Source organism: Rhodococcus sp. PBTS 1 (assembly GCF_001620025.1).
In the GTDB taxonomy this organism is placed as follows: domain Bacteria; phylum Actinomycetota; class Actinomycetes; order Mycobacteriales; family Mycobacteriaceae; genus Rhodococcoides; species Rhodococcoides kroppenstedtii.
Window position 1 is genome coordinate 512,674 of record NZ_CP015219.1, and the last position, 57,060, is coordinate 569,733.

The 57,060-nt window shown below is 70.0% G+C and carries 51 protein-coding genes (1 of these 51 only partly in view); 29 read left to right on the top strand and 22 right to left on the bottom strand.

Features of this window, described 5'->3' with window-relative positions:
* Positions 1–25 precede the first annotated feature (25 nt).
* The 6 genes from A3Q40_RS02320 to A3Q40_RS02345 form a co-directional block, all read right to left on the bottom strand.
* Positions 26–1,030: an aldo/keto reductase family protein gene (locus A3Q40_RS02320; RefSeq protein WP_068099622.1), complete on the bottom strand. Its 1,005-nt coding sequence runs from the start codon at positions 1,028–1,030 to the stop codon at positions 26–28.
* 40 nt (positions 1,031–1,070) lie between these two features.
* Positions 1,071–4,178 (bottom strand): helicase HerA domain-containing protein, encoded by a 3,108-nt coding sequence (locus A3Q40_RS02325; RefSeq protein ID WP_068099623.1) that lies wholly within the window; start codon positions 4,176–4,178, stop codon positions 1,071–1,073.
* Positions 4,179–4,189: 11 nt separating this feature from the next.
* Positions 4,190–4,885, bottom strand: a complete 696-nt coding sequence (locus tag A3Q40_RS02330; protein ID WP_068099624.1) for a hypothetical protein — start codon at positions 4,883–4,885, stop codon at positions 4,190–4,192.
* Complete coding sequence (locus A3Q40_RS02335) at positions 4,882–5,922, bottom strand: endonuclease domain-containing protein (RefSeq protein ID WP_068099625.1); 1,041 nt, start codon at positions 5,920–5,922, stop codon at positions 4,882–4,884. The genes A3Q40_RS02330 and A3Q40_RS02335 overlap by 4 nt, the downstream gene beginning before the upstream one ends.
* Before the next feature lie 112 nt (positions 5,923–6,034).
* Positions 6,035–6,355: an MGMT family protein gene (locus A3Q40_RS02340; RefSeq protein WP_068099626.1), complete on the bottom strand. Its 321-nt coding sequence runs from the start codon at positions 6,353–6,355 to the stop codon at positions 6,035–6,037.
* Between the two features lie 12 nt (positions 6,356–6,367).
* A complete protein-coding gene (locus tag A3Q40_RS02345; RefSeq protein WP_068104926.1) occupies positions 6,368–7,714 on the bottom strand; it encodes an AIM24 family protein in 1,347 nt (448 codons plus the stop codon).
* 190 nt (positions 7,715–7,904) lie between these two features.
* Here A3Q40_RS02345 and rplN point away from each other — a divergent pair, with 190 nt between their 5' ends.
* From rplN to A3Q40_RS02370, 5 genes are all read left to right on the top strand, one after another.
* Positions 7,905–8,273, top strand: a complete 369-nt coding sequence (rplN, locus tag A3Q40_RS02350) for a 50S ribosomal protein L14 (RefSeq protein WP_068099627.1) — start codon at positions 7,905–7,907, stop codon at positions 8,271–8,273.
* Position 8,274: 1 nt separating this feature from the next.
* Positions 8,275–8,589: a 50S ribosomal protein L24 gene (gene rplX, locus A3Q40_RS02355; protein ID WP_068099628.1), complete on the top strand. Its 315-nt coding sequence runs from the start codon at positions 8,275–8,277 to the stop codon at positions 8,587–8,589.
* The gene (gene rplE / locus A3Q40_RS02360; protein WP_068099629.1) at positions 8,589–9,152 is read left to right on the top strand and encodes a 50S ribosomal protein L5; all 564 of its coding nucleotides are present in this window, start codon (positions 8,589–8,591) and stop codon (positions 9,150–9,152) included. The genes rplX and rplE overlap by 1 nt, the downstream gene beginning before the upstream one ends.
* A 4-nt stretch (positions 9,153–9,156) precedes the next feature.
* The gene (locus A3Q40_RS02365; RefSeq protein WP_027504665.1) at positions 9,157–9,342 is read left to right on the top strand and encodes a type Z 30S ribosomal protein S14; all 186 of its coding nucleotides are present in this window, start codon (positions 9,157–9,159) and stop codon (positions 9,340–9,342) included.
* Between the two features lie 252 nt (positions 9,343–9,594).
* Complete coding sequence (locus A3Q40_RS02370; RefSeq protein WP_068099630.1) at positions 9,595–11,109, top strand: APC family permease; 1,515 nt, start codon at positions 9,595–9,597, stop codon at positions 11,107–11,109.
* 84 nt (positions 11,110–11,193) lie between these two features.
* Here A3Q40_RS02370 and A3Q40_RS02375 read toward each other — a convergent pair whose 3' ends face one another.
* Positions 11,194–11,679 carry a hypothetical protein gene (locus tag A3Q40_RS02375; protein ID WP_157889471.1) on the bottom strand — a complete coding sequence of 162 codons (486 nt, stop codon included), beginning with the start codon at positions 11,677–11,679 and terminating at the stop codon, positions 11,194–11,196.
* A 438-nt stretch (positions 11,680–12,117) separates the two neighbouring features.
* Between A3Q40_RS02375 and rpsH the strand changes: the two genes are divergently transcribed.
* The 9 genes from rpsH (at position 12,118) to map (ending at position 17,671) form a co-directional block, all read left to right on the top strand.
* Positions 12,118–12,516 (top strand): 30S ribosomal protein S8, encoded by a 399-nt coding sequence (rpsH, locus tag A3Q40_RS02380; RefSeq protein ID WP_068104929.1) that lies wholly within the window; start codon positions 12,118–12,120, stop codon positions 12,514–12,516.
* A gap of 14 nt (positions 12,517–12,530) precedes the next feature.
* Positions 12,531–13,070, top strand: coding sequence for a 50S ribosomal protein L6 (gene rplF / locus A3Q40_RS02385; protein ID WP_068099632.1), 540 nt, complete (start codon positions 12,531–12,533; stop codon positions 13,068–13,070).
* Complete coding sequence (gene rplR / locus A3Q40_RS02390) at positions 13,070–13,492, top strand: 50S ribosomal protein L18 (protein ID WP_068099633.1); 423 nt, start codon at positions 13,070–13,072, stop codon at positions 13,490–13,492. Before rplF ends, rplR begins: the two co-directional genes overlap by 1 nt.
* A gap of 46 nt (positions 13,493–13,538) precedes the next feature.
* Positions 13,539–14,204 carry a 30S ribosomal protein S5 gene (gene rpsE / locus A3Q40_RS02395; protein WP_068099634.1) on the top strand — a complete coding sequence of 222 codons (666 nt, stop codon included), beginning with the start codon at positions 13,539–13,541 and terminating at the stop codon, positions 14,202–14,204.
* Positions 14,197–14,376, top strand: a complete 180-nt coding sequence (gene rpmD / locus A3Q40_RS02400; protein WP_068099635.1) for a 50S ribosomal protein L30 — start codon at positions 14,197–14,199, stop codon at positions 14,374–14,376. Before rpsE ends, rpmD begins: the two co-directional genes overlap by 8 nt.
* A 2-nt stretch (positions 14,377–14,378) precedes the next feature.
* A complete protein-coding gene (gene rplO, locus A3Q40_RS02405; protein ID WP_068099636.1) occupies positions 14,379–14,822 on the top strand; it encodes a 50S ribosomal protein L15 in 444 nt (147 codons plus the stop codon).
* Positions 14,823–14,996: 174 nt separating this feature from the next.
* The gene (gene secY / locus A3Q40_RS02410) at positions 14,997–16,319 is read left to right on the top strand and encodes a preprotein translocase subunit SecY (protein WP_068099637.1); all 1,323 of its coding nucleotides are present in this window, start codon (positions 14,997–14,999) and stop codon (positions 16,317–16,319) included.
* A complete protein-coding gene (locus A3Q40_RS02415; RefSeq protein WP_068099638.1) occupies positions 16,316–16,873 on the top strand; it encodes an adenylate kinase in 558 nt (185 codons plus the stop codon). Before secY ends, A3Q40_RS02415 begins: the two co-directional genes overlap by 4 nt.
* Positions 16,874–16,876: 3 nt before the next feature.
* On the top strand, positions 16,877–17,671 hold the full coding sequence (gene map, locus A3Q40_RS02420; RefSeq protein WP_068099639.1) for a type I methionyl aminopeptidase: 795 nt from the start codon (positions 16,877–16,879) through the stop codon (positions 17,669–17,671).
* A gap of 91 nt (positions 17,672–17,762) precedes the next feature.
* Here the strand turns inward: map and A3Q40_RS02425 are convergent, their stop codons facing one another.
* Positions 17,763–18,794: a glutathione S-transferase family protein gene (locus tag A3Q40_RS02425; RefSeq protein ID WP_068099640.1), complete on the bottom strand. Its 1,032-nt coding sequence runs from the start codon at positions 18,792–18,794 to the stop codon at positions 17,763–17,765.
* A 9-nt stretch (positions 18,795–18,803) separates the two neighbouring features.
* Positions 18,804–19,592: a GNAT family N-acetyltransferase gene (locus tag A3Q40_RS02430; protein WP_068099641.1), complete on the bottom strand. Its 789-nt coding sequence runs from the start codon at positions 19,590–19,592 to the stop codon at positions 18,804–18,806.
* Positions 19,593–19,656: 64 nt separating this feature from the next.
* On the opposite strand from A3Q40_RS02430, the gene A3Q40_RS02435 reads away from it, so the two are divergent.
* Entirely contained in the window at positions 19,657–20,463 is an 807-nt protein-coding gene (locus A3Q40_RS02435) for an enoyl-CoA hydratase/isomerase family protein (RefSeq protein ID WP_068104932.1), read from the top strand.
* Here the strand turns inward: A3Q40_RS02435 and A3Q40_RS02440 are convergent.
* Both A3Q40_RS02440 and A3Q40_RS02445 read right to left on the bottom strand, forming a co-directional pair.
* Positions 20,448–21,281, bottom strand: a complete 834-nt coding sequence (locus tag A3Q40_RS02440; RefSeq protein WP_068099642.1) for a tyrosine-protein phosphatase — start codon at positions 21,279–21,281, stop codon at positions 20,448–20,450. The two genes, A3Q40_RS02435 and A3Q40_RS02440, sit on opposite strands and share 16 nt — an antisense overlap.
* Before the next feature lie 37 nt (positions 21,282–21,318).
* The gene (locus A3Q40_RS02445) at positions 21,319–23,481 is read right to left on the bottom strand and encodes a thioesterase domain-containing protein (protein WP_157889472.1); all 2,163 of its coding nucleotides are present in this window, start codon (positions 23,479–23,481) and stop codon (positions 21,319–21,321) included.
* Positions 23,482–23,672: 191 nt separating this feature from the next.
* On the opposite strand from A3Q40_RS02445, the gene A3Q40_RS02450 reads away from it, so the two are divergent.
* The 3 genes from A3Q40_RS02450 to A3Q40_RS02460 all read left to right on the top strand — a co-directional run bounded on the left by A3Q40_RS02450 (position 23,673) and on the right by A3Q40_RS02460 (position 28,113).
* Positions 23,673–24,149 (top strand): MarR family winged helix-turn-helix transcriptional regulator, encoded by a 477-nt coding sequence (locus tag A3Q40_RS02450; protein WP_068099644.1) that lies wholly within the window; start codon positions 23,673–23,675, stop codon positions 24,147–24,149.
* A gap of 119 nt (positions 24,150–24,268) precedes the next feature.
* Positions 24,269–26,212 (top strand): MDR family MFS transporter, encoded by a 1,944-nt coding sequence (locus tag A3Q40_RS02455; RefSeq protein WP_139204043.1) that lies wholly within the window; start codon positions 24,269–24,271, stop codon positions 26,210–26,212.
* A 116-nt stretch (positions 26,213–26,328) separates the two neighbouring features.
* On the top strand, positions 26,329–28,113 hold the full coding sequence (locus A3Q40_RS02460) for a DUF222 domain-containing protein (protein WP_068099646.1): 1,785 nt from the start codon (positions 26,329–26,331) through the stop codon (positions 28,111–28,113).
* Between the two features lie 21 nt (positions 28,114–28,134).
* On the opposite strand, the gene A3Q40_RS02465 is transcribed toward A3Q40_RS02460, so the two are convergent.
* Entirely contained in the window at positions 28,135–29,427 is a 1,293-nt protein-coding gene (locus tag A3Q40_RS02465) for a D-arabinono-1,4-lactone oxidase (protein ID WP_068099647.1), read from the bottom strand.
* A gap of 53 nt (positions 29,428–29,480) precedes the next feature.
* On the opposite strand from A3Q40_RS02465, the gene A3Q40_RS02470 reads away from it, so the two are divergent.
* Both A3Q40_RS02470 and A3Q40_RS02475 read left to right on the top strand, forming a co-directional pair.
* Positions 29,481–30,104, top strand: a complete 624-nt coding sequence (locus A3Q40_RS02470) for a TetR/AcrR family transcriptional regulator (protein ID WP_068099648.1) — start codon at positions 29,481–29,483, stop codon at positions 30,102–30,104.
* Positions 30,101–31,243, top strand: coding sequence for an alanine racemase (locus tag A3Q40_RS02475; protein WP_068104938.1), 1,143 nt, complete (start codon positions 30,101–30,103; stop codon positions 31,241–31,243). Before A3Q40_RS02470 ends, A3Q40_RS02475 begins: the two co-directional genes overlap by 4 nt.
* On the opposite strand, the gene A3Q40_RS02480 is transcribed toward A3Q40_RS02475, so the two are convergent.
* Together A3Q40_RS02480 and A3Q40_RS02485 are read right to left on the bottom strand one after the other, a co-directional pair.
* Complete coding sequence (locus A3Q40_RS02480) at positions 31,213–34,659, bottom strand: TM0106 family RecB-like putative nuclease (RefSeq protein WP_068104935.1); 3,447 nt, start codon at positions 34,657–34,659, stop codon at positions 31,213–31,215. The two genes, A3Q40_RS02475 and A3Q40_RS02480, sit on opposite strands and share 31 nt — an antisense overlap.
* Positions 34,660–34,685: 26 nt before the next feature.
* Positions 34,686–35,678, bottom strand: a complete 993-nt coding sequence (locus A3Q40_RS02485) for an alpha/beta hydrolase (RefSeq protein ID WP_068099649.1) — start codon at positions 35,676–35,678, stop codon at positions 34,686–34,688.
* A 105-nt stretch (positions 35,679–35,783) separates the two neighbouring features.
* Here A3Q40_RS02485 and A3Q40_RS02490 point away from each other — a divergent pair, with 105 nt between their 5' ends.
* Positions 35,784–36,398, top strand: coding sequence for an alpha/beta hydrolase (locus tag A3Q40_RS02490; protein ID WP_068104941.1), 615 nt, complete (start codon positions 35,784–35,786; stop codon positions 36,396–36,398).
* A gap of 23 nt (positions 36,399–36,421) precedes the next feature.
* On the opposite strand, the gene A3Q40_RS02495 is transcribed toward A3Q40_RS02490, so the two are convergent.
* Positions 36,422–37,993 (bottom strand): molybdopterin-dependent oxidoreductase, encoded by a 1,572-nt coding sequence (locus A3Q40_RS02495; protein WP_068099650.1) that lies wholly within the window; start codon positions 37,991–37,993, stop codon positions 36,422–36,424.
* Positions 37,994–38,055: 62 nt separating this feature from the next.
* Positions 38,056–39,843, bottom strand: a complete 1,788-nt coding sequence (locus tag A3Q40_RS02500; RefSeq protein ID WP_068099651.1) for an AMP-dependent synthetase/ligase — start codon at positions 39,841–39,843, stop codon at positions 38,056–38,058.
* Between the two features lie 182 nt (positions 39,844–40,025).
* Between A3Q40_RS02500 and A3Q40_RS02505 the strand changes: the two genes are divergently transcribed.
* Positions 40,026–41,786: a DEAD/DEAH box helicase gene (locus A3Q40_RS02505; protein ID WP_068099652.1), complete on the top strand. Its 1,761-nt coding sequence runs from the start codon at positions 40,026–40,028 to the stop codon at positions 41,784–41,786.
* Between the two features lie 24 nt (positions 41,787–41,810).
* Here A3Q40_RS02505 and A3Q40_RS02510 read toward each other — a convergent pair whose 3' ends face one another.
* From A3Q40_RS02510 to A3Q40_RS02525, 4 genes are all read right to left on the bottom strand, one after another.
* Positions 41,811–43,088: an MFS transporter gene (locus A3Q40_RS02510; RefSeq protein ID WP_082833716.1), complete on the bottom strand. Its 1,278-nt coding sequence runs from the start codon at positions 43,086–43,088 to the stop codon at positions 41,811–41,813.
* A gap of 221 nt (positions 43,089–43,309) precedes the next feature.
* The gene (locus A3Q40_RS02515; protein WP_162269837.1) at positions 43,310–46,183 is read right to left on the bottom strand and encodes a BTAD domain-containing putative transcriptional regulator; all 2,874 of its coding nucleotides are present in this window, start codon (positions 46,181–46,183) and stop codon (positions 43,310–43,312) included.
* A 77-nt stretch (positions 46,184–46,260) separates the two neighbouring features.
* Positions 46,261–47,820, bottom strand: coding sequence for a S1C family serine protease (locus A3Q40_RS02520; protein ID WP_068099654.1), 1,560 nt, complete (start codon positions 47,818–47,820; stop codon positions 46,261–46,263).
* Positions 47,821–47,874: 54 nt separating this feature from the next.
* Positions 47,875–48,480, bottom strand: coding sequence for a histidine phosphatase family protein (locus tag A3Q40_RS02525; protein WP_068099655.1), 606 nt, complete (start codon positions 48,478–48,480; stop codon positions 47,875–47,877).
* Between the two features lie 135 nt (positions 48,481–48,615).
* Here A3Q40_RS02525 and A3Q40_RS02530 point away from each other — a divergent pair, with 135 nt between their 5' ends.
* Entirely contained in the window at positions 48,616–49,791 is a 1,176-nt protein-coding gene (locus tag A3Q40_RS02530) for an acyl-CoA dehydrogenase family protein (RefSeq protein WP_068099656.1), read from the top strand.
* A 22-nt stretch (positions 49,792–49,813) separates the two neighbouring features.
* Entirely contained in the window at positions 49,814–50,944 is a 1,131-nt protein-coding gene (locus A3Q40_RS02535; RefSeq protein ID WP_068099657.1) for an acyl-CoA dehydrogenase family protein, read from the top strand.
* Between the two features lie 73 nt (positions 50,945–51,017).
* Here A3Q40_RS02535 and A3Q40_RS02540 read toward each other — a convergent pair whose 3' ends face one another.
* Together A3Q40_RS02540 and A3Q40_RS02545 are read right to left on the bottom strand one after the other, a co-directional pair.
* Entirely contained in the window at positions 51,018–52,580 is a 1,563-nt protein-coding gene (locus A3Q40_RS02540; protein WP_082834052.1) for an aldehyde dehydrogenase (NADP(+)), read from the bottom strand.
* 38 nt (positions 52,581–52,618) lie between these two features.
* Positions 52,619–53,443 carry a TspO/MBR family protein gene (locus A3Q40_RS02545; protein WP_235606403.1) on the bottom strand — a complete coding sequence of 275 codons (825 nt, stop codon included), beginning with the start codon at positions 53,441–53,443 and terminating at the stop codon, positions 52,619–52,621.
* A 183-nt stretch (positions 53,444–53,626) separates the two neighbouring features.
* Between A3Q40_RS02545 and A3Q40_RS02550 the strand changes: the two genes are divergently transcribed.
* The 5 genes from A3Q40_RS02550 to A3Q40_RS02570 all read left to right on the top strand — a co-directional run.
* Positions 53,627–54,175 (top strand): alternate-type signal peptide domain-containing protein, encoded by a 549-nt coding sequence (locus A3Q40_RS02550; RefSeq protein WP_068099659.1) that lies wholly within the window; start codon positions 53,627–53,629, stop codon positions 54,173–54,175.
* A 67-nt stretch (positions 54,176–54,242) separates the two neighbouring features.
* Entirely contained in the window at positions 54,243–54,818 is a 576-nt protein-coding gene (locus A3Q40_RS02555) for a hypothetical protein (RefSeq protein ID WP_157889474.1), read from the top strand.
* Entirely contained in the window at positions 54,815–55,390 is a 576-nt protein-coding gene (locus tag A3Q40_RS02560) for a signal peptidase I (RefSeq protein ID WP_068099661.1), read from the top strand. Before A3Q40_RS02555 ends, A3Q40_RS02560 begins: the two co-directional genes overlap by 4 nt.
* Before the next feature lie 5 nt (positions 55,391–55,395).
* Positions 55,396–55,920: a SipW-dependent-type signal peptide-containing protein gene (locus A3Q40_RS02565; protein ID WP_157889475.1), complete on the top strand. Its 525-nt coding sequence runs from the start codon at positions 55,396–55,398 to the stop codon at positions 55,918–55,920.
* Positions 55,913–57,060, top strand: partial view of a signal peptidase I gene (locus tag A3Q40_RS02570; RefSeq protein WP_068099663.1) — the 5' portion only. It continues 340 nt past the right edge of the window; only the first 1,148 of its 1,488 coding nucleotides appear in the window; its start codon is at positions 55,913–55,915; the stop codon falls past the right edge of the window. The genes A3Q40_RS02565 and A3Q40_RS02570 overlap by 8 nt, the downstream gene beginning before the upstream one ends.

Sequence of the window (57,060 nt, forward strand, 5' to 3'; positions counted from 1 at the left end):
TTCGGGGACACCGGCTCCGCCTCGGTCAGACCAGACGCTTCTCCGGGCTGACGGTCTTGGCCGGGTCCGTCTCGACGATGTCGCCGAGGGCCTCGTCGATCCGCGCGAGCACGTCGGCCTCGAGGGTGACGCCGGCGGCCTTGACGTTGTCCGCGATCTGCTCCGGGCGGGAGGCGCCGACGAGGGCCGCGGCGACGTTGTCGTTCGCCAGCACCCAGGCGATGGCGAGCTGCGACATCGACAGGCCCAGATCGTCGGCGATCGGCTTCAGCTTCTGCACGCGGGTGAGGGTCTCGTCGTTCATGTACCGCGAGATCATGTCCGCGCCGCCCTTGTCGTCCGTGGCCCGCGATCCCTCGGGGAGCGGCTGGCCGGGCACGTACTTCCCTGTCAGCACGCCCTGCGCCAGCGGGGACCAGACCACCTGCGAGATGCCGAGCTCCCTCGACGCCGGAACCACCTCGGCCTCGATGACGCGCCAGAGGGCGGAGTACTGCGGCTGGTTCGACACGATGGAGAAGCCGCGCTGTCGAGCCAGGCTCTGCGCCTCACGCAGCTGGTCGGCCGTCCACTCCGAGACGCCGATGTAGAGGGCCTTGCCTTGCTGCACGACGTCACCGAAGGCCGCGATGGTCTCCTCGAGTGGCGTCTCGTAGTCGAAGCGGTGTGCCTGGTAGAGGTCGACGTAGTCCGTGCCGAGTCGGCGGAGCGAGTTGTCGATGCCCTCGCGGATGTGCTTGCGCGAGAGGCCGGTGTCGTTGGGACCCTTCGGGCCGACGGGGAAGTAGACCTTGGTGAAGATCTCGAGGCTTTCCCGGCGCTCGCCCGCGACGGCCTTGCCCAGCACTTCCTCTGCGGCGCCGTTCGCGTAGACGTCGGCGGTGTCGAACGTGGTGATACCCGCGTCGAGCGCCGCCTTCACGCACGCGGTGGCGACGTCGTTCTCCACCTGCGAGCCGTGCGTCAGCCAGTTGCCGTAGGTGATCTCGGAGACCTTGAGTCCACTGTTGCCCAGAAATCGGTAAGCCATGGCAACCAAGTTACGCGCGGACGCCATGGCCCCCTCCCCGTCACTCACGCGCGAGGGCGAGGACCTCCTCTTCCGTGGGCGGGCTCTTGGGGTGGTAGGTCAGGCACAGCGGGGTGGCGGTGCGACGGAACTCGGCGCCCTCGACCGCCGCGTAGAACTGCCCGGCCGGCAGCCGACCGACGTCCGGAACCGACCCGCCCTTGGCTCGCGCCATCTCCTGCGCGGCGGTGATCTGCGCGGGGCTGTTCAGGAGGCCGTAGAACTGGGTGGCCGCGTTGCCGGCGATGCGGTTGTGCAGACCCTTCGGCGCCTGCGTGGCGAAGACCAGGCCCAGACCGTACTTGCGGGCCTGCGACGCGAGGGCCAGGGTGCTGTGCGTCGCGGGGGTGTAGCGGTCGGACGGTGCGTAGTTCTGGGCCTCGTCCATCACGAACAGCCCGCCGAGCGGCCGGTCACCGGCGGGGTTCTTCTTGATCCACGCGAACAGGCCCATCTGCAGCTGGTTCACGAAGCTCTGCTTCTGGTCTTCGGTGGTGAGCCCGGCCAGGTTGATCACCGAGACGCGGGCCTTCTTGCCCTCGGCCGGGGTCAGCAGGACCCCCGGATCGACGGGTGTCCCGCTCCCGGCGAAGAGCGGGTCGTTGGTCATGGCGGCCTTGAGATTCTCGGCGAGATCCGCGGCGATGCGCGTCGCATCGCGCATCTCGCTGACGTCGTCGGGCAGGTGCTCGAGCAGCTCGACGAAGTCCGCGAGCGACCCGCCCTGCGCGCGACGTCCGAAGCCGTCGAGCGCCGACTTCAGAACGGCCTGGCGGTGCTTGGCCTTCTCGGTGGTGCCGACGGCGGACGCAGCGGGAGCGAGAGCGGCGAGCGCCGACTCGACGGACGCGTCGAACTCGTCGCGGTCACCGACGACGCTGGCGAAGTCCGGCAACGGCTGGAAACTCAGCGGACGTCCCGACGACTTCCGCGGCGTCCAGACGACGACGTCGGTGTCGCGGAGGTAGGCCGTCGCCTTGGCCTCGTCGCCGGGCGGCCAGGTCCGTTCGTCGTCGGGCCACGCGGTGCCGAGGCGGGCGAGGTCGTTGTTGATGTCGAGCACGATGGCCGAGACGCCCTGCAGCGCACACTCTTCGACGAGGCGACGAATCAACACCGTCTTTCCGGACCCGGATCCGGCGAAGATCGCGGTGTGCTTGCGCAGCGCCTCGAGCGGGATGCGGACCTCGGCGTTGGTGCTCAGCTCCGTCCCGATCTCGATCTCGGGCCGACGCGCCGGGCGGCTGGTGATCGGCTCCGGCTCGATCAGGGCTCGCTCGTCGTCGACCACGCTGACCTCGGGAAGGGTCTTGCGGAACAGCTCGATCTCGTGCGCCGGCTTCCGGGACAACAGCCACGAGGTGAGAGCAGGGGAGTTCTCGTCGAGCAGCCGGCCCAGCGCCGTGAGGGCGCGTCGGTCCGCCTCGGTGAGCGGAACCTCGATGGCCCCGGCCTGCCGGACCGCCGCGATGGTCTGCTGCGTCTTGGCGCCCGACGGCCACGGGCCGTTGCGGATAAGGATCAGCTTCCGGCGCGGCATGTCGATGTGCAGGCCGGCGGCGGTAACCGCGCGCTCGATGCGAGCACTCGCCGCGCGATAGTGCGTCGCGGTGATGGCCCGGAAGCACCAGTGCTCCTCGTCGTCGGTGTCCGTGTCGACGGTGTGACGCAGCCGTGCGTGCAGCGCGGCCCGACCGCTGGGCGGCGGGTCCTGCGCGAGGCTGTCGTCGGAGGACTGGTGCTCGTGGATCCAGGCCGTCAGGCCCGCGGCGAGCAGGGTGGGGACCAGCACGTCCTCGGTGGTGGGGGAGAGGGCGACGCCGATGTCCGCGTCGGCGATCAGCGCGGCGTACCGCTGGTCGAGGGCGGCCAGCTCGTCCTGCTGGACAACGATGCGTTGCGTGCTCTCGTCGCCCTTGTCCCGGAAGTCCGTCAGCTCGGCGGCCACTCCGCTGTCCAGGCAGCGTCGGATGTGTCGGTCGACCGCAATGAGCAATTGCCGAGGCGTGAAGTCCGGCGCCTGCTCGAAGGCCTCAGGGGACACCGGCCACGTCTCGTGGGGCGGGACGAAACCGACGTCGCGGAAGCAGGCGTTCAGACGTCGTCCGAGCAGCAGCCGACCGATGTCCGACGACGGGATGCGCTCGAGGTCGGTCGTCACACGGAAGCGGTCCTTGACCGGCGCCGTGCCCCTTGCCTCGATGAGGTCCCAGGCACTGGACAGGGCGGACAGGACCGATGCCGTGCGCGGCAGCGTCTCGCGCAGCGACATCAACCCGTGGGCCAGCTGTTCGACGACCTTGTCCTCGCGGGCGTCCGCGAACTCCTGGTCCGATCCCGTCCGCGCCTGCGCGACGAGGGTGTCGATCTGATCGATGGCGAGCACCGTCGGACCGGTGATGGCGAGCAACCGCGAGATGTTCTCGGCGATGCCCTGGTGACCCAGCTCGGCGCGCACGATCCCCCAGGCGCGGAACTCCTCCGGATCGACGTCGTCGATCGACTGCAGGTACGCGTCGCCGATGTCCTGCACGCCGGTGTCCGGGGCGACCGACAGCACCAACGACCGCAACGTGTGCTGGGAGGTACGCCGGTGCCGCGGGTGCACCTTGTAGACCGCCGCGACGAACGTGTTCAAGGCGTCGACGTCGATCATCGTCTCGCCCATCACCTGCGCGCGGACGGCCTCGTCGACGCCGCCGACCTCGCACAAGCGGCGCAGCATCAGCGCGAGCTGACTGTCGTCCCCGCGCCCGGACGGGCGGGTGAGGTCGTCGAGCATGCCCATCAGCACCGACCGCCAGAACCCGGCGGCGTCGAGTAGCCGGATGAGGAAGAAGTAGCCGCCCCGCTCCTGGATCTCCTCGCGCACCTGGCCCAGCAGGTGGGTCTTGCCCGATCCGGCCGGTCCCCGCACGACCACGCCCAGCGGACTCGCGTCGTCCGACTTCTCGGCGTCGGTGTAGGCCGCCATGACGTCGGCGTACACGCGGTCGTGCAGCCCGGCGACGTGGACGTCGGACTGGGATCGCCACACGTCGTCGGGTGTCGGTGCCCAGCTCAGGCGCACCGACTCGAGGGCGCGGATACGGTCGTCTGCAGTGCTCATGGAAGTACCCATCACGAGGTGATCGTCAGCAGGTGGTTGCGCTGGTTCCCGACGGTCACCGCGGCGGCACGGTCGTCGTCGGACAACGTCTTCTGGTTCTCTTCGGGGATCAACGAGACGCCCGGTTTCCGCTGCAGCGCGACGAGAGCGTCGTCGAGGTGGTCGCGGGGGACGTCGGACAGGGCGGGCCGCAGCCTGGTCAACCGCACCCGCGCCCCGGGCTCGCGGGCGAGGTCCGCGTACGCGCGCCGGATGCGGGTCTCGAGGTCGGGCCCGGCGTCGGCATTCTCGTGCTCACGCACCGACTGCGGGACGACGGCGTTCGCCGGGGTGGGCAGCGGCTCGATCTCGGCCGGCGTGTCACGGGGGAAGAAGACCTCGGCGGGGCGGACGTCGTCTCGGTGGAACCAGCGGCCCAGGCCGGCGAGGACGGTGTAGAGCGCCTTCGCTGCAGGGCGGGTACCCGCCGGCGGCTCGGTCCCCATCAGGTCCGCGCAGAACTTCCACCCCTTGTCGGTCAGTTCGAGCGTCATCGAGCGGCCCTCGCGGCCGAGGTCGATCAGCCCCTGCGCCACGAGACGGTCGCGGGACGGCTTCGCGAGCGCCGGTCCCAGCACGGCCAGCTCCGGGTTGCGCACCGCGCGCGCCTCCGCCATCAGCACCATGAGCACGGCGACCTCGGTCCCGGTCAAGTCGGTCGTGCTCACGTGTCAGTCCCCTTCGCGCGTCGTCGCTGCAGTGCCTGTTCGATGGTCGCCACGACTCTCTCGTGGTCGGTGAGCACGTCCTCGTTGGTGAAGCGCAGCACCATCCAGCCGCGGGTCTGCAGCAGGTTGTCCCGCGACCGATCGTCCGAGAACCGTTGTCGCGACCGGTGTTCGGGGCCGTCGATCTCGACGGCGATCTTCTCCCGCTTCCACACGACGTCGACGGTGAACGGTCGGCCGAGCTCGGACGGGCGCACCACCTGGTTGTGCCCTCGGCCCGTCGCCCACTCCCGCATCGACAGCAGTGTGTGGAGACGCTCCTCTGCGGCGCTCGCGGCGTGCGGATGCCCGACGACGGGCGGGTAGCTGCCGGGGCGGAACCGATCGACGATCGTGGCGACGTCGCTCGGCGCCGCGGGGACGTCGACCCGGTACGTCGGAAATCGGTCCACGGACTCTGCGCCGTCACCGGTCAGCCAGACCCCGACACCGGCCCGGCACAGCCATTCCGCGGCGGCCGCGACGTCCCGCGCGGGCGCACCGGCGGGAACGTCGACGACGAGGACCGCGGTGTCCCGGCCGTGCGCCTGCGCGACGACGCGGGCGGCGCCGGTCAGCCGGGTTTCGCGGGAGAACGTGTCGGTCCGCGGGGTGCGGGCCGATGCGCCGGCCGCGGCCAGGTGCGCGAGGTAGGGCCCGAAGTGCTCGCTCGATCGAGCCGTCTCGACGGCGCGCGCACGGGCGGCGCTCCGGGCGAGCGACGAGCGGTCCGCGGGGGAGTCGCTGCCGGGCACGCAGAGGGGGATCAGCTCGATCGCGGCCTGCTCGACGGCCGCGACCACCGCGTCGGTGAGCGTCGCCGCAGTGGCCGCCGCTGCGTCGTCGGCACGGAAGAAGAGTGGCGCCGCGGTGTCGGCGGGCAGCGGGTCGACGTGGTCGGCGAGATCGCGCAGCGATGCCCCCTCGACACGCACGACGCGGTCCAGCGGCAGGGTGCGCCACCACGCCGGCGTGACGGTGGAACCGGCACGAGTCATCCCGCCCTCACCGCCCCGTGGGGCTGTAGCGGTCGCGCCGACGGTTCCCATCCCCGAAACCGTACCCGGGGACCGGAACGGACGTCGCTCGGGTCGGGTCGCCGCAGGCCATTCAGCGTGCCGCGAGCCGGTCGGAGTCGGGCCACCAGCGAGCGCCCTCGACGTCGACGATGCCGCGACGCAGCGGGGTGCGTTCGAGATGCCAGTGCTCCTGAGCGTCGATCACCAGGTGTGCGGGCAGCGTCCCGTTCGCGCGCACGACGCGCCACCACGCGACGGCCGCGCCCTCGCGTGCCATCACTCCGCCGACCCCGCGCGGGCCGCCCTGCTGCAGGAACTCGGCGATGTCGCCGTAGGTCATCACGCGCCCGACCGGGATGCGCTCGACCACGCTCAGCACCCGCTCCGCGAACTCCTCCCGTGCCTCGCTCATCGTCGGTGGGCCTCACCGGCCGAGCAGGCCACCGAGAGCGCCGCCCACGCCGGCCTGCTGGCCACCGCCGGTGCCGCCGATGAATCCGCCCGGCGGCAGTTCCGACGGCTGGACCACGACGAAGCCCTGTCCCGAGAACTGCAGGGTGAAGCGTTCACCGGTGCTGCGGCCGATCAGCGTGCCGAAGTTCAGCTGGTCGTTGCTCTTCACCGACGTCTGCAGGCTCGACGACCACGCCACCGCCGCCTGCGGATCGGCGAACGTCGGCTGGTCCACGGTCAGCACCACCGGCTGGCCGTCCGTGGTGATCGCGATGCGCCCGCGACCGGTGAAGACGCAGTTGAACAGACCGGCGTTGGAACTGGCGGCCGCGCCCTGGACCCGGCCGATGCGGTAGGAGAGCGACGTGTCGAACGCGAGCACGTTGGACCCGTTGATGGTGAGGCCGTCGCTGCCGTCGAGGTCGATGATGTGGACGTCCTGCGCGGCGTTGGCCAGGAACAGGTCGCCGCGGCCGCTCACCTTCATGAGCGGGACACCCTCACCGGTGACGGTGCGGCGGATCATGTTTCCGATGCCGCCCGAGCCCTGCGCCTCGAACCGCAGATCGCCCTGGTAGGCGACCATGGACCCGGATCGCGCCATCACCTCGCCGTTCATGGCGACGCGGGCCATCTTGCTGCCCTGCTTGAGGATGCCGTTGCCCTGAACTTCGGCGTTGGAGGGGGCGAACAGTTCGCTGCGCACGGCGAGACCTTCCTGACGGACCGGTGGGGCGGGCTGGGGGTAGTCGGGCTGCTGGGGTACCGATTGCTGGGGGACGGGCTGCGGGGGCACGGGCTGCGCGGGAGGCGCGGCCGCCGGCTCGGGCTCCGGCTCGTCCACGGTGATGCCGAACGCCGTCGCGATGCCGGCCAGTCCGTCGTCGTATCCCTGCCCGACGGCCCGCACCTTCCAGCCGTCGCCGCGTCGGTAGATCTCGACGCCGACGACGGCGGTCTCGGTGGTCAGGCCCGTCATGGGGAAGTCGAGTTCGGACCCGACGGTGGCGCGCAGCGGCACCCCGCCGAACGTGGCCGGGCCGGATCCGTCGAGACTGGCGGTGATCGCGACGGTCTCGATCTCGGCGGGCACGCCCCGCGTGTCGACCGTGACGCCGTCGGGCGCGTAGCGAACGCCCGGCCCGACGGGGTTGTTGAAGAAGACGAGGTCCTGGTCCGAGCGCACGCGACCGGCGGCAGTGAGGAGCAGGGCGGAGACGTCCACGGCGGCACCGGTCACCGAGACGGTGATCGATCCGGACGCGTCGAGTGGGGCAGGGCGATTCTCTCCCCGGGCGAGGCTCTGCACGTCGGCCAGTGTGCCACCGGCCACCGACACTCGGCAGGGGTGCGCGCGACGCGATTCGGCCCGATTTGGTTCGTGTCGGCGCGTTCTTTACACTTGAGCGGTTGTCCGTGGTAGGCGCATGCGCCGGTCCGGGCGACACGACCGCGCGCGTCGGGTCGGTATCCGCCGCGCACGCACATCCAGGTCATCGAGGAGACCCATGATTCAGCAGGAGTCGCGGCTGCGCGTCGCCGACAACACGGGTGCCAAGGAAATCTTGTGCATTCGCGTTCTCGGTGGTTCGTCTCGCCGCTACGCCGGGATCGGCGACGTCATCGTCGCCACCGTCAAGGACGCGATCCCCGGCGGCAACATCAAGAAGGGCGAGGTCGTCAAGGCCGTCATCGTCCGCACCACGAAGGAACGGCGTCGTCCCGACGGCTCGTACATCAAGTTCGACGAGAACGCCGCCGTCTTGATCAAGCCGGACAACGATCCGCGCGGAACCCGCATCTTCGGCCCGGTCGGCCGCGAGCTGCGTGAGAAGAAGTTCATGCGCATCGTGTCGCTGGCTCCGGAGGTGTTGTGAGATGAAGGTGCACAAGGGCGACACGGTTCTCGTCATCTCGGGTAAGGACAAGGGCGCCAAGGGCAAGGTCATCCAGGCCTACCCGGCGACCGAGAAGGTCCTGGTCGAGGGCGTCAACCGCATCAAGAAGCACACCGCTGTCTCGGCCAACGAGCGCGGCGCGTCCTCGGGCGGCATCGTCACCCAGGAAGCCCCCATTCACGTTTCCAACGTCGCCGTCGTCGACTCGGACGGAAACCCCACCCGCGTGGGCTACCGCACCGACGAGAACGGCAAGCGCGTTCGGATTTCCCGTAAGAGCGGGAAGGACATCTGATGACGACCACCGAGAAGATCGTTCCGCGCCTCAAGACTCGCTACCGCGAGGAGATCAAGGACGCGCTGAACGCCGAGTTCCAGTACGCCAACGTCATGCAGATCCCGGGCGTGGTCAAGGTCGTCGTCAACATGGGTGTCGGCGACGCCGCCCGTGACGCGAAGCTGATCAATGGTGCCGTGGCCGACCTGGCCGCGATCACCGGTCAGAAGCCGGAGATCCGCAAGGCCCGCAAGTCCATCGCGCAGTTCAAGCTCCGCGAGGGCATGCCCATCGGTGCCCGCGTCACGCTGCGCGGCGACCGCATGTGGGAGTTCCTGGACCGCCTGACGTCCATCGCCCTGCCCCGCATCAGGGACTTCCGTGGCCTGTCGGGCACGCAGTTCGACGGCAACGGCAACTACACGTTCGGCCTGAACGAGCAGTCGATGTTCCACGAGATCGACGTCGACAAGATCGACCGCCCTCGCGGTATGGACATCACCGTCGTCACGACGGCCACCAACAACGACGAAGGCCGCGCGCTGCTCAAGCACCTCGGCTTCCCGTTCAAGGAGAACTGAGCGTATGGCTAAGAAGGCACTGGTCAACAAGGCCAACAAGAAGCCGAAGTTCGCGGTGCGCGCCTACACGCGCTGCCAGCGGTGCGGTCGCCCGCACTCGGTGTTCCGCAAGTTCGGTCTCTGCCGTATCTGCGTCCGTGAGATGGCGCACCGCGGCGAACTGCCCGGAGTGCACAAGTCCTCCTGGTGAGACGAGCACCCTGGTGAGCTGATCACCACCCGACAGGCCCGAGCCATCACGGCTCGGGCCTGTCGGCGTTTCGGTGCGTCCCCCCGCGACCCGCCCCAGTGCACACAGGACGCGCCGATCGCCGGGATCCCGCCCATTCGGCCGACCCGTGTGCAGACACGCAGGTCCGTTTCGCCGCACGCGTCCGTCGCGGGAGGCATAGGCTCCCGCGGCAGGGGGTTCGAACGGGGACTGCGACGTCAGGAGTCGATCATGGCGCAGGCAACGGAAGCCGCGGCGGCGGAGAAGAACCCGGAACTCAAGCGCGTCCTGGGTCCGGGTCTGCTGCTGTTGTTCATCGTCGGCGACATCCTGGGCGCGGGTGTCTACGCGGTCACCGGCGACATGATCGAGAACGTCGGCGGGATGGCGTGGTTGCCGTTCGTGCTGGCCTTCGTGGTCGCCACCCTCACGGCGTTCTCCTATCTCGAGCTCGTCTGCAAGTATCCGCAGGCCGCGGGCGCCGCGCTGTACACGCACAAGGCGTTCGGCATCCACTTCTTCACGTTCCTGGTGGCGTTCGCCGTGATCTGCTCCGGCATCACCAGCGCGTCCACTTCGTCCAACGTGGTGGCCGGCAACCTCCTCGCCGGCTTGCACGAGACGTTCTCCACCGAGGACGGCATCGGGTGGTTCGACGTGCCGACCGGCAGCACCGCGCAATTGGTGGTCGCGCTCGTCTTCATGGGACTGCTCGCGGCAATCAACCTGCGCGGTGTCGGCGAATCGGTGAAGTTCAACGTCATCCTCACGATCATCGAGATGACGGCGCTGGCCATCGTGATCGTGATCGGGTTCGTCGCGGTGGGCAGCGGTAGCGCGGAGGGTGACATCGCGAACCTCGTCGTGTTCGAGGACCCCAACGAGAAGGGCTGGTTCCTCGCCGTCACGGTGGCGACGACGATTGCCTTCTTCGCGATGGTGGGCTTCGAGGACTCGGTGAACATGGTCGAGGAGACCAAGAACCCCGAACGCATCTTCCCGAAGATGATGCTGTCCGGCCTTGGCATCGCGTGTCTGATCTACGTCCTCGTGGTGGTGGCGGTGATCGCGGTGCTGCCGCTGGACTACGACTCCGGCAGCGAGGGCATCCTGCTGCACGTGGTGCGACTCGGGGCGCCGGGGCTGCCGATCGACGAGATCTTCCCGTACCTCACGGTGTTCGCCGTCGCCAACACCGCCCTGATCAACATGCTCATGGCGAGCCGCCTCATCTACGGGCTGGGCCGTCAGCGCATCCTGCCGAAGACGCTCAGTTCCGTTCTGCCCGTGCGGCGTTCGCCGTGGGCCGCGATTCTGTTCTCGACCGTGCTGGCGGTCGTGCTGATCGTGGTGGTCAACCGCCTGTCCGGCAATTCGGTGGTGAGCGCGCTGTCCGGGACGACCGGACTGCTGCTGCTCGCCGTGTTCGCGGTGGTCAACGTGGCATGCCTGGTGCTCAAGCGACGACGCCCGTCGAACGGCTTCACCGCGCCCGTCGCCGTGCCGGTCGTCGGCGCGGTGATGTGCCTGTTCCTGGTGGGACCGTGGGCGCGGACCGACGCGCAGATGATCCAGTACCGCATCGCGGGCGCGATGCTGCTGCTCGGTGTGGTGCTGTGGGTGATCACGCACTTCGTCAACAAGGCGACGATGGGCAAGTCGCGCTTCGTCGACGTCGACCGCCTGACGTACGACGAGCAGGCGAACCTCGGCGACCGCGTGCGCGACCGTGGGGACGACTACTAGGCGACGCCACCCGAATCGAACTCCGATCGAGCACGAGCCCCGACCCGCGGTGCGGATCGGGGCTCGTGCGGTGAGATACGGGTGTCAGCTCTCGAACAGGTCCGTCGGGAGCGAGCCGCCGCCGGGGACGGGCGGGACGACGGGCGGAAGTTCGCCCTCGGCGAGGACGGTGGTGGGCAGCGAGACGAGACTGTCGACCGGGGTTCCACCGTCGTTGCAGGTGGCGGAGACGGTGTAGACGTCGCCGGGTTCGAGCCCGTCGATGACGATCGTTCCGACGGCGGGGACGCCCGGCAGCGGAAGGACCGGGCCGGTCAGCGTTCCGGTCTCGGACGCCGTGTTCTCCACGTTTCCTACCTCGGTGGCGGTCACGGTGCACGTGACCTCCCCGGAGAAGGTGAGGCCGGGGTTCGCCGTGACCAGGGTGCTGATCGACTCCACGCCGGGCGTCGGGACCGCCACCACGGTGAGGACGGCCGCGGACGCGGTCCCGGAGGTGGCGAGAACGCCGGCTGCGGCTGCGGCGACGACGATTCCGGCGCGGCCGAGTGTGCGAGAACGAACTGTCATGCTGTGCTCCATCACGTGAGAAGGGGTCGAGCATTGGCCCGCCCACCATAAAACGAACCGGACATTCCGCACGTAACGAATGGCGAACAATGGCTCGGTCGGCGCCGCCGGGAGCGGCCGCAGGTCCTCCCACCTGCACCGATTTGGTCTCACCGGGTCTCGACCGTAGACTGGTGCGGTTGCCCGGGTACCGTCATGCCTGCAGACGACCCGTGTGACCAGGGTTTTCGTGCCACATGATGCTCGAAACACCCACCAGTGCCTGCATATTCGACCGCTCGCACTGGCGGGAGCGCAACCCCTGACCGGCAACAGTCGGTCAGGACGGAACACTTCGCGGTAGGCCCACGGCGGGACGAGCCAGGCCCCACTTCGGTGCGGCACCAGCTCGCTCGTGCTGTATGGGAACCGCTGCGAGAAAGGGCCATGAACTCTGTCATGACCATGACCGACCCGATCGCAGACTTCTTGACGCGTCTGCGCAACGCCAACTCGGCGTACCACGATCAGGTGAAGCTGCCGCACTCGAAGATCAAGGCGAACATCGCCGAGATCCTCAAGCGCGAGGGCTACATCTCCGACTACCGCTCCGAGGACGCCGAGGTGGGCAAGACCCTCATCGTCGATCTGAAGTACGGCCCCAGCCGCGAGCGCAGCCTCGCCGGCGTGCGCCGGGTCTCCAAGCCCGGTCTGCGCGTGTATGCAAAGTCCACCAATCTGCCCAAGGTCCTGGGCGGCCTGGGCGTGGCGATCATCTCCACGTCCACCGGTCTGCTCACCGATCGCCAGGCGGCAACTCAGGGCGTCGGCGGCGAAGTCCTCGCCTACGTCTGGTAAGGGAGGCCACCACAATGTCGCGTATCGGAAAGCTTCCGGTGACGGTTCCGGCCGGTGTCGATGTCACCATCGACGGCCAGGACGTCACGGTCAAGGGTCCGAAGGGCACCTTGTCTCTCACCATCGCCGAGCCCATCGCCGTCGCGAAGAACGACGACGGTTCGATCTCGGTGACTCGGCCCGACGACGAGCGTCGCAGCCGTTCCCTCCACGGCCTCTCGCGTACCCTCGTCGCGAACCTCATCACGGGTGTGACCACCGGTTACACGACCAAGATGGAGATTCACGGCGTCGGTTACCGCGTGGCTCTGAAGGGCAACGACCTCGAGTTCGCGCTCGGCTTCAGCCACCCGGTGCCGATTCCTGCGCCGGAGGGCATCACCTTCGCGGTCGAGACCCCCACCCGGTTCTCCGTCTCGGGTATCGACAAGCAGAAGGTCGGCCAGATCTCTGCCAACATCCGTCGTCTCCGCCGTCCCGACCCGTACAAGGGCAAGGGCGTTCGGTACGAGGGTGAGCAGATCCGCCGCAAGGTCGGAAAGACAGGTAAGTGATGAGCAACACCGCAGCCAAGCAGGGTTCCGAGGCGAACCCGAAGCGCATCCCGCTGGGCAAGGACGTCTCGACGCGTCGTCGTCTCTCGAAGACCCGTCGCCACTTCCGCCTCCGCAAGAAGGTCTCCGGCACCGCCGAGCGTCCCCGTCTCGTCGTCAACCGCAGCTCGCGTCACCTGCACGCGCAGCTGGTGGACGACCTGACCGGCCGCACCCTGGCCGCCGCGTCGTCCATCGAGGCCGACGTGCGTGCGCTGGACGGCGACAAGAAGGCGCGTGGCGCCAAGGTCGGCTCCCTCATCGCCGAGCGCGCCAAGGCCGCCGGCATCGAGGCCGCGGTCTTCGACCGTGGTGGCCACGACTACGCGGGTCGCATCGCGGCCCTCGCGGACGCAGCTCGCGAAGGCGGGTTGAAGTTCTGATGCCCACTACGAACACGATCCAGTTCATCGACGGAAGGACAGCCTGATGCCGGGACGTCAACGGCGTGACGGCGGAAACGGCCCCGCCGGACAGAATGGACCCAACACCGGAGGCGACAACCGCGGGGACAACCGCGGCGGTCGCGATCGCCGGGACAACCGCGGCGGCAACGCCCCGGAGAAGAACAACCTCGAGCGCGTGGTCGCGATCAACCGCGTCTCCAAGGTCGTGAAGGGTGGTCGTCGCTTCAGCTTCACCGCCCTCGTGATCGTCGGTGACGGCAACGGTCTGGTGGGCGTCGGCTACGGCAAGGCCAAGGAAGTTCCCGCCGCCATTCAGAAGGGCGTCGAGGAAGCTCGCAAGGGCTTCTTCCGCGTTCCGCTGATCGGTAGCACGATCACGCACCCCGTCCAGGGTGAGGCTGCGGCCGGTGTGGTCATGCTGCGCCCGGCAAGCCCCGGTACCGGTGTCATCGCCGGTGGCGCGGTGCGTGCCGTGCTCGAGTGCGCCGGCGTCCACGACATCCTCGCCAAGTCGCTCGGTAGCGACAACGCGATCAACGTCGTGCACGCCACCGTTGCAGCCCTCAAGGGTCTGCAGCGTCCGGAAGAGGTCGCGGCTCGCCGTGGTCTGCCGATCGAGGACGTCGCTCCCGCCGGCATGCTGCGCGCACGCGCCCAGGCAGCAGCAGGGAGTGCCGATCGTGGCTGACCTCAAAGTGACCCAGATCAAGAGCACCATCGGTCAGAAGCAGAACCAGCGCAACAGCCTGCGGACGCTGGGCCTCAAGGGAATCCGCCAGTCGGTGGTTCGTGAGGACACGCCGCAGACGCGTGGTCTGATCAACGTGGTGCGTCACCTCGTGACAGTGGAAGAGGTCTGACCATGACCATCAAACTGCACCACCTCCGCCCCGCCCCCGGCTCGAAGAGCGCGAAGATCCGCGTCGGCCGTGGTGAGGGTGGCAAGCGTGGCAAGACGGCCGGTCGCGGCACCAAGGGCACGGGCGCCCGCAAGAACGTCTCGCCCGGGTTCGAGGGCGGCCAGATGCCGATCCACATGCGCCTGCCGAAGCTCAAGGGCTTCACCAACCGCAACCGTGTCGAGTACCAGGTGGTCAACCTGGGCGACATCGAGCGGCTGTTCCCCCAGGGTGGCGAGATCTCGAAGGACGATCTCGTGGCCAAGGGCGCTGTGCGCAAGAACCGCCTCGTGAAGATCCTGGGCGACGGCGACCTGTCGGTGAAGGTGTCCATCACCGCCGACAAGTTCACCGGCTCCGCCAAGGAGAAGATCGCTGCAGCCGGCGGGTCCGCCACCGAGCTGTGATCGATCGGTGCCTCGCCTCCGCCCGGAGGCGAGGCACCGGCGTTCGTTCGTCCGATGGCCGTGGTACGCGAGTCGTGCTGCGGCCATCGGTCTGAGCGCCGCTGTTAGAGTTCGACGGGGTGCCCTCGCGGCACCCCGACCAGTTCGTGCCAGTAACCCGCCTTTGGAGGATCGTTGCTTTCCGCCTTCGTGTCGGCCCTCAGGACTCCTGACCTGAGACGGAAGATCCTCTTCACCCTCGGTCTCGTCGCGCTCTACCGCTTCGGTGCGACCCTGCCGTCTCCCGGCGTCGACTACGGCAACGTCCGCCAGTGCATCGACCAGGTCTCCGGCGGCGACTCCGCCGGCATCTACTCTCTGATCAACCTGTTCTCCGGCGGCGCGCTCCTGCAACTGTCGGTCTTCGCGATCGGCATCATGCCGTTCATCACCGCGAGCATCATCGTCCAGCTCCTCACCGTCGTCATCCCGCGGTTCGAGGAACTCCGCAAGGAGGGCCAGGCCGGCCAGGCGAAGATGACGCAGTACACCCGCTATCTCTCCATCGCCCTCGCGGTGCTCCAGGCCACCGGCCTCGTGGCGCTGGCGTCGCGCGGGCAGCTGCTCCAGGGCTGCAACCTCGACATCATCGCGGACACGTCCATCTTCGGACTGGTCACCATCGTGCTGGTCATGACGGCCGGCGCCGCCCTGGTCATGTGGTTCGGCGAGCTCATCACCGAGCGCGGTGTCGGCAACGGCATGTCGCTGCTCATCTTCGCCGGCATCGCCTCGCGCATCCCGTCCGAGGGCAAGGCCATCCTCGACAGCCGCGGCGGGCTCGTGTTCGCCCTCGTGTGCGTTGCCGCCCTCGCCATCATCGTCGGCGTCGTCTTCGTCGAGCAGGGTCAGCGCCGCATCCCGGTGCAGTACGCCAAGCGCATGGTGGGCCGCCGCATGTACGGCGGATCGTCGACGTACCTCCCGCTGAAGGTCAACCAGGCCGGCGTCATCCCGGTGATCTTCGCATCGTCGCTGCTCTACCTGCCCAACCTCATCGCCCAGCTGACCAACGCGAGCACGGCGGCGAACCCGAGCTGGTGGCAACGCGCCATCAACACCTATCTCGTCAATCCGGCCAACCCGGTCTACATCGCGATCTACTTCGGCCTGATCGTGTTCTTCACGTACTTCTACGTCGCCATCACCTTCAACCCCGAAGAGCGTGCCGACGAGATGAAGAAGTACGGCGGCTTCATCCCGGGCATCCGGCCGGGACGTCCCACGGCCGACTATCTGCAGTTCGTTCTCAGCCGCATCACGCTGCCCGGTGCCATCTACCTCGGCACCATCGCCGTTCTGCCCAACCTGTTCCTCGACATCGGTAACTCCGGCGGCGCGCAGAACCTGCCGTTCGGCGGCACCGCGGTGCTCATCATGGTGAGCGTCGGCCTCGACACGGTGAAGCAGATCGAAAGCCAACTGATGCAGCGCAACTACGAAGGGTTCCTCAAGTGAGACTCGTCCTCCTCGGTCCTCCCGGAGCCGGCAAAGGCACGCAGGCGACGCTGCTGAGCGAGAAGCTCGGCATTCCGCACGTGTCCACCGGCGATCTGTTCCGGGCGAACATCGGACAGCAGACGCCCCTCGGCATCGAGGCCAAGAAGTACCTCGACGCCGGTGATCTTGTGCCGAGCACGCTGACCGTGGACATGGTGCGCGACCGTCTCGCCGAGCCCGACGCCACCGGCGGATTCATTCTCGACGGGTTCCCCCGCTCGGTGGACCAGGCCGACTCGCTCGGGACCATCCTCGAGGACATGGGCACCCGGCTCGACGCCGTCGTCTCCTTCGTCATCGACGAGGACGTCGTGGTCGAGCGGATGCTCGCGCGCGGCCGCGAGGACGACAAGGAAGACGTCATTCGCAACCGGATGAAGGTCTACCGCGACGAGACCGCGCCCCTTCTCGAGTACTACAAGGGTCATGGTCGACTCGTGACCGTCGACGCCGTCGGCGAGGTCGAGGACGTCAACGCGAAGGTCATCGACGCGATCCAGGGCGACTCCTGACCCATGGCCTTCGGACGCAAGCGCAAGGTGGTCCCGTTCCGCAGCGCCGGTGAGCTCGACGCCATGGCTGCGGCCGGGGCCGTCGTGGGTGCCGCGCTGGTCGCCGTCCGGGAGGCTGCGAAGCCCGGCGTGTCCACGCTCGAACTGGACGCCATCGCCGAGGCCGTGATCCGCGACGCCGGCGCCGTGCCGTCGTTCCTCGGGTACCACGGCTTCACCGGCAGCATCTGCAGCTCGGTGAACGACCGCGTGGTCCACGGCATCCCGTCGACCGGTGACGTGCTCGCCGAGGGCGATCTGGTGTCCATCGACTGCGGCGCGGTGCTCGACGGCTGGCACGGCGATTCCGCGTGGACGTTCGGCGTCGGCACGCTGTCCGACGCGGACGCCGATCTGAGCGAAGCCACCCGACTGTCCATGGAGGCAGGCATCGCCGCGATGCTGCCCGGCAACCGGCTGACGGACGTCTCGCACGCCATCGAGCAGGGCACCTATGCCGCCGAGAAGGCACACGGGCGCAAGTACGGCATCGTGGACGGCTACGGCGGCCACGGCATCGGACAGCAGATGCACATGGACCCGTTCCTGGCCAACGAAGGTGCGCCCGGCAAGGGGCCCGAGCTGGTGGTCGGGTCCACGCTCGCCATCGAGCCCATGCTCACCCTCGGCACCCACGAGACGCGCGTGCTCGACGACGACTGGACGGTCGTCACCACCGACGGCTCCCGCGCCGCGCACTGGGAACACACCGTGGCCGTGACCGAGGACGGGCCGAGAATTCTCACCCTCCGGCCCTGACCCCCGGTCCGTTCGCTCCGCTCACGCCCAGTAGCCGATGTGGGCGTTCGCTCCGCTCACGCCCAGTATCCGACGTCGGCGTTCGCTGCGCTCACGCCCAGTGGTCCGCGGGGACCCGCTCGCTCTCCTTCGGCTCTCCCGGCGGCGTGCCGTCCCCGAACGGTCGCCCGCCGAGCGCCTCGCGGCCGTGCGGTGACAGCCAGCTGGACACGTCGGGACCCTTGGGCACGATGCCGGTGGGATTGATGTCGGTGTGCACCTCGTAGTAGTGCGACTTGATGTGCACGAAGTCGGTGGTGTCCCCGAAGCCCGGCGTCTGGAACAGGTCCCGCGCGTAGGCCCACAGCACCGGCATCTCCGAGAGCTTGCTGCGGTTGCACTTGAAGTGGCCGTGGTAGACGGGGTCGAAGCGCGCCAGGGTGGTGAAGAGACGCACGTCGGCCTCGGTAATGGTGTCGCCGACCAGGAACCGCTGGTTCTCGAGCCGGTCGCTCAACCAGTCGAGGCGCGCGAAGAGCGCGTCGTACGCCTCCTCGTACGCGTCCTGGGATCCGGCGAACCCGCATTTGTACACACCGTTGTTGACGTCGTGGAAGATCTTCTCCGCGACGTCGTCGATCTCGTCGCGCAGCGGCTCCGGGTAGAGATCGGGCGCGCCCTCGCGGTGATACTGCGTCCACTCGGTGGAGAAGTCGAGCGTCATCTGGGGGTAGTCGTTGGTCACCACCTTGCCGGTCGAGATCTCGACGACCGCCGGCACGGTGATGCCGCGTGAGTAGTTCGGGTCGCGCGCGAAGAACGCGTCCTGCAGGCGTGGGATCTGCAGAACGGGATCGACGCCACCGGGATCGAGATCGAAGGTCCAGCTGCGCTTGTCGTGGGTGGGTCCGCAGATGCCCATCGACAGCGCGTCCTCGAGACCCAGCAGGCGCCGCACGATGATGGCGCGATTGGCCCACGGGCACGCGCGGGCGACCACCAGTCGGTACCGACCGGCCTCGACCGGGAACCCGTCGCGACCGTCCGCGGTGATCCGCGTCTCGATGTAGTTGGTGTCCCGCTCGAACCCGCCGGCCTCCACGTAGGACCCGGACTCGCCGGACGACTGCTCACTGTCGCTCATGGCGGTAACTTACCCGGGCGCAGGCAAATCCATCGCGATGGCGACGCCGAGTTCGGTGAATCCGAGGGAACGTCCGAACAATCGGGCCCCGGCATCGTCCATCGCCACGCGTAGTTGCGGGATCAGACCGGAATCGATGGCGTCGTTGGTCGCCAGCCGAGCAGACGTCTTGCCGTAGCCGCGGCGACGATGCGAGGGCACGGTGACCGCGACGGTGTCGGCCAGGAAACCCTGCCATTCGACGTAGCCCGCCGCCGAGACGGGGACGGCGTCGGCCTCGCCCGCCGAGTCGTCGAAGACGGTGACCCAGGTGGTGGCGTCGGCGGCGCGGGCCGCGACGGCGTCGTCGGGCGGGGTGGTCGACAGCACCCGTTCCGCGTCGCGACGGGAGTGCGACAGCAGCGGATTTTGGGCGCCGACGTCGGTGCGGACGTCGTCGAGGTACGCCAGGACCACCGGTCCCGAACACCGTCCGCGACGCGGCCCGACGACGTCCGCGAGGCCGTCGCGGGTGACGAGGACGTCGGCCGGCACGCCGTCCGCGCGCTCGAGCACGTCCGACGGGCCCACCAGGACGGCGTGGCCGTCGAGGACGACGAAGCGGACGCGGCGGGCGGTGTCGTCGACGAGGAGGGTCCGGTCGGCGGTAAGGCCGGAGGCCGGTCGGTAGTCGGCGGGCAGGCCGGAGGCCGGTCGGAAGTCGGCGGGCAGGCCGGAGGCCGGTCGGAAGTTACTGTCCGGCAGGCCGAGGTCCCGTGCCCAGGCGAGGCGCACGATGTCGATCTGGTGGCTGTTCATCGGGTTACACGGTAGTGCGAGAGGCGGGGTCGCACCGTCCTGACCATGTGGCATGCTCCGATTCATGACGGAACCCACCGACGCCGCTCATCCTCTTCGTCTCGAGCGCACGACCACCGAGGCCGGAGCCGAGGTGGCGGTGCTGACGCTGCAGAACGGCGCCTTGAACCTCTTCGATCAGCCGATGTTCGACGCGATCGAGGCGGCGGTGGCGGATCTGGTGGCGTCGCCGCCGCGCGGGGTGCTGCTGCGGGCGGAGGGGAAGGTGGTCTCCGGCGGGGTCGACGTCCACGTCTTCGACGGGTTGTCGGCAGCCGAGGGCGCGCAGTTGTGGCAGGGCCTGTTCGACCGGGTCGCGCATCCGCTCGAGGACCTTCCGTGCCCGGTGATCTTCGCGGCGCACGGGTTGACGCTGACGGCGGCGCTGGAGATCGCGTTGGCGTGCGACATCATCCTGGCCACGCCGCGGGCGAAGTTCGGACTGGTGGAGACGGTGGTGGGGTTGACGCCGTCGATGGGTGGTCCGCAGCGCATGGCGGAACGTGCCGGCAGTGGCCGTGCGCGGGAATTCGTGATGACCGGGGATCTCTACTCGGCGGAGACGCTGCGCGAGTGGGGTGTGGTGAACCAGGTCCACGAGGATCTGGACGAGGCGGCGACGGCGCTGCTCCACCGTCTGGCCGACGGCCCCACGCGGGCCCATGCGGCGACCAAGCAGATCGTCGGTGCGTGGCGTTCCGGCGGTGTGCGCCATGCGGATTCGATCACGCCGGAGGTGTCCGGCGCGTTGTTCGAGACGGACGATCTGCGCGGGGCGGTCCGGAGTTTCCTCGACGTCGGCCCGGGGAAGGCCACCTACACGGGACGCTGAGCGATCAGCGTGCGGCGCAGCGCCGCGAGCAGGTCGGCGTCGGCGCCGAGCCAGTCGAGGTAGTTGTCGAACGACCCGTGCGCGGCGTCGACGGCGTCGAGCCCGGCCCGGAGGTACTCCTCCCGGACGCCGAGCAGGTCGTCCGCGATGTGCTCGGGCGGAACGCCGTGCGAGAGAACGTGATCGCGCAATGCACTCACCGCGTCGTTGCTGCGGAGATAGTCGGCGAGGATGTCCGAGTCCGTGACGCCGGCGGCGCGCAGCACCGTCGCGACGGTCCATCCGGCGCGGTCCTTGCCGGCAGCGCAGTGCACCAGCACCGTGCCCTCGCCGGCGGCGATCGTCCGCAGGACCGACCCCACCGCGACGCGGGCGCCGGGCCGGGTGGGGAACGCGCGGTAGGTGTCGAGCAGGTAGCCGCGCGCGTCGGTCACCCGACGGTCGGGTTCGTGTGGGGCCGAATCCGATTCGGCCGGAGCTGCAGCCGATTCGGCCGGGGCTGCAGTGGATTCGGCCGGCGCCGGACCGGTGTCGGGCTCGACCACCACCGCGTCGACGAAGGGAACGGCGTGCACCCGCACCGTCGGCGGGGTGCGGTCGCTGCCGAAGCGTTCCACCTCCGGCCGCCCGCGAAAGTCGAAGACGTCACGCACGCCCAGCCGATCCAAGCCGGCACGTCCGGCGTCGGTCAGGCGAGTCAGTTCCGAGGAACGCAGGAGCACGCCGGGTCGGGTGGTGCCGCCGTCGTCGGCGCGCAATCCGCCCACGTCGCGGACGTTCCAGGCGCCGTGGAGCAGAGTTGCCGCAGTGTCGGTCACCGCTCGACCCTAATCGGGCCGGTCCTCACGACCGGGGTCAGGCCGGGCTGCTCACGCTCGCCAGATGGGCGTCGACGAGGGGACCCACCTCGGCCAGGGCCTCGCTCGACATGAGCTCGCCGTGCCGGAAGGACACCTCCGCCGTCCGGAGGTGGCCGGTGCACCAGGTGCTCCAGAACTCGGAGGACCGCATCAGTTCGGCCGCGGTCACGGTCGAGTCGATCAGGAGGACGTCGGCGTCGATCGTCGGCGGAACGTGGGTGTCCACGAGTTCGTAGACGCGCAGCATCGCGGCGGTCACCACCCGCGCCTGCACGTCGGTGAGGGGGAGTTGGTCCCCGCCGAGACTTCTCCACACCGACCACAGCTCGTCCGGGCCGAGGGTGGCCGCGTCGGCAGGACGACGATCCGGGTCGCCGAACAGGGCGGCGTTCTGCTCGCGCTTGACGGTGCTGTCCGGGTCCAGGCTGTGCACGGGGTCGAGCAGGATCACCGAGGCGACCTCGAACCCCCGCTGGGCCATGGAGTCGGCGATCGCGTGGGCGAGGACGCCGCCGACCGACCACCCCAGAAGGTGGTAGGGCCCGCGGGGATCGACGGCGACGATCTCGTCGACGTAGCGGTTCACCAGCTCGGCCATCGTCGCCGGCAGGAAGTCCGGATCGGTGAGGGCCGGCGTCTGCACACCCCACACCGTCGCGCGCGGGTCGAGGTACCGACTCAGCTCCAGGTAGGGCCAGGCCAGGCCCATCATCGGGTGGATGCAGAACACCGCGGGCGATCCGTCGCCGTCCGCGAGACGCACCACGACGTCGGTGGGGTCGGCGAGGTCGTCGATCGTGGCGAGCAGGGCATCGACGACGCTCGGGCGACCGGCCGACGACGGTGTCTCGCGCGCTGCGAGCCGGTGCAGCAGATCGAGGTGGGTGACCGTGACGGGCATCGTCGTCACCCCCGGTCGGTGTGCGACGACGGCGGGCGCGTCGGGGCGGAGTGGGGCGACGCGGTCGGCGTCGGTCAGCGGACCTCGTCGGCGGCGGGCGAGCGATTCCTCCAGTTCTCGGTCACCGAGCGGCAGGCGCGGGAGCCAGGGGGCCACGTCGGCGAGGTCGGCGACGTCCGTGACGGAGGTGAGAATCCATCCCGCGCGGCACGCGTCGAGGGTGGCGACCCGACGCTCTGCGGGGTCGTCGGAGTCGAGGATGGTCACGGCGGCGCCCGATTCCGTCGCCGCCCAGATTCCCAGGACCCGATCGAGTTCGGACCGCATCGCGACCGCGACGACGGCGCCGGGTCCTGCTCCGCACGCGGCCAGTTCTCCGGCGATGCGATGGGCACGTTCTGCGAAGGGAGCGTGGCCTGCGTCGCCGAGAACGTGCAGAAGGTGGTCGGGCAGAGTCGTCGCTCGTGCTGCGGGCGTGAGGTCGGGTTCCGTGGGTGCGTGTGAGGGTGCGGGATCGGGCCGGGGCGGTGGGATGCGAGAGGGCGGCTCGGGACGGAGCGCCGAGCGCACGGTGCCGTCGAGCAGTGCGGCCACCAGTCGGTCGCGGTGGTGGAGAGTCGGCTCGTCGCGATGATGCCCGACGCGGGCGTTCAGGGTGTCGGTGTGGTCGACGACCATCGACAACCAGGAGGGGCCTCCGGGAGAGGTCCGGTCGGCCTCGACCGGTTCGGTCTCGACGAGAACCGACGTGGGATGACCGAGTGTCACCGCCCAGACGGACTGCAGGAGGGACGCGGGGGTGACGCCGAGGTGCGCGGCGCGCTCGGTCAGGGCGCGCGCGTCCGCCGTGTCGAGATGGATCGGAGAGGTGTCGAGAGCAGGTTCGTCGTCGGACCGGTCGTCGGCGCCGGCGAGGGTGCGCGCGAGTGTGGCCGCGTCGGCCGACGGGTGCGGTGCGGTGACCACGACGAGATGGCGGGACGCCTCCAGTCGGACGACGGCGGTCCGCGGGTGGGCGGACGGGACGACCGGTGCGGCTCGTCGGTCGTGGTTCAGGAACGCGGCGACGGCGGCGACGGGGTTGGGATCGCCGGTCGTGTCGACGGTGACGGCGAGCGTGGTGCCCAGGGCGTCGCGAATCTGGGCGAGCGTGGCGAACGGACCCGCGGAGTCCGTGGTCACCGTGAACTGGGCGATGGGGTGTGGGGGCTGCCGTTGCGCATCGTGCGCACCGCGCGCGGAGTCAGGCCCGGCCACAGGACGAACCTAGGCACTGTGTCCGTGTCGCAGGTGGTGGGAGATCGTGTTCTGGACACTTCACAAGGTCGGTCCGCTCCGGTGTGGTGCCGCGTCGTGATGTCTCGGAGATCACCGCCTTTGACAGTTGTTTACCTACAGCATCTATCTATATAGTTGCCGACAGTAAGCAACTGGAAGGGGTGAGGGCAGTGGCCGTACGCACCGACACCGCCGCATCGCTCGTGGAAGAGGTCTTCCGATTCGGCCGGGCACTGCGGGTCGCCGTGGCCCGCAGCGACGACCGACTCGAACTGGCGCCGGCACTCGTCGGCGTCCTCGGCACCCTCGCGACCCACGGCGAATGCCGTCAGTCCGAGCTCGCCGTGGTCATGTGCACCAGCCAGTCCGTGCTCAGTCGCCAACTCGCCGAGCTGACCGACGCCGGACACGTCGTTCGTACACCCGATCCGGCCGACGGTCGGGCGACTCGGGTCCACGTGTCCGACCAGGGAATCGCCTGCCTGGAGCGCATCAAAGCGCAACGAGTGCAGCGGTTGTCGGAACTGCTCGCCGACTGGGACGAGGACGATGCGCATGCCGCCCTCGAATCCATCACTCGGCTGACCACCACTTTCACCGTCGACGCGCAGTCCCGGCATTCGGGCTCCCGCGTATTCGCCGGCTGACTATCCGAGATACGACCGAAGAGAGAATTCCCATGGCTACCACCTACGACGCGCCGCCGTCCCGGGCCGAACGGGACCGTCGGACCCCCACGCCGGACTCCGCCGCCGACCCGAAGGCGATGACCCACCGCCAGATTCTCGAGGCACTGGTCGGTCTGCTCGCGGGTCTGTTCACCGCGCTGCTCAGCACCACCATCGTCTCGACGGCGCTGCCCACCATCATCGGTGACCTGAAGGGATCGCAGACGGCGTACGCCTGGGTCATCACGACGGCTCTGCTCGCCAACGCGGCGTCCACCCCCATCTGGGGCAAGCTCGCCGACCTGTTCAACAAGAAGGTGCTGGTCCAGACCTCGCTGGTCATCTTCGTCGCCGGATCGGTCATGGCCGGGTTCGCCCACAACGTGCCGATCCTGCTCGCCGCTCGCGTGGTTCAGGGCATCGGCATGGGCGGTCTGACCGCGCTGGTCGTCGCCATCATCGGCAGCATCGTCTCCCCGCGTGAGCGCGGGCGGTACTCCGGGTACATGGGCGCCGTCATGGCCGTCTCGATGTCCGGCGGCCCGATCCTCGGCGGCGTGATCGTCGACAGCCCGCTCGGCTGGCGCTGGTGCTTCTTCGTCTGCATCCCGCTCGCCGTCATCGCGCTGTTCCTCCTGCAGCGGACCCTGCACATCACCACCGAGCGCAAGGACGACGTCTCCATCGACTGGCTCGGCGCGCTGCTCCTCACCGCCGGTGTGTCGATCCTGCTCATCTGGGTCTCGTTCGCCGGCAAGGCCGGCTACTACGAGTGGCTCTCCCGCGAGACGGCGATCTACGTCGGCTCGGGCGTGGCGCTGCTGGTGCTGACCGTCATCGTCGAGGCTCGCGTCAAGAGCCCGATCATCCCCCTGAAGATCGTCACCGAGCGCACCACCGGTCTCGCGATCATCGCGTCGGTCGCCGTCGGTGTCGGTCTGTTCGGTGCCACCACCTTCCTGGGTCAGTACTTCCAGACGGCTCGGGGCTACTCGCCGACGGCGGCCGGTCTGCTCACCATCCCGCTGGTCGCCGGCATGCTGGTGTCCTCGGTGGGCTCGGGTCAGCTGATCTCGCGCTTCGGCAAGTGGAAGCCGTTCATCGTCACCGGTTCCGTGCTCCTCGTGGTCGGCTTCGGCCTCCTCGGCAGCATCGACCACGCGACCGAGCTGTGGCTGGTCGGCATCTTCATCGCGGTCGTCGGTCTGGGCACGGGCATGCTGATGCAGAACCTGGTGCTCGCCGTGCAGAACACCGTGTCGGTGCAGAACATCGGTGCGGCGTCGTCCACGGTCGCGTTCTTCCGCACCTTCGGTGGCGCGATCGGCGTCTCCGTCCTGGGTTCGGTCCTCGCCACCCGCGTCGCCGAGAACTCCGCGTCGGGCCTGGCCGCGCTGGGTGTGCCCGCCGGGTCGTCCGGCGGCGGTGGATCGCTCGACTTCGCCTCGCTCCCGGCACCCGTCGCCGCGGTCATCCGGACCGCGTACGGCGACGCCACCGGTCGCATCTTCCTCATCGCCGGTGCGGTGGCCCTGGTGACCGTGCTCGCCGTGCTGTTCATTCCGAACCGCCCGCTGCGCACCACGATCGATCTCAAGGCCGAGTCCGCGTCCGCCGTGCAGCCCGACGCCCAGGGCACGCCCGACGTCGATGCCGTGGCAGTGCCCACGGCGACGACGGTGCGCCCCGCGCCCGACGAGGCGCTGCCCGGGGAGTCCCGTCACGACGCAGGCTCTGCGCCGTCCGGACGTCACGAGGCTGCTCCCGGCCAGGCTCCGTTCGACGGATTGAGCACCGACGCTCGTGATCGCCTGCTGTCCCTGCTCCTGCCTCGCCCGACGGAAACGCTCGAGGCCCTCGAGGAGGCGGAGGCGCTGCGCGCCGAGGTCGCCGAATTGCAACAGCGTCTCGACGCCAAGATGCTCGGGTTCGACGCAGCCTGCGAACGACTGCGCCGGCTGGGACTCAGCGAGGACCAGATCGCCCGCGTGCTCGGCGACGTGCATGTGCCCGACGACGCCGGTCGGTACGCCACCAACTGATCGCCGGTTCGGAAGCGCCCCGCTCCATCCCGTTCGGATGGGGCGGGGCGTTCTGCTGTCCCGGTTTTCGGTCTTTGTCGTGGCGGGTGTCGGTGGGGGACACTACAATCGAACACATGAGCGATCGGGGGGTCGGCGCGGTGGGCGCGGCGCAGGTGGGGGGTGTGCCGTGGCCTTCGCGTGACCCTGCCGCGTTGGGTCTGCCGGTGTCGTTCGACTTGCCGGTGGTCGGGCATCTCGACGCGCTGGCCGATCTCGCTGCGGGGGCGGGCTATCTGGAGTGGCGCCGCTATCGGCACGCCGCCGCCCTGCACACCGAGTTGGTGGTGCCGGAGGAGGACCACGACGAGCGGGCCGTGGATGCGTTCGCCCAGTGCGCCGCCCGCATCGCGACCGCCCTGTCGGTGTCGCAGTACGTCGCCGAACGGATCCTCGACAACGCCGTGGCCCTGCGGGACCGGTTGCCGCGGGTGTTCGAGTGCCTGCGCGACGGGGTGGTTTCCCCGACTTTCATTCGCACCATCGTCTCCCGCACCGAACTCGTCCACGGCCGCCCGTACCAGGAGCAGGTGGACGCCGACATCGCCGCCGCGTTGCGCAAGCCGGGGTCGTGGTCGACGGCGCGGGTGCGGGACCTGTGCGACCAGATGGTCTACCGGCGTGATCCCGACGCCGTCCGCGAACGCCGCGAGGAAGCACTGAAAGGGCGGTGCTTCTTCACCGAGGCCGGTCGCGACGGGATGGGAACGGTGGGGGCGACGATGTCCGCCGAACGCGCCGCCATCGTCGCCCGCGTCGTCGAACGCCTCGCCGCGCAGGTCTGCAAGCACGACAGTCGCAGCAAGGGTGCGCGGGCATCGGACGCGCTGTTCGCACTGGTCAAGCACGCCCCGTTCGGCTGCGACTGCGCCCGCCCCGACTGTGCCTTCACGGTGGTCGATGCGGACGAGGTCGCGGCGACCGCGGCACGAATCGTGATCCACGTCGTCACCGACACCACCACCCTCACCGGACCCGTCCCCGCGAACACGGCGGCGCACCCGCAGGCGCAGAACGTGGAGACGACGGCAGTCGCGGCAGATCAGGGCGTCGCCGACGAGGTCACCGTGGAAGAGGTCGTGGTCGACGAGGCTGCAGCCGTTGCCGTAGAGCCCGAGGCGGTCCCGGTCGACGAGGCAGCGGTCGACGAGGCTGCGGCGGAGCCCGAGCCCGACCTGATCGACGGCGTCGGGTACGTCGCCGGGCTCGGCATCATCTCCGGCGCCCACGTCCGCGACCTCGCCCACGACCCCGACACCCTGGTTCGCCCGTTGGGCGACGGCACGGACACTCCACTCCCGGCGACCCAACCGGCCGACCCCTACCGGCCGTCCGCGGCACTGGACACCTACATCCGCGCCCGAGACCGGTACTGCACCTGGCCCGGCTGCAACCGGCCGGCGTGGGACGGCGACCTCGACCACATCACCGAATACGACCACGCCCACCCCGAGCGGGGCGGGCAGACCACTGCGACCGGGCTCGGCGCGAAATGCCGGTTCCACCACCTACTGAAAACGTTCGGGGACTTCGTCGACGACCAATACGACGACCCCGACCACCCGGGTCGGATCGTCCGCACGGTCACCATCCCGGAAGGCCGCACCGTGCTCGGCCCGGCGCACACCGGGTTCGACACCCACCCCGGACTCGACATGATCGTCTTCGGCGACCCACCCGCCACCGGCAGAACCGCACCACCGCGCACCCCGGCACCGGACGAGCCCGAACCCACCCGACCAGCCCCACGCACCGAGCAGAAACACGCCCGCCGACGCCAGGAACGCAACCGAAACCGACTCCGCAACAACCTGAACGGGGTCCGACCACCCGAACCCGACGACGCACCACCCCCGTTCTGACGAGCGGACAGGTGTGCCCGGTCAGCCGAGGGGAAGGACCCGCCGGAGGTAGTCGTTGTCGAACACCCCGGTCGGGTCGACCTCGGCGCGGACAGCGAGCGCGTCGTCGTAGCGCGGGTAGAGCGCGCGGAGCTCGTCGGCACCCAGGCTGTGCAGTTTGCCCCAGTGCGGCCGACCTCCGACACTGCGCGCGATCGCCTCGAACGCGGCGAAGTAGTCGCCGTCCGGTCGGCGGTGGTACTGGTGCGCGGCCATGTACGCGCTGGGTCGACCGTGCGCAGTGGACAGCCACACGTCGTCTGCTGCCGCGCAGCGGATCTCGACCGGAAAGGTCACTCGGTAGTCCGTGCGTCGAATCCAGGCGTCGAGCTCGCGAATTACCGTGGGCACAGCTTCCGGTGGTATCGCGTACTCGCTCTCGCGGAACCGCACCCGCCGGCTCGACGTGAACACTCGGTGGCTGCGATCGGTCATCGTTCGTCCCGACCATGCCGCCGCCGAGACGCGGTTGACGCGCGGGATCACCGCGGGCACCCGGGTGCTCGCTCGGTTGAGAACCTCGAAGGCCCCGTTGGCCATCACGTCGTCGTCGAACCAGCGTCGGATCCGGCTCAGAGGCGCCGCCGTAGCGTCCGCGGGGAGGCGCGTATTGCGTTTGACCAGAACACGATCGGTGTGGGGAAACCAGTAGAACTCCGGATGGTCGATCGTGGCGGCGTCGTGCGGGAACCGCTCGAGGGTGTCGCCCAGTCGACCCGGAGTCTCCTCGGCGCGCAGCAGGAACGCCGGCACACAGCGGAGCGTCACGGCGGTGAGGATGCCGAAGGCTCCGAGCCCGAGTCGGGCACACTCGAACACCGGACCTTCCGTCACCGTCCGTTCCGTTCCGTCCGCGAGGACCACGCGGACTCCCACCACCTGACCGGCCAGCCCGGTGAATCGTGCTCCGGTGCCGTGTGTCCCGGTCGAGATGGCCCCGGCCACCGATTGCACGTCGATGTCACCCATGTTGGTCAAGGCCAGGCCGCGGTCGTCGAGCATCGCGCACAGCGCTCGGAGTCGAGTGCCGGCGCGCACGGTCACATCAGTGGTGCCGTCCGGGCCCGGTGTCGTCGACTCGATGCCCGTAAGCAGGTCGAGTGAGACGAGGGTTCCGTCGGTCACCGCGGCGCCGGTGAAGGAATGGCCGGCGCCGACGGCCTTGACACGCCCCGGAGCCCGACGGACGACGTCGCACACGTCCGCCTCGTCGCGGGGTCGTGCCACCTCGACGGGACTCGCCTGCTGATTACCGGCCCAGTTCGACCATGTCATGCCTCGGATCAAATACTGGACAAGCGTCCAAGTCAAGCCCTAGGGTCGTCGACGTGCCTACTCGACTCTCCGTCGACGACAGACGTCGACAACTCGCCGACGCCGGACTCGCTCTCGCCGTGGACCAGGGCATCGCAGCCGTGACGGTCCGCGGAATCGCGGAGCGCGCGGCCGTGTCCCTCGGCGTCGTGCACTACTGCTTCGAGAACAAGGACGCCGTGGTCGGTGCGATGGCGGACGTCCTCGTCGCGGAACTCGGTGAGGCCGTCCGCGCCGCCCTCGACGCGGTGCCGCGTACCGGTGTCGGCCCTTCGGCCGTCGGTGAGACGGTGCGACGCGGGCTGGCCGCGCTCTGGGCCGCGATCGAGGCGACCCCCGAGCGTCAGATCCTCACCTACGAGATCACGGCGTACGCGGTCCGCGCCGACGGCCCGCATCGCACCATCGCGGAGCGGCAGTATCGCGCGATGGACGACGCCACCGCCCCCTTCCTGATCGACGTGGCCGAGGCCACCGCCACCACCTGGACGGTGCCCGTGCCCGTGATGGTCCGCTCGATCCTCGCCACCCTCGACGGCGTCGTGCTCCGCTGGCTGGTCGACCGCGACTCCGATTCCGCTGCAGGGGAACTCGATGCGTTGGCCGATCGGGTCGCCGCGTGGGCGGTGGCACGATGACGGCCACCGATCCGCGGATCGACCGTCTGAACTCCGCGACGGCCGATATCGATGCGCCTCTGCTCGCCGCCGACGTCGCCGCGATCGACACCAACCTGGCCGCCCTCGTGCGCCGTGCAGGTGGGACGCCCATTCGGGTCGCATCGAAATCCGTCCGGGTGCGGGCGGTGCTGGATCGCGCGCTGGCCACCCCCGGGTTCGCCGGGATCATGGCCTGGTCCCTGCGTGAGGCGCTGTGGCTGGAGTGCGACGACGTGCTCATGGGTTATCCCACCGTCGACCGCGGCGCTCTCACGCAGCTCGCCTCGAATGCCGCTGCGACGCAGCGCATCACGCTGATGGTCGATTCCGCGGACCACCTCGACCTGCTCGAGGCCGTGGGCCCGTGGGCATCGCCGCCGCGGGTTTGTCTGGACGTCGACGCCTCGCTGCGGCTCGGCCCGGCGCACATCGGCGTCCGACGCTCCCCGCTACGGACGCCGGCCGACGTCGTCACGCTGGGACGCGACGCGTCACGCCGGGGGATGGCCGTCCAGGGCGTGATGTTCTACGAGGCGCAGATCGCCGGCCTCCCCGATTCCGGGCGAGCCGTGCGGTGGATGAAGCGAAAGTCCGCCGGTGAGTTGGCCTATCGCCGCGCCGCGGTGGTAAACGCCCTGCGGGACGCGGTGGGCCCGCTGCGCATCGTCAACAGCGGTGGCACGGGGTCTCTCGAGGTGTCCGCGGCCGACCCGTCGGTCACGGAAGTCACGGCCGGGTCGGGCATCTTCGCGCCCACCCTCTTCGACGGGTACGACGCGTTCACGCCCGCCCCCGCACTGTTCTTCGCCCTCCCCGTCGTGCGGACCCCCACCTCCCGCATCGCGACGGCGTTCGCCGGCGGGTACATCGCGTCCGGACCGACCGGGCGGTCGCGCGTGCCGAGCATCGTCGGTCCGGGCCGCCTGCTGCGCGCCGAGGGTGTCGGCGAGGTCCAGACCCCGATCGTGGGATCCGGTGCGACACTCGGCGATCGGGTGTGGTTCCGGCACGCCAAGGCGGGGGAGGTGTGCGAGCGGTTCGACACCGTGCACCTGGTGGAGTACGACAACCGCACCGCGGTGCCCACCTACCGCGGCGAGGGACGTACCTTCGGCTGAACGAGGTCCGGGCTGACCCGCATGAACGCGCCCAGCAGTGACAGCTCGACGGGTGTGCCGGGCAGGTAGTGGGTCAGCGCCGGGGAGCGCACCACGTACGACACCCACTGTCCCCGCGAGAGGGCGACGTTGATCCTGTTGCGCGACAGCAGGAAAGGCATGCCTCGCGGCACGTCCTCCGGCGCGGAGGCCGCCATCGAGACGATCACCACCGGCGCCTCGCGGCCCTGGAACCGGTCCACTGTCCCGCAGGCGGTGTCCGTGAGTCCGGCGTCGTCGAGTGCCGCCCGGATCACGGCCACCTGTGCGTTGTACGCCGCGACCACCAGGACGTCGGCCGACTCCAGCGGTCGCGACTCGGCGCCGGTCCGCCACGTCCGGCCGATCACCGACCGCGCGAGTCGCACCACCTCGGCGGCTTCCTCGCGAGACGACGTCGCATTCCCGACATGGTCGACGAACGCCGTGTGGACGCCCGGCGAGACGCCGTCGAGTGACCTGGCCCCGACGCTCTCGTGTGCGTGCAGGCGGCCGTCGTACGACAGGTCGGACACGACGCGGCACACGTCGGGATGCATGCGGCGCGTGGTGGCGAGGAACCAGCCGAGGTCGGCGGGGAGCGTGTCCGCTCCGTCGGCCAGCCACCCGAGGGCCGAGGTGTCCACCGGCTCCGGGTGACTGCCCTGGCTCACCTGGGGGAGCTGCTGCGGGTCGCCGAGCAGAAGAAGGTTCCGTGCGGCGCGGCCGACGGCGACGGTGTTGGCCAGGCAGAACTGGCCGGCCTCGTCGATCACCAGTAGGTCGAACGCGTTCTCGGCGATGTTCTTCCGGTTGGTCATCGTCCACGCCGTACCGCCGACCACGCAGCCGCCGTCGAGGGCGGCGACGTCGACATCCTTGGCCGACGCGGTCCAGCGGCGAGGCCGATCCGATCCGGGCTTCTTGTGGACGCGTGTCCCGTCGAGTCCGGCGTCGACGACGGCGTCGAGGAAGTTCTCGACGACGGCGTGCGACTGGCCCACGACGCCGACGCGCCATCCATGGTCGCGGACCAGCGCGGCGACGACGCGAGACCCCGTGTAGGTCTTGCCCGTTCCGGGCGGGCCCTGGACGGCGACGTAGGACCGATCGAGGTCGAGCAGCGCGGTGGTGATTCCGGCGACGGACGGGTCGTCGGTGCGTAACGGGTGACCGGACCGGGTGCGCGGTCGGCGGCGCAGGAGCAGGTCGAGGACGGCCGACTCGGGCACATGGGGGAGTGCGTCGGCGACCTCGACCGCCGTGGTGGCCACGGCGGCGCGCAGGGTGGTCGTGGCGGGTCCGCGCGTGGGCGCGGTGGCCACGGGCTCGAGGTCGTGCGGGTCGGCGCCCTTCGGAATCGACTCCTCGAGCGTCACGGAGGACCCGTCCGCGGAGACGTCCACGATGGTCCCGGCGGCGGTCCACCGGTACTGCGGATTGGCGCGAAGCTCGGGCTTGATCCACTCCGGTGCCGGGGGCGCGTACAGCACGGCGACCTTCGCGCCCCGGACGGCGCTGCCGGGACCGAACTCACCGCGCAGCACCGAGGTTCGGCGAACGTTGTGTCGGGGCGTGGGCTTCGCCCAGTCCGACATCGACTCGACGCTCTCGACCACGAAGACGTCGCGGGTGTCCGCCCACTCGTCCACCGGTGACGAGAGACGGTCGAAGTGCGCCCACCAGAACGGCTTCTCCTCCCGTCGGTGGTAGTCCACCGCCGCGGCGAGCAGCGCCGCGCCCTGGCGTTCGGGCGTGCGCCCGTCGGTCGGCCCGGCGAACTCGCGCAGAGCATCTCGCGCCGGGTTCGGCGAGTCGTCGTCGTCGGTCGGCGGTGTCGGCTCGATCGGACCGCGGGGCGTGACGCCCGCCTCGGCGGCGTTTGCCAGCAACCAGTTCCGCAGCTCGAGGGTCGACTCGCAGTCGTATCGGTTGTAGTCCGCGATCTCGGCGAGCACCGTCGCAGCCTCGTCGAGCTCGCCCCGATCGCGCAGGTCCCGCCACCGGGCGTACTCGGTGATCGAGGCGACCGCGTCGGCCACATCGCCGCGCACCTCGGACATGTACGCCGGCTCGAGCTTCTTGATGCTGTAGCTGCGGGCCCCAATCCTCAGGGTGCTGCGCACCACGGGGTAGAGGTCCACCAGCACCTGCTCGCGCAGCAGGTCGTCCACCTCCTCCTCGTACACGCCGTGCCGCGACGCCAGCCGGAGCAGGGCCGACTTCTCGTAAGCCGCATAGTGATACACGTGCATGGCGGGGTGCTGTCGTCGCCGCTCCCGCACGTAGTCGACGAAGGCCACGAACGCCGCGCGCTCCTCGTCGCGGTCGTGGGCCCAGAACGGGCGGAACGCGCGATCGGTCTCGAGCACGCCGAACAGGTACTCGAGCCCCCAGTCGGTGGACCCGTTCTCGGTGTGCAGCGGGTCGCCCTCGAAATCGAAGAAGATGTCGCCGTCGTCGGGCGCCGGCAGCGCGCCGAGGGCCGACGGCGTGTGGAACTCGACGACGGGTGATTCCGTGGACTCCTGCTGAACCTGCACGCGCGCCTGGTCACGCAGCCCCGCGAGGCTGCGGGCCGACAGATCGGGCACCGGGCCCGACGACGCGGCCAGCGCGTCGATCGTCGCGACGTCCGCCGCGAGCAGAGCGGCCCGCTGCGACACCCGCATCCCGGCGACCAGCAGCAGATCACGACTCGCCTCGACCTCCGGCGCGCAGTGCTCGCACCGGAAGCAGGCCCGCACGGTCGCATCGGCCCAGTCGGCCGGGAGCAGTTGAGTGCGATGCTCGTCGAGCAGAGCCACCAGCTCCGCTCGCGCGCGCCGGTGGACCGGCAGGACGTCCGGAAGGTGGACGGCGGTGCGCGTGCCGTCGCCGAGCACGAGGCGGGCGGTGTCCGACACCGGAATGCCCGCCGCGGTCAGCGCCTCCGCGTACGCCGCGAGCTGCAGGATGGACGGAACCCGTTCGGTCCGTGACAGTTTGGTGTCGTGGACCTCGTAGGCGTCGGCCTCCTCGTCGTACACCAGGAAGTCGCCGAACCCGAGGAAACCGTCGCCGAAGAACGTGCCCTGATAGATCACCGGTGCCCGCCGCGCCGCCGCGTCCAGGGTGGTCGCAGCGGCGGCGGTGAGCTCCGAGCGCAGACGTCCCGGTCGCTCCACCGCGATCGCGTCGTCGCCGAACTGCCGACGGTACGCGGCCCACTGCCGTGCCTCGTGCTGGGAACCCAGCCGGGACAGCCGGGCGAGCATCGCGTCGTCCGTCCCTGCGGTCGCGCCGGCGTCGAGGCGTCCGAGATGCGCGTCCAGGGTCCGCAGCACCGCGAACTCGCACTGCGCGGCGAGAGCGAGGTCCCCCGCACTGTGGATCAGGTCGTCGTCGAGAACGAACACGAGTGCCAGCGTAGTGAGAGGGTCCGTCAGCGGGTGCCGAGCGCCGGGGCGATCGTGGAGTACCACGCGTCCCGCAGCTCGTCCTCGAACAGCGCCCAGCTGTGCGAGCCGTGATCGCGCATCGAGATCGTCGCGGGCACGCCGGCCGCGCGGACGGCGTCGGCGAAGAGGCCGGTGCACACGTTCACCATCGCCTCCACGGCGGCGCCGCCCACCGGGAAGAGGCTGCCCGCGGGGATGTCGTCGACCGGTCCGGGCATGCCCGAGGCCGACGCCGCGTAGACCGCGGTGCCGCGCAGTCGGTGTGCGTTCTGTGCCGGGTCGTGCTGCGTCCATCCCGGCGCGCCGGGGACGCCCCACATGGCGAACGGGTTGGTGAGCGCGCCGCCGATCATCACCGAGATCGCGGCCTGCGCCAGCGGGTGCGACGACGCCGGGCAGCCGCTGAGGGACGCGGCCGCGCGATAGAGACCGGGCGCCTGGACCGCGAGATCGAGGGCGGGTCCGCCGCTCATCGAGACCCCGGCGACGGCGTTACGACGGGTGCTGCCGAGGTGGCGGTCCATCACCGCGGGCAGCTCCGCGGTGAGGTACGTCTGCCACTTGTTCCGACCGATCAGCGCGTCGTCGGCCAGCCAGTCGGTGTAGAACGACAGCCGACCGCCGATGGGGAGCACCACGTTGACGGCCTTGTCGGCGAAGAACCCGACCGCGCCGGAATTGTTGATCCACCCCACGCCGTCCTCGTTGCCGAGGGCGCCGTTCAGCAGATACAGCGTCGGGGCAGCCCCTCCGCCCCGGGGCCGCAGCACGTCGTTCGAGACCACCTTGTCCATGGCGGGGGAGTAGACGTCGACCACCGAGTGCGTCGGCGACAGGTCGCGGACGCCGACCACGCGCGGACCGTCCTGCGCCGCCGCGGTCGGGACCACCACCACGGACACCGTGAGAGCGGCGACCACGGCGGTCACGACCGAGGGGAGACGGGAGACGGCGCGACCACGGAAAACGGACTTCATGGTCCGATCGTGTCAGACGGCGCCGCGCGGCCGGAGTCGGTCGCGCGTCGATGCCGTCACAGCTCCGTCACGACTCCCGGCGCTCTGCGGACCAGAATGGTCCTCATGCCGTTCTTCGAGGGATCACGCGGACGCGTCCACTACCGCCGGTGGCCGGTCGAGTCGCCCCGCGCGCACGTGGTGTTCCTGCACGGGCGCGGTCAGCACTCGGGGCACTATCACCGCTTCGCCGCGGCCCTGGCCGCGCACGGCATCGAGACGACGGCGCTCGATCACATCGGCCACGGGCTGTCGGAAGGCGACATCGGGGACGACGTCGCCTACCTGGACGCGCTCGCGGAGAACGCGCGCCTGCTCGTCGAGCAGATCGGCGACCGGAACGACGACACGGCCGGTCGGATCGCCGTCATGGGGCATTCCCTGGGCTCCGCGACGGCGGTGCGAATGCTGGCCGACGGGTCTTCGAGGGCCGTCACGGCGTTGGTTCTCGTCGCCCTGCCGACCCGACTGGTGGATCGGGCCACGCTCGTCCGGGCGGCCGCCGTCCCGACGCTCGCGCTGCACGGTGTCGACGACCGGATGGTGCCCATCGACGGCGTCCGCGACCTCGTGCGCGGCACGGCGGTGACCCTGCGGGAGTACGACGACGCCGGGCACGACCTGCTGCACGAGAAGATCCACCGCGTCGTGACCGACGACGCGGCAGCGTTCGTCGCCTGAGACAGTCGACGCGGCAGCGTTCGTCAGCTGACGATGATCGTGCGGGTGTGCCAGCCGGTGGACCCGCCCGGAATCGGCGGCGTGCGCTCCTCGGTCTGCGTCTCGCCGGTCCGGTCCGTCGCGCGGACCTGGACGTTGTGGTTGCCGGCCGTCGCGTCCCAGTCCCAGTACCACTGACGCCAGGTGTCCACCGAGTACTCCTCGGCGAGGGTGGCCTCCTGCCACGGCCCGTCGTCCACCCTGACCTCGACGCGGTCGATGCCGACGTGCTGGTGCCACGCCGTTCCGGCGATACGGACCCGGCCGGGCGACACCGGCGCGAATGCGGCCGGCACGTCGATGCGCGACGCGGTCTTGATCGGTCCGCGTTCACCCCAGCCGCGCTCGGTCCAGTACGCCTGCGCCTGGTCGAACCGAGTCAGCTCCCAGTCGACGACCCACTTCGTGGCGGAGACGTAGCCGTAGAGGCCGGGCACCACCTGACGCACCGGGTAGCCGTGCTCGAGGGGGAGCGGTTGCCCGTTCATCGACACCGCCAGCATGGCGTCGCGGCCGTCCCGAAGGGCCTCGACGGGGGTGCCGATGGTCATGCCGTCGATGGAGGTCGAGAGCAGCATGTCCGCATCGGCCTGCACGCCGGCCTCGTCGAGGATGTCCGCGATCGGGAACCCGACCCAGGTCGCGTTGCCGGCCAGGGGCCCTCCGACTTCGTTGGAGACGCAGGTCAAGGTGATGACGCGCTCGATCGGCGTCCGTGCCATGAGGTCGTCCCACGACAGGGTGATCTCGCGGTCGACCATTCCGTGGATGCGGAGCTGCCATTCCTCGGTGGTCAGCTGCGGTACCTGCAGAGCCGTGTCGATGCGGTAGAACGTGTCGTTCGCGGTGACGAACGAGGTAGCTCCGTCGACACCGATGTCGGTTCCCGCCGGAATGGCGGGGGCGGCGTTTCCGGCGGGCACCGTCGGAATGCGGAAATTGCGCATGTCGTCCGCGAGTCCGGCGGCCCGCTCGCCGACGTAGCGGCCGACGGCACCGGCGGCCACCGCCACCGCGGCCGCGGCGCCCGCGAGGACGAGGAATTTCCGGCGCGGCATCGCACCGTCCCGCTCGCCGGGCGGCGGGACGAGAGCGCGGGTCAACAGGCGGAGCAGAACGATGCCGACGATCACGCCGACGACGGTGGGGATCACGTCGACCGTGTCGGACGTGGGTCGCTGGGTCACCGCGAACACACCCACCGCGCCGAGCACGGCGAGAATCACGGACCCGATCGGCCGGGACGGCCGCTCGAGAAGACCGGCGACGGCCGAGATCAGCACGATCAGCACGCTCATGCCGACGAAGAGCGCGACCTTGTCGTTGGTGCCGAAGGTGTCGATGGCGAACTCGCGCGCCCACGAGGGCGTGCGGTCCACGGTGGTCGACCCGACGGCGAGGAACGGCGACGACGACGGGGAGAAGAACAGCGACAGCACCTCGCCCACCGCCAGCACCAGGCCGGCGGAGATCACGCCCGCGAGCATCCGGGAGAACGGGTGGATGCGGGTGCGGGTGTCGTCCGGCGGGGTGTCGACGGTGGGCGAGGTGGTCATGTGCGGTATTCGAGGCCGTTCCTCGAACGGCTTGCCGGAACGGCCCCGAATGTCCGGTCCGCTCAGCCGTAGATCTCGGAGACCTCCTTGGCGTGCGACTCGAGAATGACGTTGCGCTTGAGCTTCATCGTCGGGGTGAGTTCACCGGATTCGATGGTGAAGTCGCCGGGCAGAATCGTGTACTTCTTGATCTGCTCGGCGTTGGACACCTTCGAATTGGCCGACGCGACCGCCGCGTCGATCTCCGCGACCAGATCGCTGTTGGTGGTCAGCTCGGAGGCCTGGGTGTCCTTGTCCAGCCCGTGACGCTCGAGCCAGCCCGGCAGTGCTTCCGGGTCCAGCGTGATCAGCGCTCCGATGAACGGCTTCGCGTCGCCGACCACGAGGCACTGGCTCACCAGCGGGTGCGAGCGGATGGCGTCCTCGAGACCGGCGGGGGCGACGTTCTTGCCGCCGGCGGTCACGATGATCTCCTTCTTGCGACCGGTGATCGACAGGAAGCCCTCGTCGTCCAGCGAGCCGATGTCGCCGGTGTGGAACCAGCCGTCGCGGATGGACTCCTCGGTGGCCTTGTCGTTGTGCCAGTACCCGGAGAAGACCACCGGCCCCTTGACCAGCACCTCGCCGTCCTCCGCGATCTTGACGGCATGGCCCTCGAGGGGACGGCCCACCGAACCGATGCGCTGCTTGTCGGTGGTGTTGACCGTGACGGCCGCACTGGTCTCGGTGAGCCCGTAGCCCTCGCGGACCGGGACGCCGATGCCGCGGAAGAAGTGTCCGAGCCGGGCACCGAGCGGACCGCCGCCGGACAGCGCGCTCTGGCACCGGCCGCCGAGGGCCGCGCGCAGCTTGGAGTAGACCAGCTTGTCGAACAGTGCGTGCTTGAGCTTGAGCCCCAACCCGGCGCCGCCGGCGTCCTGCGCCTTGCTCCACTCGATGGCGACCTCGGCCGCCTGGTCGAAGATCTTGCCCTTGCCGCCGTCGTGTGCCTTCTGCTTGGCCGAGTTGTAGACCTTCTCGAACACGCGGGGCACCGAGAGGATGAAGTCCGGCTGGAACTCCGCGAACTGCTCGACCAGCGTCGTCGTGTCCGAGGTGTGGGCGACGGTCACCTTGGCCTCGAAGGCGCCGAAGGACACTGCGCGGGCGAACACGTGCGCCATCGGCAGGAAGAGCAGCGTGCGCTTGCCCTCGGTCATCTGGTCGTGCAGAGCCACCTGCGTCGCCGAGGTCTCGGCGTAGAAGTTGCCGTGGGTCAGCTGCACACCCTTCGGGCGACCCGTGGTCCCCGAGGTGTAGATGAGCGTCGCCGCGGAGGAGGCGGTGACCTGCCTGCGTCGAGCGTGCAGATCCTCGTCGGAGACCGACCGGCCGCGGGTGACCAGCTCGTCGACCGCGCCGCCGTCGATCACCAACGTCTCGCGGAGCGCCTCCGCCTTCTCGGTGACCTCCTTGACCCGCTCGCGATGGTCGTTGGTCTCGACGATGAGCAGCTTCGTCGCCGAGTCCTCGAGAATCCACGACGCCTGGTCGGCGGCCGAGGTCTCGTAGATGGAGACGGTGCAGGCACCGGCGGTCCAGATCGCGTAGTCGAGGACGACCCACTCGTACCGGGTCGCGGAGAGGATGGCGACGCGGTCGCCGAACTCGATGCCGGAGGCCATGAGGCCCTTCGCGGCGGCGGCGACCTCCTCCGCGAACTGCTTCGCGGTGACGTCGACGAACGCGGACCCGCTCCGACGCTGGAAGGGAACCCAGCTCGGGGTGTCCTGCGCGTACGTGAAGACGCTGTCCGCCATGGAGACGTCGTCGGGAACGGTGTAGGACGCGGGGACGGAGTATTCGCGCACGGTCGTGATTACCTTCCAGTAGCACCAGATGTGCTGTGTATTGGATCACAGGTCGGGCCGAAGCGGGCGGTCTCCCCGGTATCCCGTTTGTCCGAATCGAACCACCGCGAGAGGCGTGCCCCGGGCCGGGGGCGCGTCGGGTGGGAACCGTGGGGCCCGATCGGGACTAGACTCTGGTGCACATGAGCACTTCCGACGGTGAATCCACCGGCGATCGCCCGGCGTCGACCGCGTCCGAGCCCACCCCCGAGCCCGACCACGAGGCACCCCGCGACGCGGCCCCCGCGCAGACCTTCGCCGATCTCGGCATCGACGATCGCGTCCTCGCGGCGCTCCGCGACGTGGGGTACGAGTCCCCGTCGCCCATTCAGGCGGCCACCATTCCGCCGTTGATGGCGGGCAAGGACGTCGTCGGACTCGCGCAGACGGGCACGGGCAAGACGGCGGCGTTCGCCGTTCCCATCCTCTCGCGTCTCGACGTCGCCAACCGCGTTCCGCAGGCGTTGGTCCTCGCCCCCACGCGTGAGCTCGCGCTGCAGGTGGCCGAGGCGTTCGGCAAGTACGCCGCCAAGATCCCGGGCCTGCACATCCTGCCGATCTACGGCGGCCAGGCTTACGGCGTGCAGTTGTCCGGTCTGCGGCGCGGTGCGCAGATCATCGTCGGCACCCCCGGCCGGGTCATCGACCACCTGGAGAAGGGCGCACTGGACCTCTCGCACCTCGAGTACCTGGTGCTCGACGAGGCCGACGAGATGCTCAAGATGGGCTTCCAGGAGGACGTCGAGCGCATCCTCGCCGACACTCCGGAGTACAAGCAGGTCGCGCTGTTCTCGGCCACCATGCCGGGCTCGATCCGCAAGATGAGCAAGCAGTACATGCACGACCCGGTCGAGATCACGGTGAAGACGGCGACGTCCACCGCGCCGAACATCACGCAGCGGTACGTACAGGTCGCGCACCAGCGCAAGCTCGACGCCCTCACCCGCATCTTCGAGGTCGAGGACTTCGAGGCGATGATCATCTTCGTCCGCACCAAGCAGGCCACCGAGGACCTCGCCGAGAAGCTGCGGGCCCGGGGCTACTCGGCGGCCGCCATCAACGGCGACATCGTGCAGGCGCAACGCGAGCGGACCATCGGCCAGCTCAAGAGCGGCGCCCTCGACGTCCTCGTCGCCACCGACGTCGCCGCGCGCGGACTCGACGTCGACCGCATCTCGCACGTCGTCAACTACGACATTCCGCACGACACCGAGTCCTACGTCCACCGCATCGGCCGCACCGGTCGCGCCGGCCGCACCGGCCAGGCGCTGCTCTTCGTCGCGCCGCGCGAGCGCCATCTGCTCCGGGCGATCGAGAAGGCCACGCGCCAGCCGATCACCGAGATGCAGCTGCCGAGCGTCGACGACGTCAACGCTCAGCGCGTCGCCAAGTTCGCCGATTCGATCACCACGTCGCTCCAGTCGCCGTCGCTGCACCTGTTCCGTCGCCTCATCGAGGACTACGAACGTGAGCACGACGTGCCGCTGGCCGACATCGCCGCGGCGCTGGCCACCCAGTCGCGGGACGGCGAGGCGTTCCTCATGGCGCCCGAGCCGCCCCCGGCGCCGCGGGAGAAGCGCGAACGGCCCGAGCGGACGTTCGACGACCGGAACGCGCCGCCCGTGCGCAAGTCGCGCCGGACCGATCAGGACATGGCGGTCTACCGCATCAGCGTCGGAAAGCGGCACAAGGTGGTGCCGGGCGCGATCGTCGGCGCCATCGCCAACGAGGGCGGTCTGCGCCGCAGCGACTTCGGGCACATCAGCATCCGCCCCGACCACAGCCTGGTCGAACTGCCCGCCGACCTGGCGGACGAAACGCTGGAAGCGTTGCGCCGCACCAGGATCAGTGGGCAGTTGATTCAGCTGCAGCGGGATTCGGGACCGCCCCGCGGCCGCCGCTGAGTCGAGGCGACGGCCGCCGCTGACTCAGCGCGCGGTCGGGTGGGCCTCCGTGTCCACCCCCGGGACGGCGCGGCCGCGCAGCGACGCGCCCGCCGTCTCGGCGACGAACAGCAGGGCGATCAGGCCGACGACGCACGCGCCCATCATGTAGAACGCGGGCACCAGGTCGTTGCCCGTGCGTTCGACCAACCATTCGTTGGCGGCGGGTGCGGTGCCACCGAAGAGCGACGTCGACACGTTGTAGGCGATGGCGAAGCCGGCGAACCGCACGTGGGTGGGGAACATCGCCGGGAACGTCGCGGAGATGGTCGACAGCTGCAGCACGTACAGCAGCCCCAGCACGGTGAACGCGACGATCGCCCAGGCGAAGTTCACCGCCATCAGCAGGTACATCGGAATGGCGAAGACGAACAGGCCGACCATCGAGACCAGCCAGAGGGGCTTGCGGCCGACCTTGTCGGAGAGCGACCCGGCGAACGGAATCACGGCCATCATGGCGAGCTGACCGATCACCACCAGGAACAGCGACGACGTGCTGGTCAGCCCGATGCGCTGTTCGAGATAGGTCGGCATGTAGCTGAGCAGGGTGTAGTTGCAGACGTTGAGCGCGACCACCAGACCCATCAGGGTGAGGATCGGTCGCCAGTACTGCGCGATCAGCTCGCGGAACTGCGTGCGGGTCTCGTGCGCGACCTCGTTCGACTGCTCGAGCTCGCGGAACACCGGGGTGTCCTCGAGCTTGGAGCGCATGTAGAGGCCGATCAGGGCCAGCGGGCCGGCGACGAAGAACGGGAGCCGCCAGCCCCACGTGTCCATGAACGCGTCGGTCGACGCGAGATCGACGGCCAGCACCACGAGGGCACCCAGCGAGAAGCCGCCGAGCGTGCCGAATTCGAGAAAGCTGCCGAAGAATCCGCGCTTGCGGTCGGGGGAGTACTCGGCCATGAACGTCGCCGCGCCGCCGTACTCGCCGCCGGTGGAGAAGCCCTGGATCATGCGCAGGAGCACCAGCAGCACGGGCGCCCAGAATCCGATCGAGTCGTAGCTCGGGATCACACCGATGAGGAACGTCGCGGTGCCCATGAGCACGATCGTCAGGGCCAGGACGTGCTTGCGGCCGAGTCGGTCGCCCAGCGGGCCCCACACGAGGCCGCCGAGCGGACGCACGAGGAACGAGATCGCGAAGATGCCGAGGGTGAAGAGGGTGGCGGACTCGAGGTCGTCCGGGAAGAACGCCCGGGAGATGTAGGTGGCGGTGTAGGCGTAGACGCCGTAGTCGAACCATTCGGTGGCGTTGCCCATCGCCGAGGCGCCGATCGCGCGGCGCAGGACACCGTCCGGTGGGTCGTGAGGAGTGCTCGGGTCGGCGGTGCCGCCCGGTCGGTCGGGACTTCGGTCTGGGGTCGTATCCGGGGAAGTCACCCACCGTGCCTACCCAACCGGGGTCGGAATCGTGGCATCGAGAGGGACGGCGATCGCCTTCGTTACGCCATCGTGACCCATGCGAACGACGGTCGACGCTCTCACCTGCAGCGCTGCAGAATGTCCTCGACGAGGTCCGACGTCCCGTCCCTGCCCTCCGCCGCGGCACGGGCGGTCGCCACCGCGGCGGCGGCCGTGTCGGCGGGGATCGACTCCGTCAGCTCGGCCACGTAGGGCCCGAGGTCGACCGGATCCATCGCCGCGGGCCAGTACCCGATGGACTCGCTCCGGAGGTCGACGACGGCGCGCAACGCCGCCGCGTCCTCGACGTGGCCGCGGCGGAACAGGGCGTAGGCGAGCGTCATGAGCCCGACCATCGTCGACGTCGTGTCCGCGGCCTCCTCGCACGCGTCGAGCATCCGCAGCAGCGAGGCCACCGCGCGGTCGTCGTCGTGTTCGGCGAGGGAGACCTTGGCGTCCAACCACAGCGACGACGCCTCGCACCAGCGGTACCCCGACGCGGCGGCCACGTCGACGGCGCGGCGGAGGAACTCGTGGGCGCGGACCGGGTCACCCGCCCGGAACCACGCCGTGCCGGCACTCATCGTCGCCTCGGCCGCGGACGACGGCACCCCGAAGTTCTCGGCCAGCGCGACGGCCTCGGCGGCGTGCGCCAGGGCGGGCTCGACCAGCCCGGCCCCGGCCTCGAAGTACGCCAACGCCACCAGGGCGTCGGTGCGCGGAACCGGATCCCCGACGGTGGTGGGTTCGATCTCCGCGAGGCGGCCGAAGGATTCCATGAGCCCGGCGATGTCGCCGGCGAGATAGCGGGTGATGGTCAACCCGGCCACGGCACGCGCCGTCACCGCGGCGGGCAGATCGCGGGCCTTCATCGCCGGTTCCAGATAACGGAGGCCCTCCGCGACGTGACCACGCCGGTACCAGAACCAGTACAGGCCGCCGGCGATGTGCAGGTGGGTCTCGAGGTCGTCCGCGCAGTGCTCCAGTGCGGCACGAACGTTCGGCATCTCCCGGTCCAGGCGGTCCATCCACTGCGCCGCACGCGGGCCGCGCAGTTCCACGTATGCGGCGTCGGCAAGGTCGGTCACCCACTGCACGTGCCGACGCCGAACCCGCGCGGTGACGTCGTCGTCCCGCACGGACGCGGCGTAGCTGCGCAGAGTCTCGAGCATGCGGTAGCGGCGCGGGTGCCCGCCGAGCGCCTTGATCAACGACTTCTCCACCAGCGGAGCGAGATCGAGCACCGCACCCGGCCGGTCCACGACGGCGGTGACCGCATCCAGATCGAAGCCGCCCTCGAAGATACCGAGCTCGGTGAACAGCAGCTTCTCACCGTCGGTCAGGGAGCGGTAGGACCACTCGATCGCCGCGGCCATCGTGGCGTGCCGCGGGGTGGCCCGCGAGCCGCCCCGCAGCACCGCCAGCCGATCGTCGAGATGGTCGAGCAACTGCTGCACCGACAACGTACGTGCCTGTGCCGCAGCGAGTTCGATGGCCAGCGGCATCCCGTCGAGACCGTCGCAGAGGCGGGCCGCGGCGAGTCGATCGCCCTCGGTCGCCGCCGCGCCACCGGTGGCGTCGGAGGCACGGGCGAGGAACAGCTCCACCGCCGGTCCGTCACCGGTGGTGGCCAGAGGTGGTGTCTCGTGGACGAATTCGCCGGGCGTCCCCAGGCTGACGCGGCTGGTTGCCAGCACGGTCATGCCGGGGCACGAGCGGAGGATCTCGGTCACCAGGACGGCGACGGAGTCCACGACGTGCTCGCAGTTGTCCAGCACCAGCAGCGCACGACGGTCCGCGAGGACCGCGACCAACGCGTCGACGCCCCGGCCGCTCGTCACGCCCAGAGCCGTGGCGACCGCGCCGGCCGGGTCCGCCCCGACGTCCGGTCCCGCCTCGTCGGCCGACCGCCCGGGGAGACCGGCGAGTTCCACGAACCACGGCCCGTCCGGATCGTCGCGCCGACCCGCGACCTCGAGGGCGAGTCGGGTCTTGCCCATCCCACCCGGTCCCGTCACAGTGACGGACCGGTGGTCGCGCAGTGCGTCGGTCACCGTCCGGACGTCGTCCTCCCGGCCGACGGTCGGGGTGAGCGGTACCGGAACCCGCCGGTGCCGACGTGTCGACGGCGTCGTCGCCGGCGTGGGCAGGACGGCCGCCACCCCGGCGTCGTCCTGTCGCAGCACCGCGTCCTGCAGGGCGACGAGGTCGGGACCGGGGTCGGCGCCGAGTTCGTCGGCCAACGTGCGCCGTGCCGTGCGCAGCGTCGTGGAGGCGTCGCCCTGACGCCCGGATCGGTAGAGCGCGGCCGCCAACAGTGCCCACCCGCGCTCGCGGAGCGGGTGCTCCCGGGTGTGGGCTTCGGCCATCGCGACGGCGCGGGTGTGGTCGCCGAGAACGAGCGCCGCGGCGGCGCGGTCCTCGATCGCGCCGTGGCGCAACGCGGTCAATCGGGCGATCTCCGGTGCGGCGAACTCTCGATCGAGACACTCGACGTAGGCCGGACCGCGCCACAGGGCCAGCGCGTCGTCGAGCAACCGTGCCGCCGTCTCGGGCTCCCCGCGGCCGAGCGCGGTCCGCGCCTCGGCGGCCAGGGTCGTGAAGACGGCCGCGTCCAGGCCTCCCGGCGGAAGGCGTAGTGCGTAGCCGGGGCCGTCTCGAACGACGATGCGGGCGCCGAGACCGGTCCGCGCAGTCGCCGGATCGAGCGCCTTGCGTAGCGACGAGATGTAGCCCTGCAGGGTGAGCAGAGCGGTGCGCGGAGCGTCGTCGCCCCAGACGTCCTCGATGAGGGCGTCGTCGGTCACCATACGACCGTCGGCGACGGCGAGACGAGCGAGCACCGCGCGGGGGCGGGGACCCCCGAGTGACACCGGGGCGCCGTCGACCTCCGCGGTCAGGGCACCGAGCACTCGCACCACGACGGGGGGAGGACCGGACGGAACGGGCGCCACGCCGGGAATAGTAGATCTCTCCCGGCGCGGCGCCACTCGAATCCGTGCTCCCCGGTCGGTGTCCGGGAACCGCGAGGTCAGGTCATGTCCACCGCGAAGGAATTGACCACCCGGTCGGCCGCGGCGACGTCGTCCGCCGAGTTCGCCTGCACCGCCACCAGCACCAGGTACTCGCCGCTGTCCGCCGCGGCGCCGACCAGCATGTACTTCGCCTTCTCGGGTCCGCAGTTCTCCCACACCTCGAAGGTGCCGGTGTGCAGGGCGTCGGAGTAGGGCTGGCGGCCCTTCGACGTGCAGCCGGACTCGGGCAGGGACTTCCCCGCCCAGGTCAGCAGGTCCTCCGGGGACGACGTGCGCACCGCCGTGTCCGACGCCAGGACCGACGCGCCCACCGCGCCCCAGCCTCCCTGGTAGGTGGCCAGATCGCTCGACGCCTCGACGCCGTAGTACCGGTTGCCGCGGTCGTCCTCGAACTGGGTGCCGTCCACCTGGTTCCATTCGGCCGGGACGTCGACGCTCACGACGCCGGAATCGTCGGTCACCGTGGTGAAGCCGGTGGTGTCCACGCTCGTCTGCGCTGTGGTCGACCCGGCCACGCCGCCGACGCTGCTCGAGATGGTCGTGGTCGCCTCGAGCGGCGTGCCGTTGACGCGGCCGCGCAGGTAGGTCCCCTCGTCCGGTCGGTACACCTCGACGGCCAGGGCCGAGTCGGTGCCGTGGGTCTGCAGCACGTCGCAGTACTCCTTCAGCGTGCCGTCGGTGCCCAGGGTGACGCCCTCCATCGAGGTGAGGATGTCCCCGGGGCGGATGCCGGTCTCGTCCGCCGCGGACCCGGAGGCCACCGAATTCACCCAGATGCCGGCACCCTCGCCGGAGTCGTCGACGAGCGCCTCGCCGTTGATGCCGATGCTGAGCACGTTCTCCCCGGCCCGGAGCTTCTCGACGATCTTCTGCACGTCGTCGCGGTGAATGGCCAGGTTGGTGTCGTTGGTGTCGCTCCCGGCGTAGTTGACGCCGACCAGGCGACCGTCGGTGTCGACGAGAGGTCCACCGGAATTGCCGCTGCGGATCTTCGCGTCGTGCTCGATGACGTGGTCCAGCGAGGCCCACGGGGTGTCGGCGGGGGTGTCCGCCTTGGAGACGATGCCCTTGGTCATCGTGAACGTGGGGTCCCCCAGGGGATAACCGGCCGCGTAGACCTCGTCCGCGACAGCGATGGGGCCCTCGTGGAACCCCACGTACGGCAGGTCCGTCGCGTCGAGTTTCACCACCGCCAGATCCATGCATTCCGACGAGGCGACGATGCGGGCCGACAGCGTCGTCGACTGATCCCCGCCGCGCCACACGTCGAGAGTGCCGGCGCCGGTGACGACGTGGTTGTTGGTCAGGGCGTAGCCGTCGGCGGAGAGAATGACACCCGATCCGCGGCCGGCCGACTCGTACCCGCCCTCCTCGGGCGAGACGAACGAGCCGCGTGCCTCGAGCTGGATCGTGGCGTCCTGCAGACGGTCGAAGGGCACCGCCCCGTCGGACGCGGCGGATCCGGAACCGGTGCCGACGGAGAACGAACAGGCGGACAGTGCCAGTGTGGTGACGGCGAGCGCGGCGAACGCAGCGCCGGTGCGTGGTGTGGTCATGGTGCAGACCGTGCACGGACCTGCTTGGAGAACGCTTGGAGCCGACTTCCCGGGTCAAAAGCGCCGGCGGCGAACCGGGACCGAATCGATCGTCCGCACCGTCCATCCCGTGCCGTCGGTCTCGACGACGGAGATGCCGGCGTTGGAGATGCGCGGCGGCGGATGGCCGATGATCGTCTCGAGGATCGCGCGGATGACCCCGCCGTGCGCGACGGCGATCACCGACCGGCCGCGGTGGTCCTCGGCGAGCAGGTCCAGTCGTCGGCGACCGCGTTCGGCCAGGTCGGCGCGACTCTCCCCGCCGGGATAGCGGCCGTCGGGCCAGTAGGCCCACGCCTCGTACCCGGTGAGTCCCTCGGCGTGGCCGAACCGACGTTCGACCAGGTCGTCGTGGGCCGCCGAGCGGGTCAGCCCGACGACGTGGCCGATGATGTCCGCCGTCTCCGCCGCGCGCACCAGCGGCGAACTCACCAGGACGTTCCAGGACCCGGCGGACAGGGTGATGCCCGCATCGCGGGCCTGGCGGCGGCCCTCGTCGTTCAGCGGGATGTCCGACGAGCCCTGCAAGCGGCCCTCGAGGTTCCAGTCGGTTTCGCCGTGGCGGACCAGGGCGACCGTGACGTGGTTCGAGGTCGAGTCGGGGGACGGGGTCTCGGGCATGGTCGGCCCAGCGTATCGGGGGCGGACGGGGTCACCGGACGGGCGGGCGGCGTGCCTGGTCACCGCCCCTTCGCCCCGGAGTTACCGGGGAGTACGGTGCAGAGCAGACGACATGCCGACTGTGAAAGGTCACTCATGAACCTGGCACTCACCGAGGACGAAGCCGCGTTTCGCGACGAGATGCGGAACTTCTTCCGCACCGAGATCCCGGCCGACATCCGCGAGCGGAACGCCGCCGGCGAGGAACTGTCCCGCGAGGACATGGTCACCACGCTGCAGATCCTCAACAAGCACGGAATGGCCAGCCCGCACTGGCCGGTGGAGTGGGGCGGCAAGGACTGGACCCCCATGCAGCACCACATCTGGCTCGACGAGCTGCAGCTCGCGTCGGTGCCGGAGCCGCTGGCCTTCAACATCTCCATGGTCGGGCCGGTGATCGCGACGTTCGGCAGCGAGGAGCAGAAGCAGAAGTTCCTGCCGCCGACGCAGAACCTGGACATCTGGTGGTGCCAGGGATTCTCCGAGCCGGAGGCCGGCTCGGACCTCGCCTCGCTGCGCACCGTCGCCATCAAGGACGGCGACGAGTACGTCATCAACGGGCAGAAGACGTGGACCACGCTCGGTCAGTACGCCGACTGGATCTTCGTGCTCGCGCGGACCAATCCCGATGCGCCGAAGAAGCAGGCCGGCATCTCCTTCATCCTGGTGGACCTGAAGACCCCCGGTATCACCGTGCGCCCCATCAAGCTCATCGACGGTGGCCACGAGGTCAACGAGGTGTGGTTCGAGAACGTGCGCGTCCCCGCCGAGAACCTCGTCGGCGAGGAGAACGCGGGCTGGACCTACGCGAAGTTCCTGCTCAGCAACGAGCGCACCGGCATCACCCGGCTCGGCTTCACCAAGACCAAGCTCGCCCGTGCCAAGGAACTCGCCGCGCAGACCGCCGTCGGTGACGGCACCCTGCTCGACGACCCGGTCTTCGCCGCGCGCTTCGCCGAGATCGAGAACCAGGTACTCGCACTGGAACTGACGCAGCTGCGCATCGTGTCGAGCTACGTCGAGGGCAAGGAGAACCCGGCGTCGTCCGTGCTCAAGTTGCGCGGCAGCGAGTTGCAGCAGCTCGCCACCGAGATCCTCACGGACGTCGCGGGACCGGACTCGCTGCCGTTCGAGGCGGGCGAGGACATTCCGACGCCGGTGTGGGCGCAGCGCGCCACCCCGACGTACCTGAACTTCCGCAAGACCTCCATCTACGGCGGCTCGAACGAGGTGCAGCGCACCATCATCGCCTCCGGCATCCTCGGCCTCTAGACCTCACGCAGGAGAACGTCACATGCAATTCGAACTGGACGACGAACAGAAATTGTTGCGGGACACCGTCCGTGAGGTCCTGAACCGCAGCTACGACAACGAGAAGCGCAAGGCCGCCGTGGAGAGCGAGCGCGGCTGGACCGAGTCGGTCTGGAAGCAGTTCGCCGAACTCGGTCTGCTCGGCCTCAGCTTCGCGGAGGAGGACGGCGGCATGGGCGCCGGCCCCGTGGAGACGTTCGCGGTGATGACCGAGATCGGTCGTCGCCTCGCTCCCGAGCCGCTGCTCGACGGCGTGCTGATCCCCGGCGGCCTGATCTCCGAGGTCGGCTCCGCGGAGCAGCGTCAGCGGATCCTGCCCTCGGTCGCCGAGGGGCAGACCCTGCTGGCGTTCGCCCACACCGAGCCCGGCCGCCGCTGGCCCGCGGCCGAGGTGTCCACCACGGCGACCGAGTCGGGTGGCTCGTTCACCGTGTCGGGCACCAAGAACCCCGTGCTGCACGGAAACTCGGCAAACCACCTCGTTGTCAGCGCGGCGCTGCCGTCCGGTGGCGTGGGGCTCTTCCTCGTCGACGCGGACGCCGACGGGGTCGCCCGCACGCCGTACCGCACGCACGACGGACTGCGCGGCGCCTCGATCGTGTTCACCGATGCCGCGGCCGAGCCGCTCGGTGACGGTGGGGACGCCACCGCCGCGATCGTCGCGTCGAACGTCCGCGCCCAGGCCGCGTTGGCGGCCGAGGCCCTGGGCGCGATGGAGGAGTCGCTGCGCCTGACCACCGAGTACCTCAAGCAGCGCAAGCAGTTCGGGGTCCCGCTGTCGAAGTTCCAGGCTCTGACGTTCCGCGCGGCGGACATGTACGTCCAGCTGGAACTGGCCCGCAGCATGGCGCTCTACGCCACCATGTCGCTGGCCGACGGCACGGCGGACCCCGTGGTGGCCTCCCGGGCGAAGCTGCAGATAGGGCGGTCCGCCCGGCAGATCGGTCAGGAGTCGATCCAGCTGCACGGCGGCATCGGCGTGACCGACGAATACCCTGTCGGCCACTACTTCTCGCGCCTGACCGCCATCGAGCACACCCTCGGTGGAGTCGACGACCACCTCCGGGTCATCACCGGGGTGGTCAAGGACCACGAGATGCTCGGGGTGTCCTGACCCCTGCGCCACGACGGCGGCCGGCGATCCTCACGGGGTCGCCGGCCGCTCGTGTGTTCGGGGTCGTGCCGCGTCAGTCGCGCGTGAACCGGCCGTCGACGCGGCGCACGATGCCGTCGGGATTGCCTTCGGCGATCGCACTCGGCAGAAGATCCGTCGGCACGTTCTGGTAGGCGACGGGGCGCAGGAACCGGTCCATCGCTCGGGCGCCCACGGACGTCGAGCGGCCGTCCGATGTCGCCGGATACGGGCCGCCGTGCACCATCGCGTGGCCTACCTCGACGCCCGTCGGCCACCCGTCGAACAGGATGCGGCCGGCTTTGCGTTCGAGAATCTCGAGCAATCGACCTGCTGTCGGCCGGTCGGTGGCGTCGGCATGGACGGTGGCGGTCAGCTGACCCTCCAGCGCACGGGCCACCTGCTCCCTTTCGTTCGCGTCGGCGCAGCGCACCACCAACGCCGACGCGCCGAACACCTCGTCGTGCAGTGTCGGGTCCGCGAGAAAGGCGTCGGCGTCGACGGCGAACAGTGCCGCGCGTCCCACGTTCGGTGCGTCGGTCGCCGGGCCGCGGGCGATCTCGATCGCGGCCGTCGCCAGGGCATCGACGCCGACGGCGTAGTTCCGTGCGATCGCCGGTGTCAGCATCGGCGCCGGCTCGGCCGCGGCAATCGCGTCGGCCGCGGCATCGAGGAACTCGTCGAGCCCACGCGCCTCCTCGGCCACGATCAGCCCGGGGTTGGTGCAGAACTGCCCGGCGCCCAGGGTGAGCGAGTCCACGAAGGCGCGGCCGAGTTCGGCCCCACGTGCCGCGAGCGCACCCGGCAGCAGGAAGACGGGGTTGACCGCGCTCATCTCCGCGTACACCGGGATCGGAACCGGTCGCCCGGCCGCCGCGCGCATCAGAGTGGTTCCGGCCGAACGTGATCCGGTGAAACCGACGGCCGCGATGCGGGGATCCGTGACCAGTGCCGTGCCGAGCGCGGGGCCGTCGCCGTAGAGCAGGGAGAACACGCCGGCCGGCATGTCGGTCGCGTCCGCGGCGGCGACGACGGCGCGCGCGACGTATTCCGAGGTACCCGGATGAGCGTCGTGCGCCTTGACGACGACCGGGCACCCGGCGGCCAGTGCCGACGCGGTGTCCCCACCGGCGACCGAGAACGCGAGCGGAAAATTGCTCGCCCCGAACACCGCCACGGGCCCGAGTGGAACAGCGCGTCGTCGGATGTCCGGGCGCGGAAGCGGAGTGCGGTGGGGTAGTGCGGGATCGAGATGGGCGTCGGCCCAACTCCCCTCGCGCAGCACGTCGGCGAACAGCCGGAGTTGACCGATGGTGCGGCCCAGCTCGCCGGTCAGGCGCGCGACGGGGAGGCCCGATTCCGCGGCCGCGCGCTCGACCACGGTCTCGCCGAGCGCGTCGAGGTTCTCGGCGACGGTCTCGAGGAACCGGGCACGACGACCCGACGTGGTGGCCCGGTAGGGGTCGACGGCATCCTCCGCGGCCGCGCAGGCGTCGTCCACGTCGGTCGCGCTGCCGTATCGGTAGGTGGGGGAGAGTGTGTCGCCTGTGGCGGGGTTCAGTCCGCTGACGGTGTCGGTGCCGCCGCCGAGTCGGGCCGCGCCGGCGACCGTCATCATGCCGGTCAGCGGCGCGGTCAGAGCGTCGATGTTCACGGTCACCGACGCTGCCGGGCGGTGACGCGCAGTGCAAGCGTTCCCACCAGCACCACCGCAGCCGCCAGGGCCGCCGTCCACCCGACCACCGTGTCGAGGTTCTCCCCGGCGAGGCGACCTTGCGCCACCCACGCCAGGCCCCACGACAACGACAGGGCCTGGGCGATCCGTCCGTTCGACACGCGGGCGAGGAACAGCCCGACCAACGCGGCGACGACGAGGACGACGACACCCCACAGGGAGGCACCGCCCGTCCATCCGGTCGCCGCCAGCCAGGCGCTGACGTTGGCGACCGTCGCGATGGTCACCCAGCCCAGGTAGAGGCCGAAGGTCCCGTCGGTCACCACGGTGTCGACGGCGGTCGCGGCGGAGGAGGTCCGCTCGATCGGATGCCGGATCAGGAGCGAGAACACCACGGCCAGCGAGGCCAGCAGGGCGACGATGACCACGACACTGAGGAACACCCGGCCCCACTGCACCACCAGGATCCAGGCGGCGTTGAGGAGCATGGTGGCCGCGATGGGGCGTCGCAGGATTCGCTGCCGGGTCGAACGCTGCTGGGCCGGGAGTGCCTGCCACACGGCGTAGGCGAGCAGGCCGAGGTAGATCACGGACCAGATCGAGAAGGCCGGACCGGCCGGAGCGGCCAACGTCGCCGTGGCGCTCAAGGCGCCGTCGGCGGCCTCGGCGATCGGGGTGCCGATCACGGCGCCGGAGCCGAGGACACCGCCGACGACGGCGACGAGCGCGGAGACGATTCCGAGGATCACGCCGGGTCGGTCGGGGGCGGTGCCGGCTCGTCCGGTGGGGGTGGTCTGCGTGCTCACGGCTGTCTCCGGGGGTCGTCACGGCTGTCGCGGCGAGAGTTCCCGACGGGGGCGTCGAGAAAACCGCGTTTCCTTGACCGGGTCCAACATTGGCAGGAATGGCGAAACACCGTTAACGAATGGGTACCTCAATGACGAATCAATGGTCGGGGTCACAACGGGACACGACAGGAGAGACGACGAATGAACAGAACCACCAAGGGTGCACTCGCCGCCGGCGCGGCCGGGGTCCTGCTGCTGGGCGGAGCCGGAAGCTTCGCGCTGTGGAGTGACAGCGAAGGCGTGCAGGGCGGCACGATCACCGCCGGTGACCTCGACATCGCGCCGGTGTCGCAGGGTGTCTGGACCGATGTCTCGCCCGGCTCGGTGAGCACCGCCGGACCGGTGGACCCGGCCACCTTCCGCATGGTGCCCGGGGACGTGCTCGAGTACCGAGCGTCGTACCGCGTCACCGCCGACGGCGAGAATCTGCGCGCCGTCCTCACGGCGGACCCGAACAGTGTGACACGGACGGGTGAGCTGACCGAGGCCAACACCCCGGTCACCGTCACCTCGACGTACAACGGAACTCCGTTGGCCGGCAATCAGATCACCGAGGCCGACAACGGTCGGGTCGTCGACGTGGTCGCACGGGTGACCTTCGTGACCACCACGCCGAACCAGGTCGGCACCAACGACAGCGTGAACCTGTCCGGCTTTCGCATCAACCTGCAGCAGTCGGCCCGAACCTAGAGCACCGATCTGCCTGATCCGGCTCGACGACGCGGGGCGCATCCGTCCCGAGACGAGGTGAATCACCGTGTCCCGCAGGGTGTGGACGGCGGCGGCCCTGACAGCCGCCGCCGGGTTGACCTTCGCGTCCGTGCAGACCACCGGGGCGTTGTGGCGGGACAGCGAGGCGGTGCCGGGGTCGACGATCCGGGCCGGCTCGCTGTCGTTGTCCGCCGGCGCCGGAAGCGGGAGCACGTACACGTTCGCCGCCCTGGCGAAGAACCCCGTCGTCGCCGACCAGGCCGTGCAGGCGCCGTTGACCATCACCAACACCGGGACCGCGCCGCTGCGGTTCCGCCTGACGAACGGGGGGCCCGCCGTGACGGGGACGACGTCCGCGGGGACCACGGGAGGCGTCACGGTGTCGCTGGCCGGCGCCGTGGTGACCGGCGCGGCGGCATGCACCCCCACGACCGGAATGGGATCGGCGTTTCCGACGTTCACCGCGACGGCGCCCACGCAGGCCGTGGCGGGGGTCTGGCAGCGGCTCGACCGTGGTGCCAGCCAGACGTGGTGCATCCGAACGACTCTGACCGCGGCACCCACCACGGGGTCGGTGACCTACCAGCACCGCTTCTCTTTTGCCGTGGAGCAGGTGCGATGACCGCCCGACACGCTCGGCCGGAGTCGAACTCGGACGCCGGCACGGACACCGGCGCGTGGTGGTGGATCCGCACCGTGCTCTCCTGGGTCCTGTTGCTGGCCGTGGTCGCGGTGGTGTCGGCGGCCGTCGTGGTGCCGAAACTGGCCGGGGCGCAGCCGTACACGATTCTCACGCAGTCGATGAAGCCCACCTACCCGCCCGGCACGCTGGTGGTGATCCGGCCCGCCGACACGTACGGCGTCGGTCAGGCGGTGACGTATCAGATCCGGTCCGGAGAACCCGACGTGGTCACGCACCGCATCATCTCGACCGGGCTCGATCGGGACGGCGACCGCGTCTTCGTCACGCAGGGCGATAACAATCCCCAGCCCGACGAGCCGGCCGTGCAGCCCGGCCAGATCCGCGGTGCCGTCTGGTACTCGATTCCGTATCTGGGGCACGTCAACACGTGGCTGACCGGCAGTACGCGAACCACCGTGGTGGCGGTCGTCGCCGGCGCGCTGGGCATCTACGCCCTCGCGCAGTTCGCGGGGGCGTTCCGCGGCCGACGCTCGTCCGGCGGGTCGACGTGATCTCGGTGCGGTCCTCCGTTCGGCTGCGGGCCGTCCTCGCACTCGGCACGGTGCTCGGCCTCGGATCGGTGGGCACACTGGCCGCGTGGTCGACCTCGACGACCACGACGTCCGGAGACTTCGTCACGGGCAACGTCGACATCACGGTCAACGGGACGGAGGGCTCGCCGGCACCGACGGCGATCTCTCTCACCCCGAACACGTTCGTGCCCGGCCAGTCTCGCGCGACCATCGTGACCGTCCGCAACGCCGGCACGATCGCCGTCGACTACACCACCACCGCCGCCGCCGTGACCGGCACTCTCGGTGCGAACCTCGCCGTCACCGTTCGTCCGGGAGCGACGGTCGCCGCGGACGGGACGTGCCCCGGCACCACCGTCGTGACGGGCACCGCGCGACGCACGGCGAGCGGCGCGTCCGATCCGTTGTGCGTACAGCTGACCCTGTCGTCGACCGCGCCCACCACGGCGCAGGGCCAGACCGGAACGGCGACTCTGACGTTCACGGCGACGGGGGTGGCCAGTGCCTGAACCCGACTCCGCGGACACCCCCGCGTCCCGTCCGCTGCCCCGCCCGCTCGACCGCGCGCTCTCGGTGGTCGCCGTGCTCGGCGCGCTGTGTGTGGCGTTCGCGCTGTGCACCACCGCCTTCTCGTTGACGCCGTTGGTGTTTCGTTCCGGATCCATGGAGCCGGCAATTCCCACCGGATCCCTGGCCGTCGCGCGCGAGGTCCCCGCGTCGGACGTGGCCGAGGGGGACGTCGTCAGCGTCCTGCGGAGCGACGGTTCGCGCATCACCCACCGGGTCGCGCGGGTCGAGTCCGTCTTCGGCGACACCGCGACCTTGATCCTGCAGGGCGACGCGAACGACGCACCGGACGCCGACCCGTACGTCGTGGCGGACATCGACCGCGTCGTCGGCCACGTTCCCGTACTCGGTTACGCCGCATCGTGGTTGGCGACGCCCGTCGCGTGGGTGATCGGTGCGCTGCTCGCCGCGGGACTGGTCGTGTTGATCGTGCGACCGGACGCGCCCCGGCCGAGTGGGTCGGGTGGTCGTCACCGCATCGTGGCGACGGCGGGTGCTGCGATGGTGGCCGTGATCGTGGTGCCGTCGGTCGGCCGTACCGACGGCACGGTCGCCGCCATGACCGATACCGCGCAGGTGTCGGCGGAGATCGCGGCGGTAACGTTGCCTCGGCCGGCGAGTTTCACGTGCACCGACTCCTCGAACGGTTCCAATCGAGTCGCGCAGCTGAGCTGGTCCGCACCCGGCAATCCCTACGGATACCGGCTCATCTACCAACCGACGTCGGGCACCCCTCGAGTCCAACAGGTCCCGGCCGGCACGACCACCGCGACCCCACCGGCCGAAGTACTGGCCCTCCTGCAAACGTTCACCGTCTCGCTTGTGACGCAGTCGGGCACCTTCGTGTCGGCCCCGGCCCTGACACGGCAGATCTCGGTCACGGCGTTGGGCGGATTGATCAACACCTCACGATGCGTGACGGCGGGCACGGCCACCGCAGGGCCCACTGCGGCCGCCCGACTGGCCGCCCCGACGTCGACGTCCGACCCCTCCGCCGCCACGTCGCCGACGACACCGCCGGCCACGACCCCGCCCGCCTCGACCAGCGCCGCCCCGACCACCACGACCCAGCCCACCACCAC

What these genes read in the sequence shown, in the direction of transcription:
- A3Q40_RS02510 (WP_082833716.1), bottom strand. Translation starts at nt 43,088, where the DNA reads ATGGGCAACGCCACCGAATGGTTCGACTACGGCGTCTACGCCTACACC.
- rplO (WP_068099636.1), top strand. Translation starts at nt 14,379, where the DNA reads ATGACCATCAAACTGCACCACCTCCGCCCCGCCCCCGGCTCGAAGAGC.
- A3Q40_RS02560 (WP_068099661.1), top strand. Translation starts at nt 54,815, where the DNA reads ATGACCGCCCGACACGCTCGGCCGGAGTCGAACTCGGACGCCGGCACG.
- A3Q40_RS02475 (WP_068104938.1), top strand. Translation starts at nt 30,101, where the DNA reads ATGACGGCCACCGATCCGCGGATCGACCGTCTGAACTCCGCGACGGCC.
- map (WP_068099639.1), top strand. Translation starts at nt 16,877, where the DNA reads ATGGCCTTCGGACGCAAGCGCAAGGTGGTCCCGTTCCGCAGCGCCGGT.
- A3Q40_RS02320 (WP_068099622.1), bottom strand. Translation starts at nt 1,030, where the DNA reads ATGGCTTACCGATTTCTGGGCAACAGTGGACTCAAGGTCTCCGAGATC.
- A3Q40_RS02365 (WP_027504665.1), top strand. Translation starts at nt 9,157, where the DNA reads ATGGCTAAGAAGGCACTGGTCAACAAGGCCAACAAGAAGCCGAAGTTC.
- A3Q40_RS02465 (WP_068099647.1), bottom strand. Translation starts at nt 29,427, where the DNA reads ATGACATGGTCGAACTGGGCCGGTAATCAGCAGGCGAGTCCCGTCGAG.
- A3Q40_RS02325 (WP_068099623.1), bottom strand. Translation starts at nt 4,178, where the DNA reads ATGAGCACTGCAGACGACCGTATCCGCGCCCTCGAGTCGGTGCGCCTG.
- rplF (WP_068099632.1), top strand. Translation starts at nt 12,531, where the DNA reads ATGTCGCGTATCGGAAAGCTTCCGGTGACGGTTCCGGCCGGTGTCGAT.
- rplR (WP_068099633.1), top strand. Translation starts at nt 13,070, where the DNA reads ATGAGCAACACCGCAGCCAAGCAGGGTTCCGAGGCGAACCCGAAGCGC.
- rplE (WP_068099629.1), top strand. Translation starts at nt 8,589, where the DNA reads ATGACGACCACCGAGAAGATCGTTCCGCGCCTCAAGACTCGCTACCGC.
- A3Q40_RS02425 (WP_068099640.1), bottom strand. Translation starts at nt 18,794, where the DNA reads ATGAGCGACAGTGAGCAGTCGTCCGGCGAGTCCGGGTCCTACGTGGAG.
- A3Q40_RS02525 (WP_068099655.1), bottom strand. Translation starts at nt 48,480, where the DNA reads ATGCCCGAGACCCCGTCCCCCGACTCGACCTCGAACCACGTCACGGTC.
- A3Q40_RS02535 (WP_068099657.1), top strand. Translation starts at nt 49,814, where the DNA reads ATGCAATTCGAACTGGACGACGAACAGAAATTGTTGCGGGACACCGTC.
- rplX (WP_068099628.1), top strand. Translation starts at nt 8,275, where the DNA reads ATGAAGGTGCACAAGGGCGACACGGTTCTCGTCATCTCGGGTAAGGAC.
- A3Q40_RS02340 (WP_068099626.1), bottom strand. Translation starts at nt 6,355, where the DNA reads ATGAGCGAGGCACGGGAGGAGTTCGCGGAGCGGGTGCTGAGCGTGGTC.
- A3Q40_RS02530 (WP_068099656.1), top strand. Translation starts at nt 48,616, where the DNA reads ATGAACCTGGCACTCACCGAGGACGAAGCCGCGTTTCGCGACGAGATG.
- rpsE (WP_068099634.1), top strand. Translation starts at nt 13,539, where the DNA reads ATGCCGGGACGTCAACGGCGTGACGGCGGAAACGGCCCCGCCGGACAG.
- A3Q40_RS02455 (WP_139204043.1), top strand. Translation starts at nt 24,269, where the DNA reads ATGACCCACCGCCAGATTCTCGAGGCACTGGTCGGTCTGCTCGCGGGT.
- rpsH (WP_068104929.1), top strand. Translation starts at nt 12,118, where the DNA reads ATGACCATGACCGACCCGATCGCAGACTTCTTGACGCGTCTGCGCAAC.
- A3Q40_RS02370 (WP_068099630.1), top strand. Translation starts at nt 9,595, where the DNA reads ATGGCGCAGGCAACGGAAGCCGCGGCGGCGGAGAAGAACCCGGAACTC.
- A3Q40_RS02490 (WP_068104941.1), top strand. Translation starts at nt 35,784, where the DNA reads ATGCCGTTCTTCGAGGGATCACGCGGACGCGTCCACTACCGCCGGTGG.
- rplN (WP_068099627.1), top strand. Translation starts at nt 7,905, where the DNA reads ATGATTCAGCAGGAGTCGCGGCTGCGCGTCGCCGACAACACGGGTGCC.
- A3Q40_RS02435 (WP_068104932.1), top strand. Translation starts at nt 19,657, where the DNA reads ATGACGGAACCCACCGACGCCGCTCATCCTCTTCGTCTCGAGCGCACG.
- A3Q40_RS02460 (WP_068099646.1), top strand. Translation starts at nt 26,329, where the DNA reads ATGAGCGATCGGGGGGTCGGCGCGGTGGGCGCGGCGCAGGTGGGGGGT.
- A3Q40_RS02495 (WP_068099650.1), bottom strand. Translation starts at nt 37,993, where the DNA reads ATGACCACCTCGCCCACCGTCGACACCCCGCCGGACGACACCCGCACC.
- A3Q40_RS02485 (WP_068099649.1), bottom strand. Translation starts at nt 35,678, where the DNA reads ATGAAGTCCGTTTTCCGTGGTCGCGCCGTCTCCCGTCTCCCCTCGGTC.
- A3Q40_RS02540 (WP_082834052.1), bottom strand. Translation starts at nt 52,580, where the DNA reads ATGATGACGGTCGCCGGCGCGGCCCGACTCGGCGGCGGCACCGACACC.
- A3Q40_RS02430 (WP_068099641.1), bottom strand. Translation starts at nt 19,592, where the DNA reads ATGAACAGCCACCAGATCGACATCGTGCGCCTCGCCTGGGCACGGGAC.
- A3Q40_RS02375 (WP_157889471.1), bottom strand. Translation starts at nt 11,679, where the DNA reads ATGACAGTTCGTTCTCGCACACTCGGCCGCGCCGGAATCGTCGTCGCC.
- A3Q40_RS02550 (WP_068099659.1), top strand. Translation starts at nt 53,627, where the DNA reads ATGAACAGAACCACCAAGGGTGCACTCGCCGCCGGCGCGGCCGGGGTC.
- A3Q40_RS02335 (WP_068099625.1), bottom strand. Translation starts at nt 5,922, where the DNA reads ATGACTCGTGCCGGTTCCACCGTCACGCCGGCGTGGTGGCGCACCCTG.
- A3Q40_RS02520 (WP_068099654.1), bottom strand. Translation starts at nt 47,820, where the DNA reads ATGACCACACCACGCACCGGCGCTGCGTTCGCCGCGCTCGCCGTCACC.
- A3Q40_RS02505 (WP_068099652.1), top strand. Translation starts at nt 40,026, where the DNA reads ATGAGCACTTCCGACGGTGAATCCACCGGCGATCGCCCGGCGTCGACC.